Origin of the sequence: Streptomyces sp. NPDC051822, assembly GCF_044452745.1 — a bacterium.
Classification (GTDB): domain Bacteria; phylum Actinomycetota; class Actinomycetes; order Streptomycetales; family Streptomycetaceae; genus Streptomyces.
In genome coordinates this window covers 54,812-110,571 of record NZ_JBITBZ010000012.1, presented here as the reverse complement: position 1 = coordinate 110,571, position 55,760 = coordinate 54,812, and the positions used below count along the sequence as shown (strand labels likewise).

53 protein-coding genes (2 of these 53 running past the window's edge) are annotated in these 55,760 nt (G+C 73.4%); 26 read left to right on the top strand and 27 right to left on the bottom strand.

Features of this window, described 5'->3' with window-relative positions:
* Both ACIA8N_RS30160 and ACIA8N_RS30155 read left to right on the top strand, forming a co-directional pair.
* On the top strand, positions 1-1,837 hold the 3' portion of the coding sequence (locus tag ACIA8N_RS30160; RefSeq protein ID WP_365780813.1) for a DUF6493 family protein. The gene continues 1,010 nt to the left of window position 1, outside the view; only the last 1,837 of its 2,847 coding nucleotides appear in the window; the start codon falls outside the window, past its left edge; the stop codon is at positions 1,835-1,837.
* An 88-nt stretch (positions 1,838-1,925) separates the two neighbouring features.
* Positions 1,926-3,389: a GNAT family N-acetyltransferase gene (locus ACIA8N_RS30155; protein WP_365780814.1), complete on the top strand. Its 1,464-nt coding sequence runs from the start codon at positions 1,926-1,928 to the stop codon at positions 3,387-3,389.
* On the opposite strand, the gene ACIA8N_RS30150 is transcribed toward ACIA8N_RS30155, so the two are convergent.
* Positions 3,289-4,527, bottom strand: a complete 1,239-nt coding sequence (locus ACIA8N_RS30150; RefSeq protein WP_365780815.1) for an aminotransferase class I/II-fold pyridoxal phosphate-dependent enzyme — start codon at positions 4,525-4,527, stop codon at positions 3,289-3,291. The two genes, ACIA8N_RS30155 and ACIA8N_RS30150, sit on opposite strands and share 101 nt — an antisense overlap.
* A 59-nt stretch (positions 4,528-4,586) precedes the next feature.
* Here ACIA8N_RS30150 and ACIA8N_RS30145 point away from each other — a divergent pair, with 59 nt between their 5' ends.
* The 3 genes from ACIA8N_RS30145 to ACIA8N_RS30135 all read left to right on the top strand — a co-directional run bounded on the left by ACIA8N_RS30145 (position 4,587) and on the right by ACIA8N_RS30135 (position 7,373).
* Positions 4,587-5,084: an Lrp/AsnC family transcriptional regulator gene (locus ACIA8N_RS30145; RefSeq protein ID WP_030209403.1), complete on the top strand. Its 498-nt coding sequence runs from the start codon at positions 4,587-4,589 to the stop codon at positions 5,082-5,084.
* Between the two features lie 49 nt (positions 5,085-5,133).
* Complete coding sequence (locus ACIA8N_RS30140; RefSeq protein ID WP_365780817.1) at positions 5,134-6,837, top strand: DUF885 domain-containing protein; 1,704 nt, start codon at positions 5,134-5,136, stop codon at positions 6,835-6,837.
* 86 nt (positions 6,838-6,923) lie between these two features.
* Complete coding sequence (locus ACIA8N_RS30135; protein WP_365780818.1) at positions 6,924-7,373, top strand: Lrp/AsnC family transcriptional regulator; 450 nt, start codon at positions 6,924-6,926, stop codon at positions 7,371-7,373.
* 43 nt (positions 7,374-7,416) lie between these two features.
* Here ACIA8N_RS30135 and ACIA8N_RS30130 read toward each other — a convergent pair whose 3' ends face one another.
* The 4 genes from ACIA8N_RS30130 to ACIA8N_RS30115 all read right to left on the bottom strand — a co-directional run bounded on the left by ACIA8N_RS30130 (position 7,417) and on the right by ACIA8N_RS30115 (position 13,938).
* Positions 7,417-10,461, bottom strand: a complete 3,045-nt coding sequence (locus ACIA8N_RS30130) for an SMC family ATPase (protein WP_365780819.1) — start codon at positions 10,459-10,461, stop codon at positions 7,417-7,419.
* A complete protein-coding gene (locus ACIA8N_RS30125) occupies positions 10,458-11,627 on the bottom strand; it encodes an exonuclease SbcCD subunit D (protein WP_365780820.1) in 1,170 nt (389 codons plus the stop codon). Before ACIA8N_RS30125 ends, ACIA8N_RS30130 begins: the two co-directional genes overlap by 4 nt.
* Before the next feature lie 289 nt (positions 11,628-11,916).
* Positions 11,917-12,543: a YigZ family protein gene (locus ACIA8N_RS30120; RefSeq protein WP_365780821.1), complete on the bottom strand. Its 627-nt coding sequence runs from the start codon at positions 12,541-12,543 to the stop codon at positions 11,917-11,919.
* A 9-nt stretch (positions 12,544-12,552) separates the two neighbouring features.
* Entirely contained in the window at positions 12,553-13,938 is a 1,386-nt protein-coding gene (locus tag ACIA8N_RS30115) for a helix-turn-helix domain-containing protein (protein WP_365780822.1), read from the bottom strand.
* A 212-nt stretch (positions 13,939-14,150) separates the two neighbouring features.
* Between ACIA8N_RS30115 and ACIA8N_RS30110 the strand changes: the two genes are divergently transcribed.
* The 3 genes from ACIA8N_RS30110 to ACIA8N_RS30100 all read left to right on the top strand — a co-directional run bounded on the left by ACIA8N_RS30110 (position 14,151) and on the right by ACIA8N_RS30100 (position 17,681).
* Positions 14,151-15,629, top strand: a complete 1,479-nt coding sequence (locus ACIA8N_RS30110; RefSeq protein ID WP_365780823.1) for a long-chain fatty acid--CoA ligase — start codon at positions 14,151-14,153, stop codon at positions 15,627-15,629.
* A 30-nt stretch (positions 15,630-15,659) separates the two neighbouring features.
* The gene (locus ACIA8N_RS30105; RefSeq protein WP_365780824.1) at positions 15,660-17,141 is read left to right on the top strand and encodes a carboxylesterase family protein; all 1,482 of its coding nucleotides are present in this window, start codon (positions 15,660-15,662) and stop codon (positions 17,139-17,141) included.
* A 99-nt stretch (positions 17,142-17,240) separates the two neighbouring features.
* Positions 17,241-17,681: a CoA-binding protein gene (locus tag ACIA8N_RS30100; RefSeq protein WP_365780825.1), complete on the top strand. Its 441-nt coding sequence runs from the start codon at positions 17,241-17,243 to the stop codon at positions 17,679-17,681.
* A gap of 46 nt (positions 17,682-17,727) precedes the next feature.
* Here the strand turns inward: ACIA8N_RS30100 and ACIA8N_RS30095 are convergent, their stop codons facing one another.
* Positions 17,728-18,291 (bottom strand): YbaK/EbsC family protein, encoded by a 564-nt coding sequence (locus ACIA8N_RS30095; protein WP_365780826.1) that lies wholly within the window; start codon positions 18,289-18,291, stop codon positions 17,728-17,730.
* Between the two features lie 43 nt (positions 18,292-18,334).
* Positions 18,335-18,907, bottom strand: coding sequence for an XRE family transcriptional regulator (locus ACIA8N_RS30090; RefSeq protein WP_030209432.1), 573 nt, complete (start codon positions 18,905-18,907; stop codon positions 18,335-18,337).
* Between the two features lie 104 nt (positions 18,908-19,011).
* Between ACIA8N_RS30090 and ACIA8N_RS30085 the strand changes: the two genes are divergently transcribed.
* On the top strand, positions 19,012-19,875 hold the full coding sequence (locus tag ACIA8N_RS30085; protein WP_365780828.1) for a DMT family transporter: 864 nt from the start codon (positions 19,012-19,014) through the stop codon (positions 19,873-19,875).
* A 16-nt stretch (positions 19,876-19,891) separates the two neighbouring features.
* On the opposite strand, the gene ACIA8N_RS30080 is transcribed toward ACIA8N_RS30085, so the two are convergent.
* On the bottom strand, positions 19,892-20,659 hold the full coding sequence (locus ACIA8N_RS30080; protein WP_365780829.1) for an acyltransferase: 768 nt from the start codon (positions 20,657-20,659) through the stop codon (positions 19,892-19,894).
* Positions 20,660-20,790: 131 nt separating this feature from the next.
* Here ACIA8N_RS30080 and ACIA8N_RS30075 point away from each other — a divergent pair, with 131 nt between their 5' ends.
* Entirely contained in the window at positions 20,791-21,318 is a 528-nt protein-coding gene (locus tag ACIA8N_RS30075; RefSeq protein ID WP_365780830.1) for a gamma carbonic anhydrase family protein, read from the top strand.
* 108 nt (positions 21,319-21,426) lie between these two features.
* Here ACIA8N_RS30075 and ACIA8N_RS30070 read toward each other — a convergent pair whose 3' ends face one another.
* A complete protein-coding gene (locus ACIA8N_RS30070; protein WP_365780831.1) occupies positions 21,427-22,086 on the bottom strand; it encodes a DedA family protein in 660 nt (219 codons plus the stop codon).
* A gap of 207 nt (positions 22,087-22,293) precedes the next feature.
* Complete coding sequence (locus ACIA8N_RS30065; protein ID WP_365780921.1) at positions 22,294-22,731, bottom strand: DUF4442 domain-containing protein; 438 nt, start codon at positions 22,729-22,731, stop codon at positions 22,294-22,296.
* Positions 22,732-22,853: 122 nt separating this feature from the next.
* On the opposite strand from ACIA8N_RS30065, the gene ACIA8N_RS30060 reads away from it, so the two are divergent.
* Together ACIA8N_RS30060 and ACIA8N_RS30055 are read left to right on the top strand one after the other, a co-directional pair.
* Complete coding sequence (locus tag ACIA8N_RS30060; RefSeq protein WP_365780832.1) at positions 22,854-23,969, top strand: hypothetical protein; 1,116 nt, start codon at positions 22,854-22,856, stop codon at positions 23,967-23,969.
* Between the two features lie 122 nt (positions 23,970-24,091).
* Positions 24,092-25,441, top strand: coding sequence for an MFS transporter (locus ACIA8N_RS30055; protein ID WP_365780834.1), 1,350 nt, complete (start codon positions 24,092-24,094; stop codon positions 25,439-25,441).
* On the opposite strand, the gene ACIA8N_RS30050 is transcribed toward ACIA8N_RS30055, so the two are convergent.
* Complete coding sequence (locus ACIA8N_RS30050; RefSeq protein WP_365780835.1) at positions 25,403-26,248, bottom strand: fused MFS/spermidine synthase; 846 nt, start codon at positions 26,246-26,248, stop codon at positions 25,403-25,405. The genes ACIA8N_RS30055 and ACIA8N_RS30050 overlap by 39 nt on opposite strands.
* 37 nt (positions 26,249-26,285) lie before the next feature.
* Complete coding sequence (locus tag ACIA8N_RS30045; RefSeq protein WP_365780836.1) at positions 26,286-27,032, bottom strand: DNA alkylation repair protein; 747 nt, start codon at positions 27,030-27,032, stop codon at positions 26,286-26,288.
* A 94-nt stretch (positions 27,033-27,126) separates the two neighbouring features.
* On the opposite strand from ACIA8N_RS30045, the gene ACIA8N_RS30040 reads away from it, so the two are divergent.
* Entirely contained in the window at positions 27,127-27,891 is a 765-nt protein-coding gene (locus ACIA8N_RS30040) for a TVP38/TMEM64 family protein (protein ID WP_365780837.1), read from the top strand.
* A 104-nt stretch (positions 27,892-27,995) separates the two neighbouring features.
* Positions 27,996-28,868 carry an undecaprenyl-diphosphate phosphatase gene (locus tag ACIA8N_RS30035; RefSeq protein WP_365780838.1) on the top strand — a complete coding sequence of 291 codons (873 nt, stop codon included), beginning with the start codon at positions 27,996-27,998 and terminating at the stop codon, positions 28,866-28,868.
* Between the two features lie 62 nt (positions 28,869-28,930).
* Here the strand turns inward: ACIA8N_RS30035 and ACIA8N_RS30030 are convergent, their stop codons facing one another.
* Complete coding sequence (locus ACIA8N_RS30030) at positions 28,931-29,524, bottom strand: flavin reductase family protein (RefSeq protein WP_365780839.1); 594 nt, start codon at positions 29,522-29,524, stop codon at positions 28,931-28,933.
* Between the two features lie 131 nt (positions 29,525-29,655).
* Between ACIA8N_RS30030 and ACIA8N_RS30025 the strand changes: the two genes are divergently transcribed.
* Both ACIA8N_RS30025 and lnt read left to right on the top strand, forming a co-directional pair.
* Positions 29,656-30,102, top strand: coding sequence for a nuclear transport factor 2 family protein (locus ACIA8N_RS30025; protein WP_365780840.1), 447 nt, complete (start codon positions 29,656-29,658; stop codon positions 30,100-30,102).
* Positions 30,103-30,192: 90 nt separating this feature from the next.
* A complete protein-coding gene (lnt, locus tag ACIA8N_RS30020; RefSeq protein ID WP_365780841.1) occupies positions 30,193-31,815 on the top strand; it encodes an apolipoprotein N-acyltransferase in 1,623 nt (540 codons plus the stop codon).
* Here lnt and ACIA8N_RS30015 read toward each other — a convergent pair.
* Together ACIA8N_RS30015 and ACIA8N_RS30010 are read right to left on the bottom strand one after the other, a co-directional pair.
* On the bottom strand, positions 31,760-32,665 hold the full coding sequence (locus ACIA8N_RS30015) for a Gfo/Idh/MocA family oxidoreductase (RefSeq protein ID WP_365780842.1): 906 nt from the start codon (positions 32,663-32,665) through the stop codon (positions 31,760-31,762). The genes lnt and ACIA8N_RS30015 overlap by 56 nt on opposite strands.
* A gap of 59 nt (positions 32,666-32,724) precedes the next feature.
* Positions 32,725-33,927, bottom strand: a complete 1,203-nt coding sequence (locus tag ACIA8N_RS30010) for an FAD-dependent monooxygenase (protein WP_365780843.1) — start codon at positions 33,925-33,927, stop codon at positions 32,725-32,727.
* A 91-nt stretch (positions 33,928-34,018) separates the two neighbouring features.
* Between ACIA8N_RS30010 and ACIA8N_RS30005 the strand changes: the two genes are divergently transcribed.
* From ACIA8N_RS30005 to ACIA8N_RS29995, 3 genes are all read left to right on the top strand, one after another.
* Positions 34,019-34,681 (top strand): TetR/AcrR family transcriptional regulator, encoded by a 663-nt coding sequence (locus ACIA8N_RS30005; RefSeq protein WP_365780844.1) that lies wholly within the window; start codon positions 34,019-34,021, stop codon positions 34,679-34,681.
* A 42-nt stretch (positions 34,682-34,723) separates the two neighbouring features.
* Positions 34,724-35,251 (top strand): DinB family protein, encoded by a 528-nt coding sequence (locus tag ACIA8N_RS30000; protein WP_365780845.1) that lies wholly within the window; start codon positions 34,724-34,726, stop codon positions 35,249-35,251.
* Positions 35,252-35,366: 115 nt separating this feature from the next.
* Entirely contained in the window at positions 35,367-35,873 is a 507-nt protein-coding gene (locus ACIA8N_RS29995) for a hypothetical protein (RefSeq protein ID WP_365780846.1), read from the top strand.
* 93 nt (positions 35,874-35,966) lie between these two features.
* Here ACIA8N_RS29995 and ACIA8N_RS29990 read toward each other — a convergent pair whose 3' ends face one another.
* The 9 genes from ACIA8N_RS29990 to ACIA8N_RS29950 all read right to left on the bottom strand — a co-directional run bounded on the left by ACIA8N_RS29990 (position 35,967) and on the right by ACIA8N_RS29950 (position 44,619).
* Entirely contained in the window at positions 35,967-36,440 is a 474-nt protein-coding gene (locus ACIA8N_RS29990) for a hypothetical protein (RefSeq protein ID WP_030545870.1), read from the bottom strand.
* Between the two features lie 70 nt (positions 36,441-36,510).
* A complete protein-coding gene (gene ung / locus ACIA8N_RS29985) occupies positions 36,511-37,194 on the bottom strand; it encodes a uracil-DNA glycosylase (RefSeq protein ID WP_365780847.1) in 684 nt (227 codons plus the stop codon).
* Between the two features lie 90 nt (positions 37,195-37,284).
* A complete protein-coding gene (locus ACIA8N_RS29980; RefSeq protein WP_365780848.1) occupies positions 37,285-38,862 on the bottom strand; it encodes an ABC transporter substrate-binding protein in 1,578 nt (525 codons plus the stop codon).
* Between the two features lie 148 nt (positions 38,863-39,010).
* Positions 39,011-39,778, bottom strand: coding sequence for an SDR family oxidoreductase (locus tag ACIA8N_RS29975; protein ID WP_365780849.1), 768 nt, complete (start codon positions 39,776-39,778; stop codon positions 39,011-39,013).
* Positions 39,779-39,806: 28 nt separating this feature from the next.
* Positions 39,807-40,568, bottom strand: a complete 762-nt coding sequence (gene fabG, locus ACIA8N_RS29970) for a 3-oxoacyl-ACP reductase FabG (RefSeq protein ID WP_365780850.1) — start codon at positions 40,566-40,568, stop codon at positions 39,807-39,809.
* A gap of 181 nt (positions 40,569-40,749) precedes the next feature.
* Complete coding sequence (locus tag ACIA8N_RS29965) at positions 40,750-41,133, bottom strand: DUF3037 domain-containing protein (RefSeq protein ID WP_365780851.1); 384 nt, start codon at positions 41,131-41,133, stop codon at positions 40,750-40,752.
* A complete protein-coding gene (locus ACIA8N_RS29960; protein ID WP_365780852.1) occupies positions 41,130-41,975 on the bottom strand; it encodes a HipA family kinase in 846 nt (281 codons plus the stop codon). The genes ACIA8N_RS29965 and ACIA8N_RS29960 overlap by 4 nt, the downstream gene beginning before the upstream one ends.
* A 231-nt stretch (positions 41,976-42,206) precedes the next feature.
* Positions 42,207-42,329, bottom strand: coding sequence for a hypothetical protein (locus ACIA8N_RS29955; RefSeq protein ID WP_399416831.1), 123 nt, complete (start codon positions 42,327-42,329; stop codon positions 42,207-42,209).
* 301 nt (positions 42,330-42,630) lie between these two features.
* Positions 42,631-44,619, bottom strand: a complete 1,989-nt coding sequence (locus ACIA8N_RS29950; protein WP_365780854.1) for a BTAD domain-containing putative transcriptional regulator — start codon at positions 44,617-44,619, stop codon at positions 42,631-42,633.
* A gap of 158 nt (positions 44,620-44,777) precedes the next feature.
* Between ACIA8N_RS29950 and ACIA8N_RS29945 the strand changes: the two genes are divergently transcribed.
* Positions 44,778-45,659 (top strand): alpha/beta hydrolase, encoded by an 882-nt coding sequence (locus ACIA8N_RS29945; protein WP_365780855.1) that lies wholly within the window; start codon positions 44,778-44,780, stop codon positions 45,657-45,659.
* 81 nt (positions 45,660-45,740) lie between these two features.
* On the opposite strand, the gene ACIA8N_RS29940 is transcribed toward ACIA8N_RS29945, so the two are convergent.
* On the bottom strand, positions 45,741-46,319 hold the full coding sequence (locus ACIA8N_RS29940) for a hypothetical protein (RefSeq protein WP_365780856.1): 579 nt from the start codon (positions 46,317-46,319) through the stop codon (positions 45,741-45,743).
* Between the two features lie 382 nt (positions 46,320-46,701).
* On the opposite strand from ACIA8N_RS29940, the gene ACIA8N_RS29935 reads away from it, so the two are divergent.
* From ACIA8N_RS29935 to ACIA8N_RS29915, 5 genes are all read left to right on the top strand, one after another.
* Positions 46,702-47,937: an FAD-dependent oxidoreductase gene (locus ACIA8N_RS29935; RefSeq protein ID WP_365780922.1), complete on the top strand. Its 1,236-nt coding sequence runs from the start codon at positions 46,702-46,704 to the stop codon at positions 47,935-47,937.
* Positions 47,934-48,680, top strand: coding sequence for a DUF1365 domain-containing protein (locus ACIA8N_RS29930; protein ID WP_399416830.1), 747 nt, complete (start codon positions 47,934-47,936; stop codon positions 48,678-48,680). Before ACIA8N_RS29935 ends, ACIA8N_RS29930 begins: the two co-directional genes overlap by 4 nt.
* Positions 48,681-48,916: 236 nt before the next feature.
* Positions 48,917-50,176, top strand: a complete 1,260-nt coding sequence (locus tag ACIA8N_RS29925; protein ID WP_399416837.1) for a class I SAM-dependent methyltransferase — start codon at positions 48,917-48,919, stop codon at positions 50,174-50,176.
* On the top strand, positions 50,173-51,459 hold the full coding sequence (locus tag ACIA8N_RS29920; protein WP_365780858.1) for a cyclopropane-fatty-acyl-phospholipid synthase family protein: 1,287 nt from the start codon (positions 50,173-50,175) through the stop codon (positions 51,457-51,459). The genes ACIA8N_RS29925 and ACIA8N_RS29920 overlap by 4 nt, the downstream gene beginning before the upstream one ends.
* Positions 51,456-52,283, top strand: a complete 828-nt coding sequence (locus tag ACIA8N_RS29915; RefSeq protein ID WP_365780859.1) for a DUF1295 domain-containing protein — start codon at positions 51,456-51,458, stop codon at positions 52,281-52,283. The genes ACIA8N_RS29920 and ACIA8N_RS29915 overlap by 4 nt, the downstream gene beginning before the upstream one ends.
* Before the next feature lie 134 nt (positions 52,284-52,417).
* On the opposite strand, the gene ACIA8N_RS29910 is transcribed toward ACIA8N_RS29915, so the two are convergent.
* Positions 52,418-54,079, bottom strand: coding sequence for a cellulase family glycosylhydrolase (locus ACIA8N_RS29910; protein ID WP_365780860.1), 1,662 nt, complete (start codon positions 54,077-54,079; stop codon positions 52,418-52,420).
* Between the two features lie 383 nt (positions 54,080-54,462).
* Here ACIA8N_RS29910 and ACIA8N_RS29905 point away from each other — a divergent pair, with 383 nt between their 5' ends.
* Positions 54,463-55,437, top strand: a complete 975-nt coding sequence (locus ACIA8N_RS29905; protein WP_365780861.1) for a polysaccharide deacetylase family protein — start codon at positions 54,463-54,465, stop codon at positions 55,435-55,437.
* An 85-nt stretch (positions 55,438-55,522) separates the two neighbouring features.
* On the opposite strand, the gene ACIA8N_RS29900 is transcribed toward ACIA8N_RS29905, so the two are convergent.
* Positions 55,523-55,760: the 3' portion of a glycoside hydrolase family 3 N-terminal domain-containing protein gene (locus ACIA8N_RS29900; protein WP_365780924.1), read on the bottom strand. The gene runs 2,054 nt beyond the window's last position; 238 of the gene's 2,292 nt are visible here — the last part of the coding sequence; its start codon lies off the right edge, out of view; the stop codon is at positions 55,523-55,525.

The window sequence follows — 55,760 nt, the reverse complement described above, 5'->3', positions numbered from 1 at the left end:
GCTCGTCGCCGGATACGCCCAGGAGGTCCTGACGGAGCTCGCGTCGGCGGGGACGCTGCCGGTAGGAGCGCTCGCCGAGATGACGGCCGGAATTCTCTTCCGGACCGAGAAGAAGCTCGTACGGGCCCAGTTGGCGCTGGTCGGCAAGGTGCTGGCGCGGGATCCCGGCGCGGCGGGCGAGCTGCTGCCCGCGGTGACGGAGGCCTTCGGGAACGAGGACACGAGCGTCCAGGAGCGGGCTCTCAAGCTGGTGGGCCGTCATCTGGCGGCGGTGGAGCCGGGGGTGCGGGGTGAGCTGGCCGAGGCCGCCGGGCTGTTGAGCCCGATGCACCGGCAGGCCGCCGAGGCGCTGTTCGGCAGCGCGCTGGAGGAGCCGGCCGGGGCGCCGTACGAGGAGATCCTGCCGCCGGTGCCCGAGCGGCTGCTCGTCGCGCCTCCGGCGTCGACGGTCGAGGCGCTGGTGGCGGAGCTGGTGACGAAGGGGCTCTCGGAGGAGCCCGTGGCGTTCGAGCGGGCGCTCGACGGCCTTGTGCGGCTCGCGCACCGGGACCGGGCGGCTGTGGTGGAAGCGGTGCGGGAGGCGTTCCCCCGGACCGGATGGGGCGAGACCCACTACTTCACCCACCACACCCAGGGGATCGAGGTGGTCCTCGCGGGGCTGCTCGGTCTGCTCGACCAGGCGCGGATCGACCTCGGCCGGACGCAGGGGAACGGCTCGGACTCCTGTTTCCACCAGGCGCTTTCGGGGGTCTTCGACGCCCGGCTGTGGGAGGCGGCCGATCTGGTCGGCACGGGTGCGCTGCCGTTCCTCCTCGCCACCCCGACCTGGCACACCGGCGCGATCGACCCGCTGGTCCTGGTGGCACGGCTGCGGGAGTACCGGGACGCGGGCGCGGAGCCCGCTCCGGCCGATCTCGCCCAGGCCCTGCTCCGGGTGCTGCGCGACGACCCGTCGGCGGTGCGGGCCGCCGAGGAGGCGGCGGCGCTCGGCACGCCGGCCGGCCGCCGGCTCTCCGCGTGGCTGCGGCAGGAGGACGCCGTGGCGGCGTCCGTGCGGGTCCTCGAGCGGGGTGAGGACCGGTCCACGATGCCGTGGTGGCTGTTCGACCGGATCGTGGTCGACGTCACCGACCGTCCGACGGTGCGGGAGGAGTTCCCGCCCGCTTTCCACTGGCTGGGCGGCGCTCTGGAGGCGACGCCACGCCGCTGCTACCACTGGGTGGACAGCCGCGCGCAGTGGGCCGCCGTCCTGCCGAACGACCGCGAGGTCCTCGCGGCCTGCCTCCTGGCGACCCTGGCGTACTGCGTCGAGGGGGACTCGCGCGGGGCGACCGAGCCGCTGACGGCGCTGGCCGAGGCCCAGGGGCCGGTGGGCCGGGCGGTCCCGCTGACCCTGGCGTTCGGGCTCGGTTGCGCGGACTCCGACGACCGGCTGCGCGCGGTCGACGCCCTGCTCGTCCTGGCGTCGCGGGGCGAGCTTGACGCCCGGCAGGTCGGCGGCGAGCTGGCGTGGCTGGTCGGGGAGGGCTCGGTCAAGCCGAACCGGCTGGCGGACGCGGCCCGGACGGCAGCGCTCACCGGGGCGTACGGAACGGTGTGGGGGGTCCTGTCGGCGATGCTGCCGGACCTGCTCGCCGCCGCCAAGCCGGTGCGGGGGCTCGGCGAGGTGCTGGCGGTCGCGGCCGACTGCGTGGAGCGGTGCGGAGCGGGCGGCGACGTCGCCGGGCTCGCCGCGCTGGCCTCGAAGCGGGGTTCCACGCAGCTGGTCGTGCAGGCCGGACGACTGCTGAACGCACTGCGTCAGGGCACCGATCGGAGCCTGACACAAACGGTCTGAATCGCTCTTTAAGCCGCTAGATGGGCGCTTAACCCGTCAGTCACAAAGCGTTCGTGATCACGCAACACCACTGGGTCACAGTGAGGTCATGACCGATGTGACGTCTTCGAAGAGCACCCGCCGCCCGCACCACTGGCGGCACGACCTGATCGAGCTCGCCGCCCTGTTCACCGCCGTGGTGGTGGCCGACACGATCGCCAAGACCATCGCCAAGGGGCCCGAGGGCCCCTCGCTGCTGGTGTTCTCGGCGATCGCGCTGGTCGCCACCGCCGCCTTCCACACCTGGTGGGCACGGAGGCACAGTCATGCGAGCCATGCCCCGCCCTCCGGCCCTCCCGGCGGGCACTCCGCCCCGGCCTCCCCGGCCGGGGCAGCCGCCACGGGCGAGCGGCAGGAGCACGAGGAGGAGTCCGGGGTCCCCGTCGAGACCACCCTGTGGCGGATGCGGACCACCGTCGCGGACACACCGGGCAGCCTCGCCGCCCTGTGCACGGTCCTCGCCCGCCTGGGCGTGGACATCCTCACGCTCCAGACGCATCCGCTCGCCGACGGCACGGTCGACGAGTTCCTGCTGCGCGCCCCCGCCGGCCTCTCCGCCCAGGCGCTCGCCCGTGAGACCTCGGCGGCCGGCGGCCGTGACACCTGGACCGAGCGTGCCGACGCCCACGACCTGGTGGACACTCCCACCCGGGTCCTCGGCCTCGCCACCCGTACCGCGCTCGACGCGGCCGAACTGCCGCTCGCGCTGCGCCAGCTCCTCGGCCGCTGCACGCTCCACACCGTGCCCGCCGTCTCGCTCACGGGCCGTCCGACCGGCGAACAGGCTCCGGTCGAAGGCGTCCTCGAGGACACGGTCATGCGGCTGCGCGACCCCGACGGCGGCACGCTCATCGTGGAGCGGCCCTACCTCCCCTTCACCCCGACCGAGTTCGCCAGGGCCCGCGCCCTCGTGGAGCTCGACGCGCGTCTCGGCCCGCGCGTCCCGCGCAGCCAGGACGTGCTGACCCTGCCCGAGGGCAACGAGATCACCGTCCGCCGCGCCGACCAGCGCGATCTGGCCGCCGCGCGCGCCATGCACGACCGCTGCTCGGCCCGCACCCTGGGCCTGCGGTACCACGGCCCGGTCGGCGACGCGGACCGCTACCTCGACCACCTGCTCAGCCCCCGCTTCGGACGCACCCTCGCCGTGCAGACGACGTCCGGCCGTCTCGTCGCCCTCGGGCATCTGCTCTGGGACGGCGACGAGACGGAGGTCGCGCTGATGGTGGAGGACGACTGGCAGCGGCGCGGCATCGGCTCCGAACTCCTCGGCCGGCTGGTGGCGATGGCCGAGGAGGCCGGCTGCGCGAGCGTGTACGCCGTGACCCAGTCGTCCAACACCGGGATGGTGGCCGCGATGCGGGCGCTGAACCTGCCCCTGGACTACCAGATCGAGGAGGGCACCCTGGTGATCACCGCCCGCTTGGCCTCGGCGCCGCGACCGGCCGGCCGACCGCAGCAGGGACACCCGCAGGAGCAGCGGCACGAGGAGGTGCGGCGGGCGGAGCGCTGAGCGCCTGGGTGAGATCACGCCACAGGTCCTCGACGTCCTCGAGGCCGACCGACATCCGCAGGAGCCGGTCGCTGACGCCCGCCGAGCGCCGGTCTCCCTCGGCCACGATGCGGTGGCTGATGGAGGCCGGGTGCTGGATGAGGGTGTCGACGCTGCCGAGGCTGACGGCCGGAGTGATCAGCCGGACGCCGGCGATGACGTCGTGCGGTTCGCCGTAGACCTCGAAGGCGATCATGGCGCCGCCGATCCGCGGATAGTGGACCCGTGCGATCCGGGGGTCGGTGGCCAGTCGGCGTACCAGCTCCGCGGCGGTCGTGGAGGCCGCCCGCACCCGTACCGGCAGGGTGGACAGGCCCCGCAGCAGCAGGTAGCCGGCGAGCGGGTGCAGCACCCCGCCGGTGGCGAAGCGCACCTGGCGGAGGGTACGGGCGAACTCCTCGTCACAGGCGACGACGCCGCCCATGACGTCCCCGTGCCCGCCCAGGTACTTGGTGGCGCTGTGCAGCACGATGCGGGCGCCCTGGGCGACGGGCCGCTGGAGCACCGGGGTGGCGAAGGTGTTGTCGACCAGGAGCGGCACGGAGCCGCAGGAGTGCGCGAGGGCGCGGATGTCGGCCTCGGCGAGGGTCGGGTTGGCGGGCGACTCCACCATGACCAGGCCGGTGTCGGGACGGATCGCGTCCGCGACGCCCGCCGGGTCGGTCCAGGTCACCTCGGTGCCGAGCAGTCCCGCGTCGAGCAGGTGGTCGCTGCAGCCGTACAGCGGGCGGACCGCGACCACGTGCCGCAGGCCCTGGCTCGCCCGGGCGAGGAGGACGGCGGTGAGGGCCGCCATGCCGCTGGCGAAGGCGACGGCCGCCTCGGCGCCCTCCAGGCGGGCGAGGGCCTCCTCGAAGCGCGCGACGGTGGGGTTGTCGAGCCGGGCGTAGACGGGCGGCCCGTCGAGCCGGGCACCGGTGGTGGCGAACTCGTCGATCCGGGCGGCCTCGGCACGCGCGTCGTACGAGGGGTAGGTGGTGGACAGGTCGAGCGGCGGGGCGTGCAGCCCGAGCGAGGCGAGGTCTTCGCGGCCGGCGTGCACGGCTTCGGTGGCAAGGGCCCTCGGGGTGACCGAGGAGCCGTAGTCCATGGCGTCCATGGCGGCACTGTGAACGGATACCGGGAAGTAGGGGGAATCGGCCGTGCTACGTTCGGCTGATGGCCGATTCTGTCGTACTGGACGCGGTCGATCTGCACATTCTTCGCCTCCTGCAGAACGACGCCCGGACCACCTACCGTGAGCTCGCCGCCGAGGTCGGAGTGGCGCCCTCCACCTGCCTCGACCGGGTGGCGCGACTGCGCCGCACCGGTGTGATCCTCGGACACCAGCTACGACTAGATCCGGCCAAACTCGGCCGTGGTCTCGAAGCGCTCCTTCTCGTCCAGGTCCGTCCGCACCGGCGTGAACTGATCGGTCCGTTCGTCGACCGGATCCGCGCCCTGCCGGAGTCCCGCGCGCTGTTCCATCTGACGGGACCCGACGACTACCTGGTGCACGTGGCCGTGGCGGACCCCTCCGACCTGCAGCGACTCGTCCTCGACGAGTTCACCTCACGCCGTGAGGTGGCCCGCGTCGAGACCCGGCTGATCTTCCAGGAGTGGGAGTGCGGCCCTCTTCTGCCGCCCTCCGCGGGCCCTTCCTTGTCAGCCGACTGAGGCCGGACGAGGGTGACGCGGGCCCTCCGGAGACGCCAGGATGACCCGCATGCCAGAGATTTCCAGCAGCCCGCTGCCCCGCCAGGTCGCCGACGACCACGTCGACGCACTCATCGCCCTCGACCCGATCACCGGTACGTATCTGGGAGTCAAGGAGAGTGCCGGACTGCTGCCGGACTTCTCGCCCGCCGGCCAGCGGGCCGTGGCCGACCTGGCCCGCCGCACGCTCGCCCGGCTCGACCTGGCGGAGCGCGCCCCGGGCGCGGACAGCGAGGCGGAGCGGCGGTGCGCCCGGCTGCTGCGGGAGCGCCTGACGGCGGAACTCGCCGTGCACGAGGCCGAGGAGGGTCTGTGCGCGGTCAGCAACATGCGCTCGCCCGCGCACAGCGTCCGCATCGTCTTCACCGTGATGCCGACGGAGACCGAGGAGGACTGGGCGGCGGTCGCCGCGCGGCTGCGGGCGGTCCCCGCGGCCCTGGACGGCTACCGCGCGTCGCTCACCCTCGGCCTGGAGCGCAAGCTGTTCGCCGGGCCGCGCCCCACCGCCACGTTCGTCGACCAGCTCACCGAGTGGGCCGGCGCGGAGAGCGGAGGACCGGGCTGGTTCGAGGAGTTCGCCGGCGCGGGGCCGGCCACCCTTCCCGAGAAGCTGCGCACCGAGCTGGCGGAGGCGGGCCGGCGCGCCACCGGAGCCGTCACGGCGCTGCGGGACTGGATGCGGGACGTGTACGCGCCGGCCGTCGCCGACGCCCCGAACACGGTCGGCCGTGAGCGCTACCAGCGCTGGACCCGTTTCTTCAACGGCACCGATCTGGACCTCGACCAGGCGTACGCGTACGGCTGGACCGAGTACCACCGGCTGCTGGGCGAGATGCGGACCGAGGCCGAGCGGATCCTGCCGGGCGCCGACCCCTGGGAGGCGCTCGCCCACCTCGACGAGCACGGCACGCACATCGAGGGCGTCGAGGAGGTCAGGATCTGGCTCCAGGAGCTGATGGACGAGGCCATCGAGGCCCTCGACGGCACGCACTTCGAACTCGCCGGCCGGGTGCGCCGGGTGGAGTCCCGGATCGCCCCGCCGGGCGGCGCCGCGGCGCCGTACTACACCGGCCCGTCCGAGGACTTCGCGCGCCCCGGCCGGACCTGGCTGCCGGTGGACGGCACGACCCGTTTCCCCGTGTACGACCTGGTGTCGACCTGGTACCACGAGGGTGTTCCCGGGCATCACCTCCAGATGGCCCAGTGGGTGCACGTCGCCGACCGGCTCTCCCGCTACCAGGCGACCATCGGCAAGATCAGCGCCAACATGGAGGGCTGGGCGCTCTACGCGGAGCGCCTGATGGACGAACTCGGCTTCCTGCCCGACGCCGAGCGCCGCCTCGGCTACCTGGACGGCCAGATGATGCGCGCCTGCCGGGTGATCGTGGACATCGGCATGCACCTGGGCCTGGAGATCCCGGCGGAATCGCCGTTCCATCCGGGCGAGCGGTGGACGCCGGAGCTCGCCCAGGAGTTCTTCCAGCGGCACAGCAGCCGTCCGCCGTCCTTCGTGGAGAGCGAGATGACCCGCTATCTGTCGATGCCGGGGCAGGCGATCGGCTACAAGCTGGGCGAGCGCGCCTGGCTCCTCGGCCGCACCAAGGCGCGGGCGGCGCACGGCGACGCCTTCGACGCGAAGGCCTGGCACATGGCGGCCCTCTCTCAGGGCCCGTTGGGCCTCGACGACCTCGTGGAGGAGCTCGCCCGCCTCTGAGGCAGGGTGCCGGGACCAGGACCTCTCGGCGGGATTCCCCGGTCGATCACTTGATCGACCGGGGAATCCCCTGCTATTCCTCGTCCATGACCACCGACTACACCCCCGACGCCACCGACTGGCGCATCATCGAAGCCCTCCAGTCCGAGGGCCGCGCCAGCTTCGCCGAGCTCGCCCGTACGGTGTCGATGTCGCCGTCCGCGGTGACCGAGCGGGTGCGGCGCCTGGAGGAGGCCGGGGTGATCACCGGATACACGGCGATCGTCGACCAGGACCGGCTGGGCCTGGCCATCCTCGCCTTCGTACGGCTGCGCTACCCGCACGGCAACTACAAGCCGTTCCACGACCTGATCGACACGACGCCGGAGGTCCTGGAGGCGCACCACGTCACCGGTGACGACTGCTTCGTCCTCAAGGTCACCGCACGTTCCATGCGGCACCTGGAGGAGATCACCGGGAAGATCTCCACGCTCGGCGCGGTGACCACCAGCGTGGTCTACTCCTCGCCGCTGCCCCGGCGTTCGCTCAGCCGCTGAGAGTCAGCCGCTGAGAGTCGGCCTGACGCTCAGCCGCCGACGCTCAGCCGCTCAGCGCGTCGGCGCCGGTACGCAGCCGCACCGCCGAGCCGTGCCGCGCCTTGACGACCTCCAGCTGGGCCGGGATGCGCCGGCGCAGATCGCCGACGTGGCTGACGATGCCGACGCTGCGGTCGCGCTCGCGCAGGGAGTCCAGGACGTCGAGGACCTCGTCGAGCGTCTGCTCGTCGAGGCTGCCGAAGCCCTCGTCGATGAACAGGGTGTCGAGCCGAACGCCGCCCGCCTCGTCGGTGACGACGTCGGCGAGGCCGAGGGCGAGCGCGAGCGAGACGAAGAAGGTCTCGCCGCCGGAGAGCGTGGCGGTGTCGCGCTCGCTGCCGGTCCAGGCGTCGACGACGTGCAGACCGAGCCCGGCCCGCTTGCCGCCGGCGCGCGCGTCGGAGTGGACGAGGGTGTAGCGGCCTGAGGACATCCGCTGGAGGCGGGCGGTCGCCGCGGCGGCGACCTGTTCGAGGCGGGCCGCGAGGACGTACGACTCCAGGCGCATCCGGCGCTCGTTCTCGGCCGAGGTGCCGGCGGTGAGGGCGGCGAGGCGGGCCACCCGCTCGTACTCCTCACGGAGCGGACCCAGCCGGTGCACCTCGGTCACGGCCTGCCGGGACAGGGCGGCGAGGTCGGTCACGCGGTCCCGTGCGGCGGCCAGGACGGAGTCGGCCTCGCGGAGGGCGCGTTCGGCCGCCGTGTGGGCGGCCGCGGCGGCGGCGGGGTCGGCGGGCGGGAGCGCGGCGGCGGCCGCGGTTCCGGGCTCGGCGAGCCGGTCGGCCACGGCGGCGGACTCGGCCTGCCAGGCGTCCACGCGGTGCTGGTGTTCCCGGCGTTCGCTCTCGCGGAGGAGCGCGGCGGCGGCCTCGGCCGGGGTGGCGAAACCGGCGCGGTAGGCGGCGTCGGCGAGCCGGTCGTCGGCCTCCTTGAGGCGCTGGGCGGCGAGTTCGGCGGAGCGTACGGCGCCGTTGGCGTCGACCAGGAGGGCGATCCGGCGTTCCAGGCGGGTGGCGTGCTCGGCCACGCTGGCGAACGCGCCACGCCCTCGGGCGACCTCCTCGTCGAGCGCGGCCTGCTCCCGGTCGAGGGCCTCGCGCCGGGAGGTGCGCGCGGCGACCCGCCGCTCGGCCTCGCGCTGGGCTCCGACGCGCTCCTCGTACTCCCGCTCGGCCCGTGCGAGGGCCTCCCGCGCGCTGTGGGTCTGCCCGGCGAGGGCGTGGGCCTCGGCGTGGAGGCGGGTCAACTCCGCCACCTCGTGGGTGAGTGCGAGCACCGATGGCTCGTCCGTCGGGCCCTCCGCGGTCGAGCCCGCGCGGACCTCCGCGCGGGCCGTGGACCAGGACTCGCGGGTGACGGCCAGTTCGCGTTCGGCGGCCGTACGGGTCTCCTCCGCGCGGGTGTAGGCCGCGTAGGCCGCTTCCTCGGTGGCGCGGTCGACGTGGTCGGCGGTGGTGCGGGCGGGGGCCGGGTGGTCGGTCGAGCCGCAGACCTGGCAGGGGTCGCCCGCGCTGAGCGTGACCGCGAGTTCGGCGGCGATGCCCTCCAGACGACGGGACTTGACGTCGAGCCAGCTCTCGTGGGCGGTGTTCCGCCGCTCGCGGGCGTCCGCCAGGCGTGCCTCGGCCGCCTCGGTGTCCTGGGCGAGGGCGTCACGGCGGCGGGCCGCCGCGAGCCGGCGGCGGGCGGGCTCCAGGCGGCCCGCGAGGTGTTCGGCGCGGGCGGCGGCGTCCCTGGCGGCCTCGACGCGCTCGGTGAACGCGGCCCGGCGCGGTTCCCAGCCCGCGAGCCAGTCGGCCGCGTCCCGCAGGACGTCGTCGTCGGCGCGCGCCTCGCGCGCGAGGACGGCACGCTCCTCGGTGAGCACGGCGGCGCGGCGCTCGGCGCGACGGGCCGCCTCCAGGCCGCCGAGTTCCTCGCGGAACCGGTGTTCGCGGGCGGAGAGCTGTTCGGCCCCGGCGTCGGCGAGGTCGGGGGGCAGCATGGCCCGGGCGCGTTCCCGGGCGGCGTGCGCGGCTGCGTGCTCGCGCTCGGCGTCCTGGCGCAGTCCGAGCGCGGGCGCCACCCGGTCCGCCTTGAGACTGCGGTCGAGAGCGGCCTGCAGCCGGTCGCGCTCGGGGGCGCGGGCGGCGAGCCGTTCGCGGCGCAGGAGCGCGTCGGCGTGCCGGGCCTGGCGGGCGGCGAGGTCGTTCTCGGCGTCGAGGGCGGTGCGGGCGGCGCCCTGGCGGGCCTCGGCGGCGTCGAGCCGCACGCGCGCGATGTCGAGAACCTCCCGCGCCTCCGTACGGGCGACGGCGGCCCAGGTCAGGACCTCCTCGGCGAGTCCGGGATCGCCGGGCCTGCCCTCGACGGAGGTACGGGCGACGCCGAGGCCTCCGGCGGCCTGGCCCATCCGGTGGGCGAGGGCGAGGAGCCGCTCGTCCCCCTCCTCGACCTGCTGCTGCGCGGTGCGCCGGAGCTCGGCGAGGCGTTCCTCGACGGCGGCGAAGCGGCGGGTGTCGAAGAGGCGGCCGAGGAGCCTGCCCCGGGCCTCGGCGTCGGCCCGCAGGAAGCGGGCGAAGTCGCCCTGCGGGAGGAGGACGACCTGGCAGAACTGCTCGCGGCTCATGCCGACGAGCTGGGTGATCTCCTCGCCCGTCTCCTGGTGGGAGCGGCTGAGGCCGGCCCAGGTGCCGGTGGCGGAGTCGTACTCGCGCAGCCAGGTCTGGGCCTTCTCGGTGGTGAAGCCGCCGCCGCGCTTCTTGGGGCGCTGCTGGGCGGGGCGCCGGGTGATCTCCAGGCGCCGCTCCCCCACGGTCAGGTCGAGGACGACCTCGGTGGTGGTGCCGACGGGGGCGTGGTCGCTGCGCAGGGAGGCGCCGGGGGTCTGGCGGACGCCGGGGACGCTGCCGTACAGGGCGAAGCAGACGGCGTCGAGGACGGAGGTCTTGCCGGCGCCGGTCGGCCCGTGCAGGAGGAAGAGTCCGGCGGAGGACAGGGTGTCGAAGTCGACGGTCTGCGTGCCACCGAAGGGGCCGAAGGCGGTGATCTCCAGGCGGTGCAGCCTCACCGGCCCACCTCGCGCTCGGCCGTGTCGACGCGTACGTCGTCGAAGGCGCCGTACAGGACCGTCCGCTCGGGCCCGTCGAGGGTCGCTCCGCCGCGTACGTGGGCCACGAAGTCCTCCGCGATCTGCTGGTCGGTGCGGTCCCTGAGCCGCTGGGCGTAGGAGGCGCCGGGGTCGGTGCCGGTCCGCTCGGGGTCGAAGACCAGGTTCAGGGTGTGCGGGAAGCGTGCGGTGAGCCTGGCCATCGGCTCGGCGGGGCGCACCGGGTCGGTGAGCGTGGCCTCGATCCAGGACTGTTCGTGGGGGGTGAGCGCCGGGTCGTCGAGGAGGTCGTCGAGCCGTCCTCTGATCCGGGCGAGGGGCCGCGGGACGGGGCAGTCGAGCCGTTCGGCGGTGTCGACGGCTCCGTCGGGGCCCAGGTCGATCAGCCACATCGTCTTGCGGTGGTCGGCCTCGGAGAAGGAGTACGCGAGGGGCGAGCCGGAGTAGCGCACGCGCGGGGTGAGGGTCTGGCTGCCGTGCAGGTGGCCGAGGGCGACGTAGTCGACGCCGTCGAAGATGCCGGTGGGGACGGCGGCGACGCCGCCGACGGTGATGTCCCGCTCGCTGTCGCTGGGCGCGCCGCCTGCGACGAAGGCGTGGGCGAGGACGACGGACCGGGTGCCGGCGGGCCGGCGGGCGAGGTCGGCGCGCACCAGGTCCATGGCGGCGGTGAGCACGGCCTCGTGGCCGGCCTTCGCGGCGCCGAGCCGGTCCCGGACGAGGGCGGGTTCCAGGTAGGGCAGGCCGTAGAGGGCGACCTCGCCGTGGGCGTCGGTGAGGACGACGGGGGTGCCGATGCCCGCGGGGTCGGTACGGAGGTGGATGCCGGCCCGCTCGATGAGTCCGGCGCCGACGCCGAGGCGGCGGGCGGAGTCGTGGTTGCCGGAGATCATGACGGTGGGCACGCCGGCGTCGGCGAGGCGGTGCAGCGCGGTGTCGAAGAGTTCGACGGCGGGCAGCGGGGGGACGGCCCGGTCGTAGACGTCGCCGGCGACGAGGACGGCGTCCACGCGGTGCTCGTGGACGGTCGCCACCAGGTGGTCGAGGAAGGCGGCCTGGGCGTCGAGGAGGCCGACGCGGTGGAAGGACCGGCCGAGGTGCCAGTCCGAGGTGTGCAGGAGTCTCACGATGCCGTCCCACCCCGCATGTGCGCCGCTCCTCGCCGCCGGTTCCCGTCGTGTGCGGCCTCCACGCTATCCCGCCGGGGGCGTGGTCGGGGCCGTACGGGTTGCGCGCTCGGAGCGACGGGCGGGCCGAACGCGCCACGGGGGCCCGGGAGTACGGGCCGGGCGGCGGCGCCCGCGTCCGGGCCGGTCACGTGTCGGGCATCACGCACCTCACGCCTGGGCCGGGCCGCACGCGCCAGGGTTCGGGCGCCACGCGCCACGCTCACGTGTCACGGGTCGGGACCACTCGTCACGCGTCGCCGTACGCCTCGCCACCCAGTTCGAACGCGGCCGTGCCCGCCGTGGCGTCGGCCAGCCAGGCGCGGAAGGCCGGCACGTCCGAGTCCGGGAGGCCGATCTCGATCGTGACGGCGTCGGTGTACCGCACGTCACGGACGGCGCGGCCGGTCGCCCGCAGGTCGTTCTCCAGCTTGCCCGCCCGCTGGTGGTCGACGGTGACGGTGGCGAGCCGGAAGCGCTGCCGGGTCACCGTGCCGAGCGCGTCGAGCGCCTCGCCGACCACACCGCCGTACGCGCGGATGAGGCCGCCCGCGCCGAGCTTCACGCCGCCGTAGTAGCGGGTGACGACGGCGGCGACGTACCGCATCTCGCGGCGCAGCAGCATCTGCAGCATCGGGGCGCCCGCCGTGCCGCCGGGTTCGCCGTCGTCGCTCGCCCGCTGGACGGAGGCGTCGGCGCCGAGGACGTACGCGAAGCAGTTGTGTGTGGCGGTCGGGTGCTCCCGGCGGACGCGCGCGACGAACTCCTGCGCCTCCCGCTCGTCGGCGACGGGCGCGAGGGTACAGAGGAAGCGCGAGCGGTTGATCTCCGTCTCGTGCACACCCTCGCGGGCCGGCGTTCGGTACTGCTCCTGCATCCGGCCAGCCTACGTTCCCTCCGCCTCGCGCTCCCCGGCGGCCGGTTCCGCCGCGTTCGTGAGCCCGGCGTACGGGAGGGCGCGCAGGGCCAGGGCCCAGCCGAGGCGGGCCTCGCCCGACTCACTGGAGCGGCCGGTGAGCTCGGCGATGCGGCCGATGCGGTTGAGGACGGTGTTGCGGTGGCAGTAGAGCCGTTCGGCGGCCCGGGAGGCCGAGCAGCCGTGATCCAGCCAGACCCGGAGGGTGGTGAGGAGCGCGGCGCGTTCGCCGCCGGTCGCGAGCACAGGGCCGAGGTGGACGGTGACGATCCGCTCGGCGATGTCGGTGCGCCCGCTGAGCAGCACCTGCGCGAGCCGGTCGTCGAAGACGGCGACCTCGCCGCTGCCCGCGCGGAGGGTACGCAGGGTCTGTTCGGCGAGCCGCAGGGCGCGCCCCGCCTGGGAGAGGCGTTCGAACTCCGGGGAGATCCCGGCGGTGGCCCCGGTCCGCTCGCGCAGGGCGGCGAGCAGCGCCCGCGTGGCCTCGTCTCCCCGGCCGGGGGCCGCGGGCCGTCCGGCGGGCGCGTCGCGGCGGGGCAGCCGGACGATGCCGGCGTACCGGCCGGAGCGCGGCCGCCAGAACGACCACATGCCCTGGGCCTCCAGGACCGGCGAGGGGTGCGGCGGCGCGGCCGGGTCCTGGGCGGCGACCACGACGACGTACCGGTCGACCGCGGGGACGCCGAGCGCGGCGGCGGCGGCCGAGGCGACGGCGGGGTCGTCGGCGCGGCCGTCGAGCAGCGCCTCGAAGAGGGCGACGCGCCGGGTGTCCTGGCGGCTCTGGAGTTCCAGCTGGGCGATCCGGTACGCGTCGGCCATCGCGACCGAGTAGCGGTCGATGGTCTCCCACACGCCGCTCGCCATGTCGAGTTCGACGTCCCGGCTGTCGGACTCCCGCCCGGCCCGCACCCGGAGGTGCTCGGCCATGACCTGCCAGAGCACCCGGCCGCCGCGCCGGTAGGCCTGCAGCACGGTGTCGAGCGGCACGCCCTGCTCGGCGCGGCGGCGGCCGGTCTCGCGGGCGGCCCACTCGAAGTCGCCGCCGGTCGCCTCCAGGCCGCCGAAGTCCTCCAGGGCGCGCAGCAGGTTGTCGCGGCAGATCTCCCAGAGGTCCTCGCGGGTGACGGGGGCGCCGGAGGCGTACGTACCGGAGTGGGCGCGGATGTCGTCGACGGCGCGGTCGGTGAGCCGGTCGATGTCGGCGAGCATCGTCGTGGCGAGGGAGCGGCGGAGCGCGCCGGCGCCCGCGCCGCTCAGGGGGGTGTGGGTCCTGCCGCCCGCCGCGCTCCTTGAGGTGGCGCTCGCGCCGGAGCGCGCCCCCGCGGGCTGACCGGGCGCCGCCGGGTGGTGCGTCATGGCCGGCCCTCCGGGTGGTGCGTCATGGCTGGCACGGTAGCGCCGGATTTTGGCGAATGCCACGGGACGGAGGGACGGGCGGGGCCGCTGCCCACCTCGGCGGGCCACATGGTGGGCGTCTGCACATGGCATCCGGGCGGTGCCGCGACGGATTCTGTGCCGTGTCACCGATCGTCAACAGAGCTGTTGACTCCGCGTCCCTGGAGCGTGCCATGTCACTGAGCGTCGCCGGCGTCCTTGGCGAGTCCGCCCGCCACTTCCCCGACCGGATCGCGGTCGTGGAGGGCGGCACCCGGCTCACCTACGGGGAGCTGTGGGCGGAGGCGCTCCGCTGTGCCGCGGGGCTGCGCGAGGCGGGGGTGAAGCCGGGCGACCGGCTGGCCGTCCTGCTGCCGAACACGATCGAGTTCCTGCGCGTGTACTACGGGGCGCTTGCGGCCGGTGCGACCGTCGTCCCCGTCCACGCCCTGCTCGTCGCCGACGAGGTGCGGTACGTCCTGGAGCACAGCGGCGCGGTCGGGATCGTGAGCGGCGGTCCGCTGTGGGCGGTCGCCGACGAGGCTGCCGGGGCGGCCGGGGTGCGGGCGTTCCAGGGGGCGCCTGCGGCGCGGGAGCCGCTGGCCGCGGCCGAGCCGGCCGAGCCCTCGGACACCGCGGTGATCCTCTACACGAGCGGGACGACGGGCCGCCCGAAGGGCGCCCTGCTCACCCATCTCAACATCGTCATGAACGCCTCCGTGACCTCGCAGGACCTGCTCGGGCTCGGCGCGGGCGACGTGGTCCTCGGCTGTCTGCCGCTCTTCCACAGCTACGGCCAGACCTGCGCCATGAACGGGACGCTCCGCCAGGGGGCGACGCTGGTCCTGATGCCCCGGTTCAGCGGACCCGCGGCCCTCCGGGTGCTCGCCGACGAGGGCGTCACCGTCTTCATGGGGGTGCCGACGATGTACCACGCCCTGGTGGAGGCGGCAGCGGGCTCGGACGTGCGTCCGGCGGCCCTGCGCGCCGCCGTGTCGGGCGGGGCGGCGCTCCCGGTCGCGGTCCTGGAGCGCTTCGAGGAGGCGTTCGACACCCAGGTCCTGGAGGGGTACGGCCTGACGGAGACCTCGCCGGTCGCCACGTTCAACCAGCCGCACCTGGGCCGCAGGCCGGGGACGGTCGGGCATCCGGTCTGGGGCGTCGAGGTGGGCGTCGCCGACGCGGCCGTCGACCGCCGGGTCGTGCTGCTCGCGGACGGCGAGGTGGGCGAGGTCGTGGTGCGCGGGCACAACGTCTTCGCCGGGTACCTGGACGACCCGGAGGCGACGGCGGCCGCGGTCGTGGACGGCTGGTTCCGCACCGGTGACCTGGGCGTACGGGACGAGGACGGCTTCCTGCGGATCGTCGACCGGAAGAAGGACCTGGTCATCCGGGGCGGCTTCAACATCTACCCGCGCGAGGTGGAGGAGGTGCTGGTGCGTCACCCCTCGGTCTCGGAGGTCGCCGTGATCGGCGTCCCCGACGACGCGAAGGGCGAGGAGGTGTGCGCGGTGGTGGTACGCCGGGAGGGCGCCGCCCCGCTCTCCGCGGAGGAGCTCGTGGACTGGTCACGGGAGCGCCTCGGCCGCCACAAGTACCCGCGGCTCGTGCGCTTCGTCGAGGAACTGCCGCTGGGCCCGACGGGCAAGGTCCTGAAGCGGGCGCTGGTCTGAAGCGACGACGGGTCGGGAGGGACGGAAGCGATGGCTGAGCAGGTTCCCGAGGTCGGCACCCGGTCAGGGGTGCTACGGGGTGTCCTGGAGGACGGCGTGGCCGCCTTCCTCGGAGTGCCGTACGCGCAGGCGCCGGTGGGCCCGCTGCGGTTCAGGGCGCCGGAACCGGCCGGGCCGTGGGACGGGGTGCGGGAGGCCGGGGCCTTCGGCCCGACGGCGCCGAAGCGCCCGTACGCCCCGCCGCTCGACGCGCTCCTCCCGGACCCGGACATCGCGGGCGACGCCTGCCTGAACCTGAACGTGTGGGCACCGTGGGCGGGTTCGGCGCCGCTCGCGCCGGAACCGGCGGAGGGCGGGCGGCCGGTCATGGTCTGGATCCACGGCGGATCGCTGATCCACGGCTCCTCGGCGGTCCCGGTCTACGACGGCACCGCCTTCGCCCGGGACGGGGTGGTCCTCGTCTCGGTCAACTACCGGCTCGGAGTGGAGGGCTTCGGGGTCTTCCCCGACGCCCCCGCGAACCTCGGCCTCCGCGACCAGATCGCCGCGCTGACCTGGGTACGGGAGAACATCACGGCCTTCGGCGGGGACCCGGACCGGGTGACCGTGTTCGGTGAGTCGGCGGGCGCGATCTCGGTCGCCGCGCTGCTCGCCTCGCCGCTCGCGCAGGGCCTGTTCCGGCGGGCGGTGGTGCAGAGCGGCGCCCCGATCGCCCGGCCGCTCGCCGAGGCCCGCCGGACCACGGAGGCGGTCGCCGCGCGGCTGAAGGTGCCGGCCACGGCGGAGGCGTTCGCGCACGTGGAGCGGGAACGGCTGCTCGCGGCGCAGACGGAGGTGACCGGCAAGGGCTCGCCCCTGACCGGCGGGCACGCGTTCCAGATCGTCGTGGACGGTGAGGTGGTGCCGCGCGATCCGGCGGAGGCGCTCGCGGACGGGGCATCGGCAGGGGTGGATCTCCTGATGGGCACCACCACGGAGGAGTACCGGCTGTGGTTCGTGCCGGGCGGGGCCGTCGACCGGGTGGGCCCGCTGCTCCAGCGGATCCTGCTGTGGAAGACGAAGGTGCCGGCCCGGACGGCCCGGGTGTACCGGGCCGGCCGCCCGTCGGAGAAGCCGGGCGAGGTCCTGGGCGCGCTCGCCACGGACAAGCTGCTGCGGATCCCGCTGAACAGGCTCGCGGACGCCCGCCTGGGCTCCGGCGCGCCGGGCGGTACGTATCTGTACGAGTTCGCCTGGCGCTCCCCGGTCCTCGGCCTCGGCGCCTGTCACGCGCTGGAACTCGGCTTCGTCTTCGACACGCTCGACCTGCCGGAGACCCGTGCCCTGACGGGTCCGGACGCGCCCCGTGAACTGGCGGCGGCGATGCACGCGGCCTGGGTGGCCTTCGCGAGGACGGGCGAGCCGGGCTGGCGCCGGTGGGACCCGGCCCGCCCGGTGATGACCTTCGGCCCGGACGTCCCGTCCCTGGTGGAGGGCCCGCGGGAGGCCGAACGGCGGGCGTGGGACGGCTGAGCTTCCGGGCGGCCTCGCGCACGGGAATCACGCCATGGGGTGGCTGGTTGACGCGAAGGACAAGGAGCGGGACCGCGCCGAGGAGAGGCAGCAGCAGAGATGAGCGTCGACACCACGACCACCGAAGCGACCGGGTACTCCGCGTCCGAGACGGTACGAAGGATCCTGACGTCCACGGGCGACACCTGGGCGGTGGTCGGGCTCTCCTCGAACCAGGCGCGGGCCGCGTACGCGGTGGCGGCCGTCCTCCAGCGCCACGGCAAGCGGATCGTCCCGGTCCACCCGAAGGCGGAGACGGTCCACGGCGAGCCGGGTTACGCCTCCCTGGCCGACATCCCCTTCCCGGTCGACGTCGTCGACGTGTTCGTCAACAGCGAGCAGGCGGGCGGGATCGCCGACGAGGCCGTCGCGATCGGCGCCAAGGCGGTCTGGTTCCAGCTGGACGTGATCGACGACGCGGCCTTCGCCCGTACCCGTGAGGCCGGCCTGGACATGGTCATGGACCGCTGCCCCGCCATCGAGTTCCCGCGGCTGGGCTGACGCCGGCGCGGTGAGTACGTACGCCTCACGCCGTACCGCACCGCGCTCAGCCGACGGGGACGCCCAGCCCTTCGAGGACGACCGCGCCCGGGAGCTGGGCGAAGGCCTTGCCCGGCAGGATCAGCTTGCCCCGGCGACGGCCGCTGCCGACCAGGACCCACTCGGTGTCCACCACGGCGGCGTCCACGAGGAGCGGCCAGGCGGCGGGCAGGCCGACAGGGGTGATGCCGCCGTACTCCATGCCGGTCCCGCCGGTCGCGGTGTCCATCGGCGCGAACGAGGCCTTGCGGGCGCCGAGGTGCTTGCGTACGACCCCGTTGACGTCGACCCGGGTCGCCGACTTCACGACGCACGCGGCCAGGGTCGTCGTCTCGCCCCGCCTGCCCGCGACGACCACGCAGTTGGCGGACTCGTCGAGCAGCGCGGGCCCGTAGTGCTCCACGAAGACGGCGGTGTCCGCGATGGCCGGGTCGGTGTCCACGTACAGCAGCCGGTCGGCCGGGACGGGCCCGGTCCAGGCGCGGACGGCGGAGGCGACGGGGCCGGTCAGCAGGTCGAGGCAGTCGGGGGCGGGCCTGGCGTCGTCGAAGTCTCCGATGGGTGCGCGCATGGCGGCACGGTAACAACCGCCGTACGGCCCGCGGCGGCTCGTCTCAGCGTACGGGCGGGATGGAGACCGCCATGGTCATCTCGACCGGCTCGGCTCCGTCGTTGCGGTACGCGTGCGCCTTGTGGGCCTCGAAGACGGCGGAGCTGCCGGCGGGCAGCGGGTGCTCCTCCCCGTCCACGACGAGGGTGAGCTCGCCCGAGGTGACGTGCAGAAGCTCGACCGTGCCCTCCGGGTGCGGGTCGGAGGCGCTGCCGTCGCCCGGCATGAGGGTCCACGCCCAGAGCTCCAGGGGACCTCGGGCCTCGGTGCCGACGAGGAGCGTGGTGTGGCTGCCGGTGGAGGTGGACCACATGCGGACGGCCTGCTCGGGCGGGACGAGACGGACCTGGGGGCCCTGCTCGTAGTCGAGGAGGGTCGTGATGGAGACGCCGAGGGCGTCGGCCAGCTTCACGGTCGTGCCGACGCTGGGGTTCGTCCGGGCCTGCTCGATCTGGATGATCATGCCGCGGCTGACTCCGGCCCGGGCTGCGAGCGCGTCCAGGGTGAGGCCCCGTTCCTTGCGCCAGCGCTTCAGGTTCCGGGCGAGCGACTGCGTGAGCTGATCGAGGTCCGACACATTCCGTCCAATATTTTGCATGACAGAGTTCAGGATAGTGAACTACGGTGAGGCGTACCCGAATGTTCACTGCACTGTACTGCCGTCCCTGACTGCGAGGCCCCATGACCGTGCTCTTCGCCCTGGCCACCAGCGTGCTGTGGGGCTTCGCCGACTTCGGCGGCGGGCTCCTCACGCGCCGGATACCGGCCCTGACGGTCGTCGTGGTCTCCCAGATCCTCGCGGTCCTCGTCCTCGGCGCCGTCGTCCTCGCGACCAGCGCGTGGACCGAGGCGGGACCGGAACTCTGGTACGCGGTCGGTGCGGGCGTGGTCGGCCCGGCCGCCATGCTCGCCTTCTACAAGGCGCTCGCGCTCGGCCCCATGGGCGTCGTCTCCCCGCTCGGCTCGCTCGGCGTCGTCGTCCCGGTGTCGGTCGGCCTCCTCGTCGGCGACCGGCCGGGGCTGCTCCAGTTCGCCGGGATCGCGGTGGCGATCGTCGGCGTGCTCCTCGCCGGCGGACCGGAGCTGCGCGGGGCGCCCGTGCAGCGGCAGGCGGTGCTCCTGACCGTCGTCGCGGCCTTCGGCTTCGGCTCGGTGATGGCGCTCATCGCCGAGGCCTCCACCACGATCACCGGCCTGTTCCTCGCCCTCTTCGTCCAGCGGGTCACCAACGTCCTGGTGGGCGGCGGAGCCCTGTACGCCTCGGTGCGGCGCGGCGGCCGCGCCCTCCCCGAGGGCGGCCCCCAGGTCGTCCGTGCGGCGCTCCCGGCCCTCGCCTTCGTCGGCCTCGCCGACGTGGCGGCCAACGGCACGTACGCGATCGCGGCCCAGCAGGGCCCGGTCACCGTCGCCGCCGTACTGGCCAGCCTCTACCCGGTGGTGACGGCCCTCGCGGCCCGCGGCTTCCTCAAGGAACGCCTCCGCGCGATCCAGGCCGCGGGCGCGGGCCTCGCCCTGGTGGGCACGGTCCTGCTCGCCACTGGTTAGGACCGCGTCCCGGCGCTCAGGAAGGCACGGCCTCGGCGCTGCCGGCGCGGCCGGCCTCCCAGGCCGCGAGGGCCGCGAGCTGCGCGGCGGTGACGTGCTCCGGGATGGGGACGGGGGCCGGGGTCCGCAGCGGCGGCTGCCAGCCCTTCTCCGGGTCCCAGCCGCGGACGACCTTCGCGGGGGCGCCCGCCACGACCGAGTGGTCCGGCACCTCGCCGCGTACCACCGCGCCCGCCGCGACCACCACGTTCCGGCCGAGCCTCGCGCCGGGAAGGATCACGGCGCCGGTGCCCAGCCAGCAGCCGGGGCCGATGGTGACCGGCTCCGAGCGGGGCCACTGGCGGCCCACCGGCTCGTCCGGGTCGTCGTAGCTGTGATTGGTCGAGGTGATGTAGACGTACGGGCCGCAGTACGTGTCCGAGCCGATGGTCACCCTGGCGTCGGCGATCACGTGGCTGCCCCGGCCGAGGACGACCCCGTCACCGAGCGTCAGAACGGTGTCCGGCCCCAGGTCGAGGCCCGGCAGCATCCCCGCCGTCAGCGTGACCTGCTCGGCGACGATGCAGCACTCGCCGATCTCGATCCACCGCTCGCCGAAGACCGTGCCCTGCGGGAAGGCGAGCCGGGTGCCCGCGCCGAGACGGCGGAAGCGCAGCCTGCCGGGGTGCTCGGCGGTGACGGACCCGGTCTCCTGCACCCAGCGCCAGCCGCCCTGCACGGCACGGGCGAGGACCCGGCGCCGCCAGGCGGCGAGGGATGAGAACGTGTTTCTGTTCCTGGGCACCCGGACACCGTAGTCGGCGCCGTCGTGCCTGATCGGTGCGGTGCGCTGTGATGTCCGTCATGGACGCGGCATAGGGTGCGGCCGGGGGGATCCCCGGGCGCGACACGACGGCTGACGATCAGGAGCGAACCATGACAGAGGCGTTGATCAAGGGTGTGGGCGGCAAGGAGCCGCGGATCGATCCGACCGCCTTCACCGCCCCGACCTCCGTGGTCCTCGGCGAGGTGACGCTCGGCGCCCGTGCAAGCGTCTGGTACCACACGGTGCTGCGCGCGGACTGCGGTCCCATCGCGGTCGGCGAGGACTCCAACATCCAGGACAACAGCACGGTCCACGTCGACCCCGGCTTCCCCGTCTCGATCGGGGCCCGCGTGACCGTCGGTCACAACGCGACCGTGCACGGCTGCGTCATCGAGGACGACGTCCTCGTCGGCATGGGGGCGACCGTCCTCAACGGGGCGCGGATCGGCGCCGGGTCGCTCGTCGCCGCGCAGGCGCTGGTCCCGCAGGGGATGGAGATCCCGCCGGGCTCGCTCGTCGCGGGCGTCCCGGCGAAGGTACGCCGCCCGCTGACCGAGGAGGAGCGGGCGGGCATCAAGCTCAACGCCGAGATGTACCTGCTGCTCGCCAAGGGCCACGCCGAGGCCTTCACGGACTGACCGGCCTTCGAGGACCGACAGGCCTTCACGGACCGACGGCCGGACGCGTACGCGGAGAAGGGCGGCACCCCCAGGAGGGTGCCGCCCTTCTTCCCGTACGCAGGGGGCTCAGTCCGCGACCGCGACCGGCTCCCGCTCCGGCTCGGGCACGTCGGCCCGCTCCGCCGCGGCCTTCTTGGCACGGTTCCTGATGATCAGCATGGAGGCGAGACCGATCAGGACGGCGAGGACCAGGCCGAGCCACGAGAAGCGCTTCAGCCACGCCTCGGCGACGATCCCGACCGAGTAGATGACGGCCGTCGTGCCGCCGGCCCACAGGATGCCGCCGAAGACGTTGGCGATGAGGAACTTCCAGTACGGCATGTGCAGCACGCCCGCGAGCGGCCCGGCGAAGATGCGGAGCAGGGCGATGAAACGGCCGAAGAAGACCGCCCACATGCCCCACTTCTCGAAGGACCTCTCGGCGAGGCCGATGTTCGCCTCGCTGAAGTGCTTGGGGAACTTCCTGCCCAGCCAGGCGAGCAGCGGCCGGCCGCCCTTGCGGCCGATCGCGTAGCCGATCGAGTCGCCGATGATCGCGCCGGCGGTGGCGCAGCCGCCGAGCACCCACGGGTTGATGTCACCGTGCTGCGAGGCGAGCAGCGCCGAACTCACGAGCACGATCTCGCCGGGGAGCGGGATGCCCAGGCTCTCCAGCCCGATCACCACTCCCACGAGAACGTAGACGGCGACCGCCGGGATCGTCTCCAGCCACTCCTGGACGTGCAACGCGGCTTCCTCCCGTTTCGACTGCGATGCCGCGCGGGCTCCTGGTCGGGGGCCGTGACGCGCGGGCGCGCACCGCGGCGGGCACGCCGGGGCAGCCTACCCGCTCGGAGGGAACGCGCCCCGCCGCCGGCCGCCCGGGAGCACGGCCGCCCCCGCACCTTCGGGAGGTCCTCCAGGAGGTGCGGGGGCGGCCGTGGCGTCCGAGGCTCAGCTGTTCGGGCGCAGGGTCCAGACGACGGTCATCTCGCCGGTCACGGCGCCGTCCTCGCGGGTGATGTCGATCCGCACGGGGAACTCCGGCCGCTCCCCGGCGTCGAGTTCGGCGACGATCTCGGCGGCCGGGCGGCCGAGCGTGGCGGTGGCCGTGACGACGCCCATGGCGAGCTTCTTGTAGCCGATCTCGGCCTTGACGGCGAGGGGTACGGCGCGGCTCAGCTGGTCGCCGAAGGCGGCGAGCACGATGGCGCCGCTGGCGGACTCGGCGAGCGTGAACATCGCTCCGGCGTGGGGGCCGCCGAGGTGGTTGTGGTAGGCGGTCTGGTCCGGCAGGCGCACGACGGCGCGCTCGGCGGTGGTCTCCAGGAACTCCAGGTTCAGGGTTCCGGCCATGGGCACCGTGGCGGCGAGCATCTCGCCGACGGTCATCTGGTCTGCGCTCATGGACCGCGATGTTACCCATCAGTAGCCGAGGTTGGCCATCCCCCGGGCGTCCGCGGTCCGGGGGCGGGCGTGGTCGAGCCGCCTCCGCACCTCTATGGTTACTGGCCATGTGGCCAGGACAGCAGCCGCCCGGGGGCGAGCAGAACCCGCAGGACCAGAGTCAGAATCCCTACCAGCAGTCGGGGTACCAGCAGCCGAACCCGTATCAGCAGCCGCCGGCCCAGCCCGGGTACCCGCAGCCGCCGACGCAGCCCGGCTACCCGCAGCAGCCGCCCACGCAGCCGGGCTATCCCCAGCAGGGGTACGCCCAGCAGCCCGGTTACGGCCAGCCGAACCCGTACCAGCAGCCGACCATGCCGCAGCAGTACGCGGTGCCGGGCCCGGGGCAGCCCGGCGGCCCCGACGGCGGGAAGAAGAAGCAGACGACCCTCGTGGCGATCGTCGCCGCGGTCGCCGTGGTCGTCGCGGCGGGCGTCACCGGCTATCTGGTGCTCGGCGGGGACGACGACGAGAAGCCGCTCGCCGACGGCAAGAAGCCGACGGGATCCGCCTCGGCGCCGGCGACGCCGACGACGGACCCGAGCAGCTCCCCGTCGCTCGCCAACCCGCGCGACGGCGCGGCCCAGCAGCCGACGATCCCCGGCTGGAAGGTCGTCCACAACCCGAAGTACGGCACCCTCTTCGACGTACCGCCGGAGTGGGAGGTGCTGAAGCCCGGCACGATCACCTTCTTCGAGGACGAGAAGAAGAACGACGGCAGCGCCCTCGTGACGATGTCGGGGCCGACGCGCCTCAAGAGCGAGTGGTGCACCTACGACACCGACAAGAACGGCACCCCGGAGACCTGGGGCCTGGCCACCGCCGGCACCAAGGGCGGCCAGGGCGCCAAGGACACCGCGTCCGCCGCGCGCGGCGAGGCGGGTACCTGGGTGTGGGGCGGCTACGCGCAGCACATGCCGCAGAGCACCATCAAGATCTCCAAGCCCGTGCCTTACACGACGAAGTCCGGCCTCACCGGGAGCATGGCGACCGCCACGGCGCCCGGCGTGAAGAAGCGCAACAAGTGCGAGTCGGACGGCAAGTCGATCGCCTTCACCTTCAAGAACAACGCCGGCGACTTCTCGACCTTCGTGCTCTACGGGGCCGACGGCGTGGCCGACGAGCTGCCGGACGCCACCATCCGTCAGATCCTCTCCACGGTCCGCCTCGTACCGAAGTCCTGACGGCCCGGAGGGGGCGGGCCGGCCCCGGCCCGCCCCCTCCGCCACCGCCTCGTCCGGCCGCATGATCAGATCGTCCGGATATCGGTTTGGCATCCGGGCGGGCCGACAGGGATAGTCCCGGGGTGACCAGATCCGCCGCCGCCCCCCGCATCCCGCTCGGTTCCCGCCGCCCCGAATGGGCCGGACGCAACTACGTCCTCCTCACCGCCGCCACGGTCGTGACCAACCTCGGCACGCACGGCGCGCTGATCGCCACGACCTGGGCCGTCTTCGAGGCCGGGGGCGACGCGGGCGACGTCGGGCTCGTGGCCATGGCGCGCTTCCTGCCGCTCGTGCTCTTCCTGCTGATCGGCGGCGCCCTGGCCGACCGGGTGCCCCGGCACCGGGTGATGGTCGCCGCCAACACGCTCAACTGCGTCTCGCAGGCCGCGTTCGCCGCCCTAGTCCTCGCCGGAGAGCCCCGCATCTGGCAGATGATGGTGCTCACCGCGCTCTGCGGCACCGGGCAGGCCTTCTTCAACCCGGCGGCCGAGGGCATGCTGATGGCCAGCGTCAGCGGCGAGCAGGCGAGCCGCGCCTTCGCCTTCTACCGGATGGCCATGCACGGTGCGACCATCGGCGGCGCCGCCCTCGGCGGCGCCCTCGTGGCCTTCGTCGGGCCGGGCTGGGTGCTCCTGATCGACGCGGTCGCCTTCGCCGTCGCGGGAGGGATGCGCGCCTTCCTCGACGTCGGCGGCATCCCCGAACGCGGTCCCGGCGGCGGTCTGTTCGCCGATCTTCGGGAGGGTTGGCACGAGTTCGTCGGCCGGCCCTGGCTGTGGTCGATCGTCGCCCAGTTCTCCGTGGTGGTCGGCCTGATCGGGGCGGTCGAGTCGGTGTACGGACCGCTGGTCGCCCGGGCCGAGCTGGGAGGCGCGCGCCCCTGGGGCATCGCGCTCGCCGCGTACGGCGTGGGAACGCTCGCGGGCGCCGTCCTGATGACCCGGTGGAAGCCGCGCCGGATGCTGTTCGTCGGCACCCTGTTCGTGTTCCCGATCGCACTGCCGTCGGCCGCGCTCGCCGTACCCCTCGACGCGGTGGGGCTCACGGCCGCGATGTTCGTGAGCGGGGTGGCCATCGAGGTCTTCGGCGTCTCGTGGATGACGGCCCTGCACCAGGAGATCCCGGAGGAGAAGCTGTCCCGGGTCTCTGCCTACGACTGGTTCGGCTCGACGGCCCTGCTGCCGCTGACGACGGCGCTCGCGGGCCCCGCGGAGAGCGCGTTCGGCCGGAGCGAGGCGCTGTGGGGCGCGGCGGCGCTCATGGTGCTCGTCACCGCCCTCGTCCTGCTGGTCCCGGACGTACGGAATCTGACCCGGCGCACGCACACGAAGGAGATCGCGGGCGGCGCGGACCTGGCGCCCGTACCGGCGGCGACCGCACCCGGCCCGGCCTCAGCCGATGCCGAAGGCGCCGTCCGGCGGAACGGGTGAGGGGACGGCCCCGGCGTCGATGACCGGTTCCGCGTTCCCGGTGAACCGGTCGAGCGCCTCCCCGTGCTCCACGCGCGCGGGGAAGGCGTCCGCCGCGGCCCGTCGCGCGAGGTGGGCGGTGTCGATCTCGCGGCCGGAGGCGACCAGGACGGCGTTCCCGAAGCGACGGCCGCGCAGTACGGCCGGTTCGGCGACCAGCGCCAGTTCGGGGAAGACCGTCGCGAAGGTGGCGAGCTGGGAGCGGAGGAAGGCGAAGGGAGCCCCGTCGGCCAGGTTGGCGGCGTAGATCCCGTCGGGCCGCAGGACGCGCCGGACCTCGCGCGCGTACTCCACGGAGGTGAGGTGGGCGGGCACGCGCGAGCCGCCGAAGACGTCGCCGACGACGAGATCGGCCGAGGCGTCGGGTGCCGCCTCCAGCCATCGCCGGGCGTCCGCGGCGTGCACGGTGATCCCCGAGCCGTCGGGCAGCGGCAGGTGCTCCGCGACCAGGGCGAGCAGCCCGCGGTCCGCCTCGACCACGTCCTGGCGCGAGCCGGGCCGGGTGACGGCGACGTACCGGGGCAGGGAGAGCGCTCCGCCGCCCAGGTGCAGGACGTCCAGCGGTTCGCCGTCGTCGTCCGCGCCGTCGACGACGTGGGCGAGCCGGCGCGCGTACTCGAACTCCAGGTACGCCGGGTCGTCGAGGTCGACGTACGACTGGGGCGCGCCGTCGACCGTCAGGAGCCAGGCCCGCTCCCGGTCCACGTCGGGCATGAGGCGCGCGGTGCCCTGGTCGACCTCGCGGAGGACGGGAATGTGCTCGTTCACGTGCTCATTGTGCCGGGGGCGGGGGTACGGAGCGGACTCAGAGGTGTTTGAGGGCCTCGCGGACCGAGAGCGGCGAGAGGCGGCCCGTGTTCGCGGCGACGAAGGCGCGTACCTCTCCGGGGGCGGTCCTGGCGTACTCGCGCAGGGCCCAGCCGATGGCCTTGCGGAGGAAGAAGTCGGTGTCGGGAGCGCGGCGCAGGCAGTGGGCGAAGAGCCGGTCGGCGTCCGTGGCCTCCTTGAATCGGAGCTGGTGGAGGAGCGCGGTGCGGGTCACCCACAGGTCCTCGTCCTCGATCCACCGGTCCATCTCGTCGCCGAGGGAGGGGTCGGCCGCGACGAGGCCGCCGACGACATGGACGGCGAGGTGGTCGACGGTGTCCCACCACGAGACGGTGGTGACGAGCCGGCGGGCGACGGGCAGGAAGCCGGAGGAGCAGCGCCGCACATGGCGGCGGAGGTAGTCGACGGCGAAGTAGTGGTACTCGCGCTCGGGCAGGTCGAAGCAGCGCAGGGCGATGGCGGCGCAGTCGGCCTCGGTGGGCGGCGGGGTGCCGTCCAGGACGGTACGGGAGAGGGCGCGGCGCTCCGGGGTGCGTACGCCGAGGAAGGGGGCGACGCCCTTCATGTACGCGACCATCTCCTGGGCGCGGAAGGGGTTCCCCGCGGCCGGGTAGACCGTGGTGAGCCGCTCCAGGACGGTGTCGGCGAGGGCGCTGTCGGGGACGGTGCGGTCGGGGACGGACCCGTGAAGGGGGCAGCCGCCCGGCCGTACGACGTCGTTCAAGGACCCTCCCGATGCGGGGCGCTCCTGGATCCGGCCCCGGCGGACATGACGCACATTACGGCGATCATACGGACGCGTCCGTTACTCTCCCCGAATGCTCGCTCCCGCGCCCCGGCCGCCGGGCTCCCTCGCCTTGCGCTGCTCCCGGGCCCTGCTCGCGCCGCGCGCGCGGCTCTCGCTCCTCGCGCTCCTGCTGCTCACGGCGGCGGCCCTCGTCCTCCTCTACGAGCCGCAGCGGCTGCTCTCGTCCGGCTGGCCGCCGCAGACGGGCGGCGCCGGGGCGGTCCTGCTCTTCGGTCTCGCGTACGGGGTGTGCACGGCGGCGTTCGTACCGCGGCCGGTGCTCAATCTTGCTGCGGGCGCGCTGTTCGGTTCCGCCGCCGGCCTGACGGCGGCGGTGGCGGGGACGGTCCTGGGCGCCGGGATCGCCTTCACCCTCGGCCGGTATCTGGGGCAGGACGCGCTGCGGCCGCTGCTGCGGGGGCGCTGGCTGACGGCGGCGGACGGGCAGCTGAGCCGGCACGGGTTCCGTTCGATGCTGGCGATCCGGCTGTTCCCCGGGGTGCCGTTCGCCGCGGCCAACTACTGCGCCGCGGTCTCCCGGATGGGGTACGCGCCGTTCCTCCTGGCGACGGCGCTCGGCTCGGTGCCCAACACGGCGGCGTACGTCGTGGCGGGCGCCCAGGCCGGTTCGCCGGGCTCGCCGGCCTTCCTCTTCTCGGCCGGGTTCATCGTCCTGTCGGGCCTGGCCGCGGCGGTGGTGGCCTGGCGCAAACGACACGGCCTGCGGGCCCAGGCTCCCACCGTGGAGAAGGCACCGGACACCACGCCGGAGCCGGAGCCGGTGGGCACCCCCTAGGGCGGGTCCCGTGGGAGGCCTGAGGACGGGCCCGTCATCTTGGGACGGTACGCTGCGCACGATCTTCTGACCGCACACGTACATAACGGGACGGCCCTAGCCCCATGAGTTGGTTTGAATCGTTCATCCTCGGACTCGTCCAGGGGCTGACGGAGTTCCTTCCCATCTCCTCCAGCGCGCATCTCCGTCTCACGGCGGCGTTCGCCGGCTGGGAAGACCCGGGTGCGGCCTTCACCGCGATCACCCAGATCGGCACGGAGACCGCGGTCCTGATCTACTTCCGCAAGGACATCGCCCGGATCGTCTCGGCGTGGTTCCGGTCCCTCACCGACAAGTCGATGCGGTCCGACCACGACGCCCAGATGGGCTGGCTGGTGATCGTCGGCTCGATCCCGATCGGTGTCCTCGGCATCACGCTCAAGGACCAGATCGAGGGCCCGTTCCGCGACCTGCGGCTGATCGCCACGACGCTGATCGTGATGGGTGTCGTCCTCGGCATCGCGGACCGGCTGGCCGCGCGCGACGAGATCGGCGGCCGTCACCGGTCGGTCCGCGTCCGCAAGACGCTCAAGGACCTCGGCGTGAAGGACGGCCTGATCTTCGGCGTCTGCCAGGCGATGGCCCTGATCCCCGGTGTCTCCCGCTCGGGCGCGACGATCTCCGGCGGTCTGCTCATGGGCTACACCCGCGAGGCGGCCGCGCGGTACTCCTTCCTCCTCGCCATCCCGGCGGTGCTCGCCTCGGGCGCGTACGAGCTGAAGGACGCGGGCGAGGGGCACGTCTCCTGGGGCCCGACGGTCTTCGCCACGATCATCGCCTTCATCGTCGGCTACGCGGTGATCGCCTGGTTCATGAAGTTCATCACCACGAAGTCGTTCATGCCGTTCGTGATCTACCGCATCCTGCTGGGCATCCTGCTGTTCATCCTGGTCGGCACGGACGTACTGAGCCCTCACGCGGGCGAGTCCGGGCACTGACGCACGCACAGGACGTAGGGCGAAGGGCGGGCCGGAACCTCCGGTCCGCCCTTCGCCATGCGTCAGCCCTGGTAGGGCACGCGGGCGATCTCCTTGATGCCGCCCAGGGTGCCCCACTCGTTCTTGCCGAGCCGGGTCAGCGGTCGCATCAGCGCCATCTCGGGGTGGCCCTCGACCAGGACGGACTCGTCGACGGCGGCGTGCACGACGCGGCCGAAGACGACCGTCGAGTCGCCGATCCGCAGCGTGCTGTGCAGCTCGCACTCGAGCGCCACCGGCGACTGCGCCACCCGCGGCGGCTTCACCCGCAGGCTCGGCTCGCGCTCGACGCCGCAGGCGTCGAACTCGCTCACCCCGCGCGGGAAGTCGGTCGCCGTCGCGTTGATCTGCTCGAAGAGTCCCTCGGGGGCGAGGTTGACCACGAACTCGCCCGTCTCCTCGACGTTCCGCAGCGAGTCCTTGCGTCCGACGGACGTGAACTGCACGACCGGGGGCGAGACCGAGGCGATGGTGAAGAAGGAGTGCGGGGCGAGGTTGTCCGTCCCGTCCGCCGACGACGTGGAGACCCAGGCGATCGGCCGGGGTACGACGGTGGCGGTGAGCAGCCGGTAGAAGGAGGTGCGGTCGCTCAGTTCGGGATCGATGTTCAGGCGCATGACCGCCAGTATGACCGCGTCGCCGGAACTCTCCCCGCGCACGTCTCTCGGCCGACTCCCCGGGTGCGCCCCCGAACTCCGCCTGCGCACACCCCTTGGCCCATGACCTGGCCTGCCCCGACACTGATCCGATGACGCAGCGCGTGGACCTCGCGACCGTGATGGACCGACTCGCCGTCGACGACCTGGTCACCGGGTACGCGGCGGCCGTGGACGACGCCGACTGGGCCGCCTACCTGGCTCTGTTCGCCCCGGAGGGCCGGGCCGACTACCGGGGCTCGGGCGGCGTCGAGGGCCCGGCCGCCGAGGTGGCCGACTGGCTCGCCGAGACGATGACTCTCTTCCCCGTACGCCAGCACCTCATCGTGAACCGGCGGGTCCTCTTCCGGGAGCGGGAGGGGTACCCGGAACCGGGCGACACGGCGGACGTACGCGCCGACTACGTCAACCCGATGCGGTTCGCCTCCGGCGAGGACTTCGTCTGCGGGGGCCGGTACGCGTTCGGGGCCGTGCGGACCGCCGAGGGCTGGCGCCTGCGTTCGGTCGTCGTCGACGAACGGTGGCGGCGGCACCCATGAGACGGCGTACGGGCCCGGGCCCGTACGGCCCGCCGGGCCGCGCCGTGGGCCGGCACGCCCGACACTGAAGGCGAGGGCGGGAGGCATGCCATGCGGAGGGCGTTCGCGAGACGGGAGCGGACCCGGGCCGAGGCCGGGGGCCCCGGCCGGGACCGGGGTGCGCTGCGGCGCGGCGCCGTCCGTTCGCTGCTCGCCGTCTGCTGCGGGGCCGTGCCCGCGCTGTCCTTCCCCGCACCGGGCCTGTGGTGGTGGGCGTATCTGGCGCTCGTCCCCTGGCTGATCCTGCTGCGTACGGCTCCCGGGCCGCGCCGCGCCGCTCTGGACGGCTGGCTGGGCGGCATCGGTTTCGTGCTCGCCGTGCACCACTGGCTGCTGCCCAGCCTGCATGTGTTCCTGCTGCCGGTGGCCGCGCTGCTCGGCCTGCTGTGGCTGCCCTGGGGGTGGCTCGTACGGTCACTGCTCGGTGGTGCGCCGCCGTCGCCGTCCCGGGCCGCCGCGGCCCTCCTCGCCATCCCCTCCGGCTGGCTCCTCATCGAGTCGGTCCGTTCCTGGGAGGGGCTCGGCGGCCCGTGGGGGCTGCTCGGGGCGAGCCAGTGGGAGGTTCCGGCGGCGCTGCGGCTCGCCTCGGTCGGCGGGGTCTGGCTGGTGAGTCTGCTCGTGGTCGCGGCGAACACGGCCGTGGTCCTGCTGGTGGCGGTACCGGGACTCCGGACCGTCGGCGTGGCCGGGATCGCGGCCTGCGCGCTCGTGGCGGGCACAGCGGCCTGGGGCGTCGGGGCGCCGGACGAGCGGGGGACCGTGCGCGTGGCGCTCGTCCAGCCGGGGGTGTTCGGCGGGCCCGACGGGCCCCAGCGGCGCTTCGACACGGCCGAGCGGCTGACCCGCTCGCTCGCCGGGCAGCGCCTCGACCTGGTGGTCTGGGGCGAGAGCGGCGTGGGCGTCGACCCGGCGGGCCGACCCGAAGTCGCGTCCCGGCTCACCGCTCTGGCCCGGGCGGTCGACGCGCCGCTCCTGGTGAACGTGGACGCGCGCCGGAGCGACCGCCCCGGCATCTACAAGAGCGCCGTCCTCGTCGGTCCCGCCGGACTCACGGGTGACCGCTACGACAAGATGCGGCTCGTGCCGTTCGGCGAGTACGTCCCCGCGCGCGACCTGCTCGGCTGGGTGACGTCCGTCGGCAAGGCGGCCCAGGAGGACCGGCGGCGGGGTACGGCGCCGGTCGTGATGACGTTGCCCGACACCGGCCGGGACGGCGGCCGGGAGCTGCGGGTCGGACCGCTGATCTGCTTCGAGTCCGCCTTCCCCGACATGAGCCGGCGCCTCGTCAGGGACGGTGCCGGGCTCGTCGTGGTGCAGTCGGCGACGAGCACCTTCCAGGAGAGCTGGGCGCCGGCCCAGCACGCGTCCCTCGCCGCGCTGCGGGCGGCGGAGACGGGCCGGCCCGTCGTGCACGCGACGCTCACCGGGGTCAGTGCGGCTTACGGCCCCGACGGGCGCCGAATCGGGCCCGTCCTCGGCACGGACGCGAGCGCCGTCGCCGTCCGCGAGCTGCCGCTCTCCGCGACGACGACGGCCTATGTCCGCTGGGGCGACTGGCCGCTGTACGCGGCGCTCGCGGTGGTGGGCCTGGTGTGCGCCGCCGAGGGCGCGGGAGCCCTCAGGAGGCCTGGGCAAGCGCCTCGCGGACCACGCGCTCGCACAGTTCGTGGGTGAGCAGGGCGTCGCGGGCGCTGAGCAGCCGCCCGTCGCGTACGGCGTCGAGGAAGACGAGCACGGCCTGTTCGATCCCACGCTGGCGGGCCACCGGCACCCAGTCACCGCGGCGGCGCAGGGTGGGCTGGCCCTTGTGGTCGACGACGTCGGAGAGGTTGAGGACCTGGCGCTTGGTGTCCTGCCCCGACACCTCGAGGATCTCCTCGGTGGAACCGTTCATCCGGTTCATCATGCCGATGGCGGTGAAGCCGTCGCCGGAGAGCTGGAGCACGACGTGGTGCATGAGTCCGTCGCGGATCCTGGCCCGTACGTCGACGTGGTCGACCTCGCCGGGGAGCAGGAACCGCAGGGTGTCCACGACGTGGATGAAGTCGTCGAGGACGAGCGTGCGGGGGTCCTCGGGCAGGCCCACGCGGTTCTTCTGCAGGACGATCAGGTCACGCGGGTGCTCGACGCACTGGGCGTAGGAGGGCGCGAGGCGCCGGTTGAAGCCGACGGCGAGGCTGACGGCACGCTTCTCGGCGAGTTCCACGAGCCGCTCGGAGTCGGCGTACTCGTACGCGAGGGGCTTGTCGACGTACGTGGGGACGCCCGCTTCGAGGAGACGGCCGACGATCTCGGCGTGGACGGAGGTCGGCGCGTGGACGAAGGCCGCGTCGAGCCCGGCGGCGAGCAGCGAGTCGAGGTCGGCGTGGCGCTGCGCGGCCGGCAGGTGGAGGGTGTCGGCGACCCGGTCGAGGGTGGCGGCGGTGCGGGTCTGGAGGTGCAGTTCGACCCCGGGGAGGGTGGCGAGGACGGGGAGGTACGCCTTCTGCGCGATGTCGCCGAGTCCGATGCAGCCAACCTTCACGGGGTCTCCCTTGTCGTGTCCGCGCGCCCTGGTCGTCCGGGCCGTTCGCGCTGGTCAGCTTAGACCGGCCGGTCTTGGGCGGGCGGGGCCGGGGCCACCGGGGGGTGCCAGTCGGCGATGCCGTCGAAGCCGCGCAGGACGAGGCCGGGCCCGAAGCGGGAGACGGCGCCGACGAGCGTGGACCGCAGGGCGACGGCGGGGCGGGCGGAGAGCATCGTGAGCGCTCCGGTGCGGGCGGCCTTGCGGACGATGGCGGTGGTGCGCGGCAGGCGGTCCGCGGTGTACGCGGCGAGGTCGCGGCCCGGGAGGAAGCCGGGCGCGGAGCGGGCGTGGTGGGCGAGGACGACGGCGTCCTCGATCGCCTGGTTCCCGCCCTGGCCGAGGCTCGGCATCATCGCGTGCGCGGCGTCGCCGAGGAGGGCGACCCGGCCCTGGTGGAACGCGGGCAGCGGGTCGTACAGGTGGTGGACGTCGTGGCGCAGGACCTGGGCGGGGTCGACGGCGGCGAGGATCTCGGGGACGGGGTGGTGCCAGTCGCCGAAGAGGCGCAGGAGTTCGGCCTTCTCGTCGTCGGGCGCCCGGCCGCCGGCGGGGGCAGTGGCCATGGCGTACGCGTAGACCCGGCCGTCCTTGAGGGGCTGGGTGCCCCAGAGGCGTCCGGCTCCCCATGTCTCGTGGGGGGCGAAGGGCGTCTCGGGTGCGGGGATCACGACCCGCCAGGTGGTGCAGCCCGCGTACCGGAGGCCGGGGTGCCCGGGGAAGAGCGCGTGCCTCGTCGCGGAGCGTATGCCGTCGGCGGCCACGACGAGTTCGGCCTCGCTCTCGCCGTGCGGGGTGGTGAGACGGGCGGGGCGGCGGTCGTCGCCGGGGTCGGCGAGGGAGGCGGCCGTGCCGGGACGGACGACTCCGTCCGGGAGGGCGGAGGTGAAAATCTCCACCAGGGTGGCCCGGTGGAGGAGGACGAGCGGCCCGCCGAAGCGGGCGGCGGCCGCACCGGCGTTCGTGCGGGCGAGCCAGCGGCCGTCGGGCGCGCGCATGCCGCCGTCGCCCTGCCAGGCGGCGAGTTCACGGACGCGGTCGCCGAGGCCGAGGACGTCGAGGGCGCGCTGCGCGTTGGGGGCGAGGCCGATGCCCGCTCCGACGGGGGCGAGGTCGGCGGCCCGCTCCAGGACGGTGACCCGCCAGCCGTTGCGGTGGAGGGCGACGGCTGCGGTCAGTCCGCCGATTCCGCCTCCGACGACGATGGCCCGGTGCTGTTCCATGGCTGCTCCTCGGATCGGGCACTACAGGTGTAGTGCCTCCCTTGGCGTCACCGTACTACAGGTGTAGTCGGCCGGGTAGTAGGTTGTCCCCATGACCGCATCGAAGCCCGCCACCGCCTCCGCTCCCGTCCCGGATCCGGAAGCCCCCGCCTCCCGGGCCTCCCGCGCCGAGCGGATCGGGGACGCGGCGCTCGACCTCCTCGTGGAGCGCGGCATGCGGGGTCTGACGCACCGCGCCGTGGACGAACGGGCGGGGCTGCCGCAGGGTTCGACGTCCAACCACGCGCGCACGCGCCAGGCGCTCCTGGAGACGGCCGTGCGGCGCCAGGTCGAACTGGAGGCCCGCGTCCTGACCCCGGCCGAGCTGCCGGGCGCCGGCGGCGGTCCGGGCGCCGGCACCGACGCGCTCGTCGACATGCTCGCCCTCGCCGTGCACCGCTATCTCACCCACCACCGCGCGCTGCTCGTCTCCCGCTACGAACTGGCCCTGGAGGCCACCCGCCGCCCCGAACTCCGCTCGTTCTTCGACGCCGCGGGCTCCGTGTTCCGCGGCCCGCTGATCGCGGCGATGGCGGCGGCCGGCTCACCGGAGCCCGAGCGTCACGCGCTCTCCCTCGTCGCCTGGTGCGAGGGGCTGCTGTTCTCCTGCGCCGTCGGCTCCTTCCACGCCTCCGTGCCCGGCCAGGCGGAACTGCGCACCGGCGTCCAGGAGTTGCTGCGGGGCATGCTCGACTGCCCTCCCCTCGGGGAGTGAAAGCGCTGGCGCACCCGGTGATCGTGGGAGACGATGCCGCGCATGACCACCGAACGTACCGAAGCCGCCCCCCGCGTCGACCCGTCCACCACCTCGGGCGAACGCGAGGCGCTGGAGCAGTGGCTCGACTTCCATCGCGCGACCCTCGCGAGGAAGTGCGAGGGGCTCGACGACGCCCAGCTGCGCACCCTCTCCGCCCCTCCGTCAGACCTCAACCTGCTGGGTCTCGTCCGGCACATGGCCGAGGTCGAGCGCGGCTGGTTCCGCCGCGTCCTCGCCGATGAGAAGGTCGGCTGGATCTACAGCACGGACGAGGACCGCGACGGGGACATCCACGTCACGGACGAGGACACCTACGACGAGGCCTACGCCACCTGGCAGGCGGAGATCGCCCATGCCCGCACCCTGGCCGCCACGCGCGGCCTCGACGACCTCGGCGCGGGCGAGCACCGCAGCGGACGGACCTTCAACCTCCGCTGGATCTACCTCCACATGATCGAGGAGTACGCCCGCCACAACGGCCACGCGGACCTCCTCCGGGAGCGCGTCGACGGCGCGACCGGTGACTGAGCGGGTCCCGGGCGCTCAGCCGGGTCAAGGCGGGCCCCGCCGCACCTCACCCGTGCGGGGCATTCCCCGCCGGTAGGGGCGCGAAGATCGTCGCCGGACCAGCAGAGTTGCGCGGGTGCATGGAACCCGAACCACAGCGAAGATCCTGGTCGGGGCGGCCGTGGCCGCCCTCGCGGGCTGCGTCTCGGTGGACACCCCCCCGACGGCGCCCGCCCCCGCGTCCGCGCCCGCGCCCGCGCCCGTCGCGGAGACCGTACGCCCCGGGCAGGGCGTGGCCCCGCAGATCGTCGAGGGGCCGGCCCGCGAGGCCCTCGAAGCGGCGCTCCCCGCTCCCCCGCCGACCGCCGCGCCCCGCGCGACCCCGTCGTCCGAGGTGCGCCGCGGGGCGGTGGCGCCGCGCACGGAGACACGGCGCCCCGAGGCCGTACCGCAGCAGCGTGAACGACCGCGCCCGGCGCCCCGGCGGGAGTTCCCGGAGATGCCGGAGCTGCCGAAACCGACCGGTGTGCCGATGAGGGCGCCGGTGTCCCGGGCGGACGTGTGCGAGCTGGGCGAGCGGTACGGGGGCTGGGCCCCCGGCAGCGACCCGTCCAGGATCTGTCGCGGCGCCTCCGGCCGCTGAACGGTCCGGTCGGCCGGGGCGGCCCGGGTCGCGCCGGGTCGCGCCGGGTCCGTCACGCCGAATCGGTCACTCGCGTCGGTCACTCCGCGTCGGTCACTCCGCGCGGAGCCGTACCTCCAGGCGCTCGATCGCGGCCCGCACCCCGTTCCCGTAGCCGTCGTCGTCGAGGTGGTCCGACGCCGCGCGGGCCCGGTCCAGATGGACCCGCGCGGCGTCGGGCTGCTGGAGCTTGACGTAGTCCGCGGCCAGGTTGAGGTGGAGCGAGGGGTACAGCGCCCGGAGGGCGACCGCCGATCCGTGCTCGGCGAGGCGCTCGTCCGCGAGGCCCTCCGCCGCGTTCAGCGCGCGGAGATCCCAGGCCAGCTCGGTGTCGGGGTCGTCCTGGGCGTCCGCCATGTAGTGCGCCAGGGTGCAGCGGTGCAGGGGGTCCCCGTCGGGTCCGATCTGCTGCCACAGCACCCCGAAGCGATTGCGGGCCTCCTCGCGGTCGCCGCCGTGGAGCAGCATCATCGCCTGCCCGATCCTGGTCATGACCCCGTCGTCCGACACCTGCTGCTGCTCGGTCACCGCGACCTCCACCCGCTCACCCACTGGGAGAGCCGACGCTAGCCGCAGCCGGCCCGGATCGGGCCGAGGCTCAGCCGAGGTCGGGGATGCGCCAGTCGATCGGCTCGTGTCCCTGCGCCGCGACGGCCGCGTCGATCTGCGTGAAGGGACGCGATCCGAAGAACTTCTTCGCCGAGAGCGGCGAGGGGTGGGCGCCCTTCACCACGACGTGCCGCTCCTCGTCGATGAGCGGAAGCTTCTTCTGCGCGTAGTTGCCCCAGAGGACGAAGACGGCGGGGTCGGGCCGCGAGGCGACCGCGGTGATCACCGCGTCCGTGAACTTCTCCCAGCCCTTGCCCTTGTGCGAGTTCGCCTCGCCGGAGCGGACCGTCAGGACCGCGTTGAGCAGGAGGACGCCCTGCTGGGCCCACGGCATCAGATAGCCGTTGTCCGGGATCGGGTGGCCGAGCTCGGCCTGCATCTCCTTGTAGATGTTCCGCAGGGAGGGCGGGGTCTTCACCCCGGGCCGGACGGAGAAGCAGAGGCCGTGGCCCTGCCCCTCGCCGTGGTACGGGTCCTGACCGAGGATCAGCACCTTCACCTTGTCGTACGGGGTGGCGTCGAGGGCGGCGAAGACCTCGTCCTTCGGCGGGAAGACCGGTCCCTTGGCGCGCTCCTCCTCGACGAACTCGGTGAGCTGGGCGAAGTACGGCTTGCGCAGCTCCTCGCCGAGGACACCCCGCCAGGACTCGGGCAGCATGCTGGTGTCGGTCACGGTCAACAACCTCCGGTGGACGTTCCTGTCTACGTCCCCGAACCTACCGGGGGCCACTGACAGTGGCCCCCGCAGATCTCCGGCGTTCTGCTACCAGCTGGCCCGGCGGTGCAGCTCCCAGAGCTGCATGACGGTCTGCGGGTCGAGGGCGACCTCACCGCCGCCGATGTCCTCACGGGCCGCGATGTACAGCTTGCCCTGCCACAGCGGCAGCAGCCGGACGTCCTGGACCATGATCTCCTGGGCCTCCTCGAACTCCGCCGTGACGGTCCCGCGGTCGCTCTCGCGGCGGGACTTCGGGAGGAGCTCGCCGGTGATCCTCGGGCTCACGTAGGGCGTGCCGAGGACGTTCTCCTCGCCGACGAAGGGCGCGACGAAGTTGTCCGGGTCCGGGAAGTCGGGGAACCAGCCGCGCCCGAAGACCGGGTACTCGCCCTTCTGGTAGCCCGCCTGGAACTCCTTCCAGGGCTTGCCCTGGACGGAGACCTCGAAGAGGCCGGACTTCTCCAGCTGCCGCTTGAGCTCGTTGAACTCGGCGGCCGTGGAGGATCCGTACCGGTCCGTCGTGTACCAGAAGGTCAGCTCGACGGGCTCGGTGATGCCGGCGTCGCGGAGGATCTTCTTGGCCTTGGCGGCGCTCGGCGTGCCGAAGCGGTCGAAGAACTTGGTGGTGTGGGCCCCGATGCCCTTGGGAACCATCGAGTACAGGGGCTCGGCGGTGCCCTGGTAGACCCTGTTGACCAGTTCGTCGCGGTCGACGAGCTGGGCGATGGCCTTGCGGACGGGGAGCTTGGCGACCGACGCGTCCTGGGTGTTGAAGACCAGGTAGCGGATGTCGGCGCCGGTCGACTCGACGAGCTGGAGGCCCTTGTTCTCGGGCTTGTCCTCCTGGAAGGCGACGACCTCCTCGGCGGTGAGGCCGCGGTAGGTGGCGTCGATCTCGTGCTTCTTGAGCGCCTCGACCATCGCGTCCGAGCGGTCGAAGTACCGGATGGTCACGCCGCCGTTCTTGCGGTCGGCGAAGCCCTTGTAGGTGGGGTTCTTGGTCAGCTCCGCCGTCTGGCGCTCGGTGTACGAGTCGAGGACGTACGGTCCCGAGCCGACGAGCTTGCCGTCCTTGCGGAGCTGGTCGGCCGGGTACTCGGCCGGGTCCACGAGGGACATCGCCGGGGTGGCCAGGACGAACGGGAAGGTGGCGTCCGACTTGTTGAGCCGGAAGACGACCGTCCGGTCGCCGACGGTCTCGATCTTGTCGAGCGAGCCGAGCATCCCGTTGGGGCCGCCCTTGTGGTTGATCGTGCGGATGCGCTCGATCGAGTACTGCACGGCCTTCGCGTCGAGCTTGTGCCCGTTGGAGAACGTGAGGCCCTCCACGAGCTTGCACTCGAAGACCCGGCTCGACGTGTCCGTGAACTTGCAGTCGGCCGCGTCGGAATTCGGCGTCGTACTGCCCGTCGGGAAACTCACCAGGGTCTGGAATACATTCCGGAAGAGCTCCCAGGAGTTGTCCCAGGCCGCGGCCGGATCAAGCGTGGTGGGAGAACTCGTCGTACCGACGACAATTCTCTGATCCCCGGCGGATTCACTGTCGGAGAAGACACTGCATCCGGATACCAGGGATATGGACACAAGGGCTGCAGCCGCCTGCAGACTGGTCCGGTTGAACACGTGCACGCTCCTCGTTCAGCCAGGGGTCGGCCGACGATACCGCAGCACCCCGTCAGGTCAATCTTCGAGCCTGACGGGGCACTTGAGGCATTCGACATACAATCGGGCGCAATCCGGACACCGATTACGGAAAGTGTCCGGATATCGGTCACCCCACTCCGGCGTTCAGAAAAATCCCGCCGTCGACGACGAGCGTCTGACCAGTGATCCACTCGGACTGTGACGAGGTCAGGAAGGCTGCCGCGCCTCCGATGTCCTCCGGCTCGCCGAGCCGGCCGAGCGGGTAGGCGGCGGCCGCCTCCGCCTCCCGGCCCTCGTACAGCGCCTGCGCGAATTTCGTCTTCACGACGGCAGGGGCGATGGCGTTGACCCGCACGAGCGGCGCGAATTCGTGCGCCAGCTGGAGGGTCAGGTTGATCATCGCCGCCTTGCTCATTCCGTACGCGCCGATGAACGGCGACGCGGAGACTCCGGCGACCGACGCGATATTCACGATCGCGCCGCCGTGATCCTTCTGCCAGGCGTGCCAGCTCCGCTGGGCGAAGCCGAGGGCGGAAACCACGTTGGTCTCGAAGACCTTGCGGGCCACCCCGAGGTCAAGATCGGCGATGGGCCCGAACACCGGATTCGTACCGGCGTTGTTGATCAAAAAGTCCAGCCGGCCGAAGCCGTCCATCGCCGCCTCGACGGCGGCGGCCTGGTGGACCTCGTCGTGGGCCTTGCCCGCGACGCCGATGGCCCGGTCGGCCCCGAGCCGCTCGACGGCCTCCTTGAGGGCCTCCTCACCGCGCCCGGTGATGACGACCCGGTCGCCGCGGGCGACGAGCGCCTCGGCGACGCCGTACCCGATGCCCCGGCTCGCGCCGGTGACGAGGGCGACCTTGCCGGACAGCTCCGGCCGTTCCTGTGCGGTCATGTGTGCCTCGCTCCTCTCGCTGCGGACGTCAGTTGAGCGGGCCGCCGGCCACGTACATGACCTGGCCGGAGACGAAGCCGGCGTCGTCACCCGTGAAGAACGCGATCGCGTTGGCGACGTCCTCCGGGCGGCCGACCCGCTGCACCGGGATCATGGACGCCGCGGCGGCCTGGAAGTCCTCGAAGCCCATGCCGACGCGCTCGGCGGTCTGCGCGGTCATCTCGGTGACGATGAAGCCGGGGGCGACGGCGTTGGCGGTGATGCCGAACTTGCCGAGCTCCTTGGCGAGGGTCTTGGTGAAGCCCTGCAGACCGGCCTTCACGGCGGCGTAGTTGGCCTGGCCGCGGTTGCCGAGCGCCGAGGAGGAGGAGAGCGAGACGATCCGGCCGAAGCCCGCGTCCACCATGTGCTTCTGACAGGCCTTCGCCATCAGGAAGGCACCCTTGAGGTGCACGTTCACGACGAGGTCCCAGTCCGACTCGGACATCTTGAAGAGCAGGTTGTCGCGGAGCACGCCCGCGTTGTTGACGAGGATCGTCGGCGCGCCGAGCTCGGCGGCGACGCGCGCCACGGCGGCCTCCACCTGGGCGCTGTCCGAGACGTCGCAGCCGACCGCGAGGGCGGTGCCGCCCGCGGCGGTGATCTTCTCGACGGTGTCCTTGCAGGCAGCCTCGTCGAGGTCGAGTACGGCGACGGCGCGGCCCTCGGCCGCCAGGCGGAGCGCGGTGGCGGCCCCGATGCCCCGTGCGGCACCCGTGACGACGGCTACGCGCTGCTCGGTGGTGGACATGCTTGGTTCTCCTCGCCCTTGGATCGTCCATGGTCGCGGCCGAACCGGTCGCGCGCTCCTGCGTCCCGCACATGAGCGACCGCTTAGTATCGTCCGCAGACGTGACGCTAGAAGCCCTGGCACCCGGTGTCAACGGCCCACCGGGTGCGCCGGGTCACTCCCTGTCCACGGGCGGACGCGCTCAGCGCACGAGCAGGTCGAGCAGCCGCCCCACCTCGGCCTCGGGGTCCGCCGTGAGACCCGTGTGCACGGGCCCCGGCTGGACGACCGTGGAGCGCGGCGCGATCAGCCAGCGGAAGCGCCGCCCGGCGTCGTCCCGCGCGGCCTGACCCGCGGCGTCACCCCCCAGGCAGACCCCCTCCACCGCGCGCAGCGCCGCCCGGACCCCGGCGACGTCCGCCGCCGGGTCGAGCACGGCCAGCTTCGCCTCGTCCAGATGGGTACGGGCGGCCACGAAGGACCGGGCACGGCAGTAGACGACCACCCCGGCGTTGAAGCACTCGCCGCGCTCGACCCGCGGCACCACGCGCAGCAGCGCGTACTCGAAGACATCGCGGTCGGTCACGGGGTGCTGTCCTTCTCGGTGGAGTGCGGCCTGGGCGCGAGACGTTCGGCCAGCCAGCCGGGCGGCTGCTGCGGCCGGTTCTCGCTGCGCGGGCCGAGCGTGATCCGCTCGTGGATGGTCGCGGCGCGCGGCAGGAGCGCCGCCACGTACGCGGCGCGCACCTCGTCCGTACTGTCGAAGCCGGGCTCGTCGACGAGCCACTCGTCGGGGACGTCGGCGGCGACCTCGTCGAGCAGTTCACGGGTGACGAGCGGCGCCAGCTCGGCGGCCGCGGCGGCGACGTCCGGCGCGAAGGGGGCGAGCGCGTGGTCGGAGGCGTCGTACGGCTTGGCCGCGGAGGCCTGCGCGCCGGGCCAGTTGTGGTGCCAGATCATGGTGGCGCCGTGGTCGATGAGCCACAGGTCGCCGTGCCAGACCAGCATGTTCGGGTTGCGCCACGACCGGTCGACGTTGTTGATCACCGCGTCGAACCAGACGACCTTCCCGGCCTCCGCCGGGTCCACCTCGTACGCCAGCGGGTCGAAGCCGAGGGAGCCCGGCAGGAAGTCCATGCCCAGGTTGAGCCCGCCGCTCGCCTTCAGCAGCTCCTGCACCTCCTGGTCGGGTTCCGAGAGCCCGATGACCGGGTCGAGCTGGATGGAGACGAGTTCCGGCACCCGCAGCCCGAGCCTGCGGGCGAGCTGTCCGCAGATGACCTCGGCGACCAGGGTCTTGCGGCCCTGGCCGGCGCCGGTGAACTTCATGACGTACGTACCGAGATCGTCGGCCTCGACGATCCCGGGGAGCGAGCCGCCCTCACGCAGGGGCGTGACATAGCGGGTCGCTACGACCTCTTCCAACACTTTCCCAGGCCACCCATCTCTTCAGCCTTACGAGCCATGGACCATTCTCCGGTGCGTGGAGGCGGGAATCGCCGGTCGACGGCGACGGCGGGAATCCGGGGCGTTCCGCCGGCAAGCGGGTCGCCCCGCTCCCCGAGCGGTCCGTGGATGGTGCCGCGCCCCTGCAACCTGCCTCCGGTACGAAGTGAGCATAGTAACCGAGGGTGACGGACTCCCCCGTGGCCAGTTCCGTCAGCGGGGCGGGCCGAGGACGATCTGGCCGTACCTGTCGGCGGCCTCCGCCATCTTGACGGGGTCCAGCTCGAAGCCCTCGGGCCGGGGCGTCGTGATGTCGCGTCCCGCATGACGGAACATGCCCTCGATCCCTCCCGGCGTCGTGATCATGAGCAGGTCGGCAGTGTCGGAGGTGATGCGGTAGCCGTGCGGGATGTTGCGCGGGAGACAGGCCGGTACGGCGTACGACGTCGCGCAGGGTCTGTGCCTGGCCGAGCCCGGCCGTCATCCCCATATCGACAGTTCAGTTTGCTGACCGGTTCCGGTGGGTCGTTCCGGACGGAGTTCGCGTACGAAGACCTCCTCAGGGGCTCGGACCGGCGCGCCCGCGGCCGTAGTCGCCCGTGCCGACACCTTGCGCCAGCCCGCTGTCCTGGAGGGTCTACGTGTGGGCGCCGAGCCCGTCGGACAGCTCCCTCAGATACCACGAGACCGGCCCGAAGGTGATCAGTCCGCTCTGCGCGCCGGCCAGCTCGGAGGCCGCCGGCCTGAGTTCCCGGAGCGCCCGGCGCATCGTGCCGTGGTCGCCGACCGCCGTGGCCGCCCTGCCCACCACGCACCACAGGGCCTCGAACATGAGGTCGCGAGGCGGCGGGGCGATGTCCCTCAGCGCCGCGCGCGCGGCCTCGGTGTCCCCCGCGCCGACCAGGAGCCACGGGCGCACCCAGTCCTCGTAGGGTCCCCAGTCGGCTTCGGCCTCCTCGGGCGCGACGCCGTGGGAGAGGCGCAGCCCGAGCCTGGCCAGGGGCAGCAGCCCGTGCCGCAGTCCCGGCATTCCCGCGCCCTCCAGCGCGATGTCCGCCTTCCGGTAAGCCTCGTCGGCCTCGGCGAACGGCTCGGTCAGGGCGGTGCGCAGGGCGCGGTACCACGTGGTGAACACGCCCACGAGCGGCAGACCGTACCGCTCCGAGAGCCGGTCGGCGGCCACCGCGTGCTGCTCGGCCCCGGCGAGGTCGGACACCGCGCAGCGTGACTGGAGGCGGACGAGGTGCCCGAGGACCTCGTACGTCACCAGGTCGTTGCGCTGCGCCAGGGAGACGATCTCCGCGCCGATGGCGTCCCGCCGGGGTGACAGCCCCGCGCGCTGGAAGGTCTGCATGAACACGCCGTTCAGGGCGAAGGCCAGCAGCGGTCCGTCCTCGAGGCCGCGCGCGAGCTGTTCGCCCTGCCGGGCCGCCTGGTAGGCCCGGGCCCTCTCCGCCGAGGTCGTCTGTCCGGCGGGGAGCGCGCCGCGGGACTCCACGGCGATGGTGGCGAGGAGCCGGGCCCTGGCCGTGTCGTGGGCGTCGGCGGGCAGCAGCCGCAGGGTGCGTTCGGCGGCGTCGACCAGCCACCGCGCCTGCTCGGGGTCGTCGGAGCGGGTCCAGACCGCCGGCACGTCATAGGTGCCGATGACGCGGGCGGTGAGTTCCGGGTCACCGAGCCGCTCGGCGGCCGCGACGGCGGCGACCCGGTGACGGCGGGCCGCCTCCAGGCCTCCACCGCCGGTGACCGCCAGGTCGCGCATCAGCCCGGCCGTGGACTCCAGCCGGGCCCGCGCGTACGAGGGGACCACGCGCTCGTAGGCCGCGGTCGCCTCCGCCCAGACCTGGGCGGCCGTACCGCCGGGACCGGAATCGAGGTGGTCGGCCTGGCGCAGGACGTCGGTCTCCAGTCGGCGCAGTCTCGGTCCCGGGTCGATGCCCATCTGCTCGCCGAGCAGGCGTCGCGCCCGCCGTACGACGGACAGCGCGTCGCTCTGGCGCCCGGACCGGTAGAGGGCCAGCACCAGCAGGTACCAGGCGTCCTCGCGCCAGGGGTGCTCGGTGACGTACGCGTCCAGGTCGGGGACCGCCTGCGCGGCGGCGCCCAGGGCCAGTTGTGCCTCGGCCCTGCGCTCGACGGCCTGGCAGTTCAGCTCCCCCAGCCGGGAACGCTCGGTACGGATCCAGGGGCCGTCGTCGAGGCCGGCGTACGCGGGGCCCCGCCACCAGCCGAGCGCCTGGGTGAGCCGGCTGACGGCCTCGGCGGGCGGCAGCTCGGCGGCGGAGGCGACGGCACGCTCGAAGCGCCAGGCGTCGACGTCCTCTTCCGCCGCCTTCAGGGCGTAGCCAGGGCCTTCGGTGACGAGGAGCAGGGGTCGGCCGCGGGGCGGACGGTCGGGTTCGAGGGCGCGGCGCAGTGCGGCGACGAAGGTGCGTACGGCGCTCACCGCGTCCGCCGGCGGTTCCTCCCAGAGGTCCTCCACCAGCCGTGCGACGGGCACGACACGGCGGCGCGCGACGATGAGCCGGGCCAGCACCGCCCGGTGCCTGGGCCCCTTGAGCGCGACCGGGTCTCCCTGCGGGTCCCAGGCCGACACCGGTCCCAGGACGCTCAGCCTCAACCCCATCGCCGCCGTTCGTTCTGCCGGGAAACCACCAGCTCAAACGTACAGCGCTCATCGGTTGCTCATTCGCCGCCCGCAGGCTTCGAACCGGGGGCGCGAGCGGCCCGCGGCCGCGAGCACGCCCCACCGATCGGAAACGACCCACAGAAACGAGCGGCACCATGGCACCCACCATCGCGGACTTCGAGTACCGGCGCGTCACCGTCGCCGAGGGCGTGTCCCTCAACGTGGCGGTCGGCGGATCGGGCAGTCCGGTCGTCCTGTTGCACGGTTTCCCGCAGACCCACCTCCTGTGGCGGCACGTCGCCGCCGACCTCGCCGCCGACCACACCGTCATCGTTCCCGACCTCCGCGGCTACGGTGACAGCGACAAGCCGCTGGAGGAGGGCCCTGACACCTATTCCAAGCGGACCATGGCCCAGGACGTCGTCACGCTCGCGAAGAACCTCGGGCACGAGCGCTTCGCCCTGGCGGGCCACGACCGTGGCGCGCTGGTCGCCTTCCGCGCCGGCCTCGACCACCCGGACGTCATCAGCCATCTGGCCTGCCTCGACGTCCTGCCCACCCTGGACATGTGGGAGGCGCTGCACGGCGTCACCGCGGCTGTCGGCTTCCACCTGTACCTCATGGCCCAGCCGCCCGGCCTGCCCGAGAAGATGATCCGGGCGAGCTCGGACGAGTTCTTCGGCCACTTCCTCGACGTCTGGGCCGAAGACCCGGACGCGGTGCCCGCCGACGTGCGGGAGGCCTATCTCACGGCGTGCCGCGACGCCGTTCCCTCGATCGTCGCCGACTACCGGGCGTCCGCCGGCATCGACGTGGACCACGACCGTGCCGACCGCGCCGCGGGCAACCAGCTCGTCATGCCCGTCTCGGTGCTCCAGCAGGACTGGGGCGCGGCCCTCGGTTACGAGGCCGCGGCCCTGTGGGGCGCCTGGGCACGGGACCTGGAGCATTCCACCGTCTCCACCGGCCACTTCATGGCCGAGGAGGCTCCCGCGGACGTCGCCGGGGCGCTGCGGAAGCTGCTGGCCCGCTCCTGACGGCGGGCGTACGGCGGGCGGACATGGCGTCCGCCGTACGGCCGGCGTGCGCCTCGCCCACCGCGTGCGCCCCGGTGCCGCTCAGAGCGGGTTCGCGGCGAGGGCGTCGGGACGGCGCAGGGCCCGCAGGGCGTCCCGTACGGCCGAGTCGAACTCGGGCTGGGACAGTACGACCAGCTCGGGCACCTGTCGCACGGCCGGGTCGGAGGCCTCCTCGGTCGGTCCCTCGGTACCGGCCAGGATGGCGTCCGTCCTCGCCGCCAGCCACGGGATGACGGGCTGCACCCGCCAGTCGTGGCCGAAGAGGCGGTAGGGGTGGTCGCCGACGACCGGGGCGGTCGGCGTCGGAGGCATGTCGCAGTGGGTGAGGTGCCTGTTCCAGTAGCCGTCGTCGCGCATGACGATGAAGTGCCAGGCGAGGCGGTCGGCGCGGAAGATCTCGCCCATGGCCCGCCACTGGGCGAGCGTGGTGGCCGGCGAGGGCCGCTGGTAGCTCTTCGGATGGACGGTGAAGCGGGCCACGGCCAGGAACTCGTTCGCGCGCAACGGTTCATGCGCGCGCACGTGCTCCCAGGCGGCGGCCACCACCGGGTCCAGGTCGCAGCCGCGCTGATCGGTCAGCCGGAGCCAGGTCTTGCAGGTAGTGCACCGGAGCGGCACCCGGCTGCTCGCCCAACGCCCTCTGGAACAGGGCCTGCTCGGCTTCCCGGCCGACGAACAGCCGTTCACGTGCGGCGGTCAGCCGACTGGCGAACGAGCCTCGTCGCTCCAGGCTCATGGCCACCTCACCGGAGTTGTCAGGCGATCTGCGTACGGTCCGTGCAGCATACGCAGCCACCATGCCGTACTCGCACGGATGATCGAGCCATCGGCCGCGATCGCGTGGCCGTCCACGACGAGGGCAAGGGATCACGACTCCGTAACAGCTCCGGTCACCACCCATCCGTTCGGCCTCCCGTCGCGAAGTACGGAGTGAAAAGTCGCTGCCGGCGGCGTGTCGAGTGGCGGGAGCGCCGTGGTGGAGCAACGGAAAGTGGCAGTGGTGGGTGCCGGGGTGGCGGGTCTCACCGCCGCCCACGTCCTGGCGTCCTCGTACGAGGTCACCCTCTACGAGGCCGACGGACGGCTGGGCGGCCACGCCCACACCCGCGAACTCCCGGGCGCCGACGGGGGGACGGTGGCGGTGGACTCGGGGTTCATCGTGCACAACGAGCGCACCTATCCCACCCTGCTGCGTCTGTTCCGTGAGCTCGGGATCACCACGCAGGACGCCGAGATGAGCATGTCGGTGCGGTGTGACGGCTGCGGACTGGAGTACGCGGGCGCACGGGGCGCTGCCGGGCTGTTCACCGGACGCGCCGCTCTGCGCCCTCGCTATCTGCGACTGCTCGCCGAGGTGCCGGTCTTCCACCGTGGGGCGCGACGTCTGCTGGCCGAGCGGCCGTCGTCGCCCGTGACGCTGGGGGAGTTCCTGCGCGGGGGCGGGTTCTCGCCGTACTTCGTCAGCCACTTCGCCCTCCCCCTGGTGTCCGCGGTGTGGTCCTGCCCGGCACGGACCGCCCTGTCGTACCCGGCCGCCTACCTGTTCACCTTCCTGCGTCACCACGGTCTGCTCTCGATCACGGGCTCCCCTCAGTGGAGGACCGTGACGGGAGGCTCGGGCGCCTACGTGTCCGCCGTTGCCGAACGGCTGCGGAGTGTCCGTACCTCCAGCCCCGTCGACACCGTCCTGCGCACCGGACGGGGGGTCCTGGTCACCACGCGCGACGGGGAAACCGACGCCTACGACGCCGTGGTGATCGCCACGCATCCCGATCAGGCGCTGCGCCTGCTCGCCGATCCCACGGCCGACGAGAAGCGGCTCCTGGGCGCCTTCACCTACTCCCGCAACCCCACCCTGCTGCACACCGACACCGGCATCCTGCCCCGCTCGCCCAGGGCACGGGCCAGCTGGAACTACCACCTGACCGGCTGCGACCCCACGGCGGAACCCGCCAGGGTCAGCTACGACATGCGGCGCCTGCAGCGACTGCCCCCGGAGTCCGGTTACGTCGTGTCCCTCGGCGGCGAGGACCGCGTCGCCCCGGGCCGGGTCGTGGAGCGGATGGTCTACGAACACCCGGTGTACACCCCCGCGTCGGTCGCCGCCCAGAAGGAACTTCCCCGTCTGAACACGGACGTGACGGCGTTCGCCGGAGCCTGGCACGGATGGGGCTTCCACGAGGACGGCTGCCGGTCCGGCGTGGCCGCCGCCCGGTCGCTGGGGGTGCGCTGGTGACCACCGCCGGGGCACCGGCCGCGGCACTGTACGAGTGCGTCGTCGCCCATGCCCGCACAGCGCCCCTGCGTCACACGTTCAGGCACCGCACCTACCTGTGGTGTGTCGATCTCGACCGGCTGCCGGTCCTGCCCTTCCTGCTGCGCCCGCTCGCGCGGTTCGATCCGCGTGACCACTTCACGGGACGCGCGGTGTCCGTCCGGGCCGGCCTGGAGACCTTCCTGGCGGCGCACGGCGTCGACCTCGGCGACGGGCGGGTGGTGATGCTCGCGCACGCGCGCGTGCTCGGGTACGTCTTCAACCCGCTCAGCCTGTACTGGTGCCACGACTCCTCCGGAGCCCTGGTCTGCGTGGTGGCGGAGGTGCACAACACCTACGGGCAGCGGCACTGCTACCTGTTGCGCCCCGACAGCACCGGACTCGCCCAGGTGGACAAGGAGTTCTACGTCTCGCCGTTCTTCCCGGTCGCCGGCCACTACCGGATGAGGCTGCCCCTGCCCGGCGAGCGCCTCGGCCTGACGGTGCACCTGGAACTCGACGGCGGCCGGCCCTTCACGGCCACGGTCCGGGGCCGCCGCCGCCCCGCGACCGCCGGTGCGCTCCTCGCGGTCGCCGCGCGCCGGCCGTGGTCGACCGCCGCCGTATGGGCCGGTATCCGCCACCACGGCGTCCGCCTGTTCCTGCGCGGCCTGCCCGTACGTCCCCGGCCTCACCACACCCCCCAGAAAGGCATGGTCCCGTGACCCGCCCCACCACCGCACCCGGCCATGTGCCGCCCCCGACGGACCGCTGCTCCGTGGCCGATCAGCAGACGTGCGCGGTGTCTCCGCCGGACGTGACGCCCGGTCCGACACGCGGTCTGACACCCCGTCCGACCCCCGATGGGACGCCCGGTCCGACACGCGGTCTGACACCCCGTCCGACGCCCGATGGGACGCCCGGTCTGACCGCCGGTCCGACCGCCGGTGCGACGCCCCGTCTGCCGGTCGGGCGGCCCGTCGGGCTGCCGTTCGGTCGCCACGAGGTGGACGCCGTGCGCTGGCCGGACGTCGCCGGGCTGCCGTCGGCCCGGCCGGGCCACACCGCCGTCGCCCGCCTGCTCGTGCGCCGCGCCCTGCGCACGCTGTCCCTGGTCGCCCCGGAAGGAGGCGGAAGTGCCGGCGCCGGCGCCCCGACGATGACCCTCCACGATCCCGACGCCTTCTACCGCAGGATCGCCTGCGACGGTCTCATCGGTTTCGGCGAGTCCTACATGGCCGGAGAGTGGGACAGCGACGACCTGCCGGGGGTACTGACCGTTCTCGCCGCGCACGCCGACGACCTGGTACCGGCCCCGCTGCGCAGGCTCCGCCCCCTGTGGGCGCACGCCCGCCCCGGCGGCGACCGCAACACCGTGCACGGCGCCCGACGGAACATCCGACGGCACTACGACCTATCCAACGACCTGTTCGCCGCGTTCCTGGACCCCACCCTCACATACTCCTCCGCGGTCTTCACCGTCTTCCCGGCCCGCTTCGCGTCGCTCGCGTCCGCCCAGCACCGCAAGATCGACCGGCTCCTGGACCTCGCCCAGGTCCACGACGGCACCCGGCTCCTGGAGATCGGCACCGGCTGGGGCGAGCTGGCCCTGCGTGCCGCCCGACGCGGCGCCCGCGTCACCACCCTGACCCTCTCCACCGAGCAGGCCGAACTCGCGCGGGCACGGATACGATCCGCCGGGCTCGACGGCCGTGTCGACGTCCAGGTGCGCGACTACCGCCACGTCGAAGGACGCTACGACGCCGTCGTCAGCGTGGAGATGATCGAGGCGGTCGGCGCCGAGTACTGGCCCTCCTACTTCACCGCGCTGCGCGAGGCGCTCGCGCCCGGGGGCAGGATCGCCCTGCAGGCCATCACCATGGGCCACCGGCAGATGCTCGACACCGCCGCCACGCACACCTGGATCAGCAAGTACGTGTTCCCCGGCGGGCTGATCCCCTCCCGTGAGGCCATCGCCGAACACGCCGGCGCGGCCGGGCTGCGCACGGTCGCCGACAACGGGTACGGCCGGCACTACGCGGAGACCCTGCGCCTGTGGCGGGAACGGTTCACCGCACACCGCGAGACCGTCACCGGTCTCGGCTTCGACACCGTCTTCCAGCGCATGTGGGAGTTCTACCTCGCCTACTCCGAGGCCGGCTTCCGCTCCCGCTACCTCGACGTCCGCCAGATCCTCCTCTCCGAAGGGACCGTCCGATGAGACCCGCCGCCGACCGTCTCGCCGACCTCCTGAACCTCTTCGTCACCGGCCCGCTCCCCGTACGGCTGCGGGCCTGGGACGGCAGCGAGGCGGGTCCCGCCGACGCGCCCCTGGTCGTGCTCCGCTCGCCGGGGGCGCTGCGCCGCCTGCTGTGGCAGCCGAACGAACTCGGCCTGGCGGAGGCGTACATCACCGGTGACCTCGATGTCGACGGCGATCTCGGCACCGCCCTCTCCCGGGCGGGCCGGACCGTCCGCGACCAGGGCCGGCCCCGGCCGGGGCCGGCCGCGCTGGCGGCCGCCGTCGGCCTCGCCGCAGGGCTGGGCGCGGCCGGGCCGCCTCCCCGCCGGCCGGACGGGCGGGCCCGGCTGACCGGACGTCTCCACAGCGCCTCCCGGGACCGGGCCGCGATCAGCCATCACTACGACGTGTCCAACGACTTCTACGCGCTGCTGCTCGACGAGTCGATGGCCTACTCGTGCGCCTACTGGACGCGCCCCGCCGGCCCCGGTTACGGCCTGGCCGACGCGCAGCGGGACAAGCTGGAGCTGATCTGCCGCAAGCTCGGACTCCGTTCCGGCGACCGGCTCCTCGACGTCGGCTGCGGCTGGGGAGCCCTGGCCGTCCACGCCGCCCGGGAGTACGGGGCGCGGGTCACGGCCGTCACCCTGTCGCGGGAGCAGCGCGACTTCGTCGCCGCCAGGGCCGCGCGCGAGGGGGTGGCCGACCTGGTGCAGGTCCAGCTGCGGCACTGGCGTCACATCGAGGGTGGCGGATACGACGCGGTCACCGCCGTCGAGATGGGCGAACACGTCGGCGACGGCGAGTACCCCGACTTCGCCGCCCTGCTGCACGGCGCCCTGCGTCCCGAAGGACGGCTGCTCGTCCAGCAGATGTCACGCGGCGCCGACGCGCCGGGCGGTGGCGCCTTCATCGAGACGTACATCGCTCCCGACATGCACATGCGGCCCGTCGGACAGACCACGGACCTGCTGGAGGCGGCCGGCCTGGAAGTCCGCTACACGGAATCCCTGCGCGAGCACTACGCGGTCACGATCGACGCCTGGCGCGGCCGCCTCGAAGACCACTGGCCCAAGGTAGAGAACCTCGTCGGAGAGACCACGGGCCGTGTCTGGCGCCTGTACCTGGCGGGTGCGTCCTCGGCCTTCGCGGAGCGCCGCATGGGCGTCGACCAGATCCTCTGCGTCCGGCCCGCCCGCGAGGGCGGTGCCGCCGTGCCCACGACACCCGCCGCCTGGTACGCGGCGGCGGAGGCGTCGTGAACGCCCCCGGCTGGGGCCCGCCGGTCTCCGACCTCGTCATCACCGCGGCCGTGGCGGTGGGGGTGCTGCTCGCCACGTTCGCGATCGCCGTGCGACGGGACCTGCACCGGATCGTCGACATCGCCTGGGGCATCGCCTTCAGCGCGGTCGCGGCCGTCACCTGGCTCCTCTCCGCGGGGGAGGGCGACGACGCCCGGCGCCTGCTGGTGGCCGCGGCGACCATCGTCTGGGGGCTGCGGCTGTCGGCCCACATCGCCCGTCGCTCCCGGGGACACGGCGAGGACCCGCGCTACACCGAGCTGCTGGACAAGGCCCCGGGACATCGCACCTGGTACGCCCTGCGCACCGTCTACCTCCTCCAGGCCGCCCTGGTCTGGCTGATCTCCCTGCCCGTCCAGGTCGCCTCCTACAGCACCGAGCCCCTGGGACGGCTCGACGCCCTGGGGCTGGCCGTGTGGATGGCGGGGCTCTGCTTCGAGGCCGTGGGCGACCACCAGCTGGCCCGCTTCAAGGGCGATCCGGCCAACCGGGGCCGGATCATGGACCGAGGGCTGTGGGCCTGGACCCGCCATCCGAACTACTTCGGCGACAGCCTCGTCTGGTGGGGCCTGTTCCTGCTCGCATCCACCGGCTGGCAAGCGGCTCTCGTCAGCGTCGTCTCCCCGGTCGTCATGACGCTCCTGCTCACCGTGGGCAGCGGCAAGCGCCTGCTCGAACGACACATGGCGGGCCGTCCCGGATACGACGACTACGCCGCACGCACCAGCGGCTTCCTCCCCCTGCCGCCCCGCCGACGTCCCGCAGGGGCCAAGCCGAGGCGGTGAGACGTCGGCGGCCTGACGGGACCCGGCAGGCATGACCCCCGCCCCACCCGTTCTCCTCCGGCACCGGAACCGGCACCGGCGTCCCGCGTCGGGCCTCGACGCCGTACCGGAGGAGAGGGCGGGCACGTGCGGGGTCAGGCGGTGGTGCAGGCCTCGCCGTCGAGGGTGAAGGACGTCGGGGCCGGGTTCGTCGCCCCCTTGGTGGCGATGAAGCCTAGCGTGACGGAGCCCGACGGGGCGATCGTGTGGGTGTAGGGCACGGCGGAGACGCTGACCGTGCCGCCGGTCTGGACGGCGGTGCCGCCCCACATGTCGCTCACGGTCTGGCCCGCGCCGTAGGAGAAGCCCAGCGTCCAGCCGTTGACGGGGGCGGTTCCGGTGTTGCGGACGGTGATCTCGCCCTGGAAACCGCCCGGCCATTCGCCGACGACGCGGTAGCCGACGGCGCAGCGGGCGCCGGGGGTGCCGCCGCCCGCTGTGGTGACGTCCACCGTCGCGGAACGGGCCGAGCGGTTGCCCGCCGCGTCACGGGCGTAGACGGCGAAGGTGTACGCCGTGTCGGCGGCGAGCCCCGTCACGGTGACCTGGGTGGTCGTGGAGGACGCGACCTTGGTGTCGGTGGCGCCACTGACGCGGACGACGTCGTATCCCGCGACACCGACGTCGTCGGTGGCGGCGGCCCAGGTCAGGGTCGCGGAGTCGGCGGTCGGCGCGGAGGCCGTCGGCGTGCCCGGGGCGGTGGGCGGCGTCGTGTCGCCCGGGGCGCCGCCGAAGACCGTGGCCTCGCGGGAGGTCTGGGCGATGCCGTTCGCGCCGTGGAAGATGCGCTCGCCCCAGGCACTGAGGCGGCTCGGGTCGAAGTCGACGGCGAGGTCGAGGATCGGGTCGGTGTTGCCGCTCCAGGACCAGGCGAGGTAGCCGAGGTCGAGCTGCTCGGCGGCGGCCATCATGGTGTCCTCGTCGGGGTCGCCCCACTGGTCGGCCGGGCCGCCGAACTCGCCGATGAGGATGGGCAGTCGGGCGGCGACGAAGGTGTTGAGGTAGTCGGTGACCTCCTGCGCGGTGTCGAAGACGCTGTACATGTGGATGGAGAAGATCAGGTTGCCGGTGGGGTCGGCGTCGTAGACGGACCGGGCGTTGGCCTTCATGACCCCCTGCCAGTCCTGGCCCCAGTTGGGCGCGTCCACCATGATCGTGTGCTGGAACCCGGCGGCCCTCAGCTTCTCGACCGCGGCGGTCGTGGGCTGGGTCCAGCCGGCCGGGTCGGTGTTGCCCCAGGGCTCGTTGCCGATGTTGACGATGACGTAGTCCTCTTGCCCGGCGAGTACGTCCTTGAGGCCGATCCAGTAGTCGGCGGCGTGGTCCAGGGTGCCCGCGGCGGCGTCCTCGCCGTAGCCGGTGGTGTCGTGGACCTCCAGGACGCAGATCAGCCGGTTGGTCCTGCAGTCGGCGACGACGTCGGCGACGTCGGCGGGGCTGTTCTCGGACCAGCGGTGGCCGTCGGAGAGGACGACCCGGACGCTGTTGGCACCCAGGGCCTTGACGTCGGCGAGGGACTGCGTCTCGCCGGGGTACCAGGTGTGGGCGTGGTTCACGCCGCGCATCACGAAGTCGTTGCCGTTCGCTTCGAGCAGGCGCCCGTCGCTGACGTGCAGGCCCGTCGCCAGGGGCTCGGCCGTCCGCGCGTGCGCGGTGGCCGCGCCGAGGGTACCCGTGAGGGCGAACCCGAGGAGGGTCGCAAGGCCTGTCAGCAGACCGAGGCCCGAGCGGGGGCGTGCCGTGCTTCTCGTTCTCACTTCGACTCCAGAAGGTGTGCATGCCGGAAACCGGACGGAGGTCCGTCCGTTGAGCGTGGGAGCGCTCCCATACAGCCATCGGCGTCGAGGACACGTCAACCCCCGCGACATGGATTGACACATCTTCGAAAGTTTCGATACAGACCTCGTGATGAGTTGCCCGGAGGGCCTCACCGGCTCACGCATGCGGCTTTCCGGCGGGCGAGACGTGGCACTTGACCAGGGCGGATACCGCATCCTCGGAGAATCCGTCAGCGCAAACCTTTCGCTCATACCGACGAAAGCATTGACATGGACTCGCCAAAACGCCCACTGTTCGCCCGTGGCGGACCGCGAGGAGGCGCCACACCGTCCGAGTCCCGTCGAAGAGGAGGACCACCCCGATGCGTCGAAAGATCCGCCCCGTCCTGCGGCCGCTGCTCGTGGCCCAGGCCGCCGTCGCCCTGGCTGCCGCGGCCACCCTCACCACCGGCGCCGCTCCGGCGCAGGCCGCCGCGTGTTCCAACGGATACGTCGGACTGACCTTCGACGACGGCCCGTCCGGCACCACGCGGGCCCTGCTCGACTCCCTGCGGCAGAACGGCCTGCGGGCCACCATGTTCAACCAGGGGCAGTACGCCGCCGCCGATACCGCCCTGGTCAAGGCCCAGGTCGACGCGGGCATGTGGGTCGCGAACCACAGCTACACCCACCCGCACATGACCCAGCTGAGCCAGCCGCAGATGGAGTCGGAGATCTCGCGCACCCAGCAGGCCATCGCCACCGCGGGCGGCGGGACGCCGAAACTGTTCCGGCCGCCCTACGGCGAGACGAACGCGACCCTGAAGGCGGTCGAGGCCGCCCACGGTCTGCGGGAGGTCCTCTGGGACGTCGACTCGCAGGACTGGAACAACGCCGGCACCGACGCGATCGTCCAGGCCGCGAACCGGCTCACCGACGGCCAGATCATCCTGATGCACGACTGGCCGGCCAACACCCTCGCCGCGATCCCGCGGATCGCGCGGACACTGGCGGGCAAGGGCCTGTGCTCCGGGATGATCTCCCCGACGACGGGCCGCGCCGTGGCCCCCGACGGCAGCGGCGGCGGTACGGAGAGCTGCGCGGCGACCCTGACGGCGGGCCAGTCGTGGAGCGACCGGTACAACCTCGGCGTGGCGGTCAGCGGCTCGACGGCCTGGACCGTCACGGTGAACGTCCCCTCCCCCGCGAAGGTTCTGGCCACCTGGAACGTCAGCGCCTCCTACCCGGACAGTCAGACCCTCGTCGCCCGGCCGAACGGGAACGGCAGCACCTGGGGCATGACGATCCAGCACAACGGCAACCGGACCTGGCCGACCGTCACGTGCAGGCCGTCCTGATCACCACCGCCCCCGTCCGGCACAGGCCCCGCTGCCCGTGAGGGCTGCGGGGCCTGTGCCGGTCGGCCCGCGGGGCACCGGCCCGTCAGCCGGCGGCCGGCGGGAGCACCTCGAAGTCGGCGTGCAGGCGCCGACGGTGGTCCACCTGCCGTGCGGCGCCGGCGAGCACGACCCGGGCGGTGAGCCGGGGCTCGGTGCTCGACGCGCCGAACCTCAGCTCCAGCTCTCCGGGTTCCACGACGCGTGTCCCGTCGCGGCCGGTGAAGGACGCGAGGTCCGCGGGGACGGTCGCGTCGATCCTGGCCTCCTGTCCGGCGGCGAGG

What these genes read in the sequence shown, in the direction of transcription:
- ACIA8N_RS30030 (WP_365780839.1), bottom strand. Translation starts at nt 29,524, where the DNA reads ATGCGCCTGAACATCGATCCCGAACTGAGCGACCGCACCTCCTTCTAC.
- ACIA8N_RS29955 (WP_399416831.1), bottom strand. Translation starts at nt 42,329, where the DNA reads ATGTTCCGTCATGCGGGACGCGACATCACGACGCCCCGGCCCGAGGGC.
- ACIA8N_RS30035 (WP_365780838.1), top strand. Translation starts at nt 27,996, where the DNA reads ATGAGTTGGTTTGAATCGTTCATCCTCGGACTCGTCCAGGGGCTGACG.
- fabG (WP_365780850.1), bottom strand. Translation starts at nt 40,568, where the DNA reads ATGTCCACCACCGAGCAGCGCGTAGCCGTCGTCACGGGTGCCGCACGG.
- ACIA8N_RS29945 (WP_365780855.1), top strand. Translation starts at nt 44,778, where the DNA reads ATGGCACCCACCATCGCGGACTTCGAGTACCGGCGCGTCACCGTCGCC.
- ACIA8N_RS29920 (WP_365780858.1), top strand. Translation starts at nt 50,173, where the DNA reads ATGAGACCCGCCGCCGACCGTCTCGCCGACCTCCTGAACCTCTTCGTC.
- ACIA8N_RS30110 (WP_365780823.1), top strand. Translation starts at nt 14,151, where the DNA reads ATGTCACTGAGCGTCGCCGGCGTCCTTGGCGAGTCCGCCCGCCACTTC.
- ACIA8N_RS30005 (WP_365780844.1), top strand. Translation starts at nt 34,019, where the DNA reads ATGACCGCATCGAAGCCCGCCACCGCCTCCGCTCCCGTCCCGGATCCG.
- ACIA8N_RS30065 (WP_365780921.1), bottom strand. Translation starts at nt 22,731, where the DNA reads ATGACCGTCGGCGAGATGCTCGCCGCCACGGTGCCCATGGCCGGAACC.
- ACIA8N_RS30095 (WP_365780826.1), bottom strand. Translation starts at nt 18,291, where the DNA reads ATGCGCGCACCCATCGGAGACTTCGACGACGCCAGGCCCGCCCCCGAC.
- ACIA8N_RS30000 (WP_365780845.1), top strand. Translation starts at nt 34,724, where the DNA reads ATGACCACCGAACGTACCGAAGCCGCCCCCCGCGTCGACCCGTCCACC.
- ACIA8N_RS30140 (WP_365780817.1), top strand. Translation starts at nt 5,134, where the DNA reads ATGCCAGAGATTTCCAGCAGCCCGCTGCCCCGCCAGGTCGCCGACGAC.
- ACIA8N_RS30120 (WP_365780821.1), bottom strand. Translation starts at nt 12,543, where the DNA reads ATGCAGGAGCAGTACCGAACGCCGGCCCGCGAGGGTGTGCACGAGACG.
- ACIA8N_RS30100 (WP_365780825.1), top strand. Translation starts at nt 17,241, where the DNA reads ATGAGCGTCGACACCACGACCACCGAAGCGACCGGGTACTCCGCGTCC.
- ACIA8N_RS30155 (WP_365780814.1), top strand. Translation starts at nt 1,926, where the DNA reads ATGACCGATGTGACGTCTTCGAAGAGCACCCGCCGCCCGCACCACTGG.
- ACIA8N_RS30145 (WP_030209403.1), top strand. Translation starts at nt 4,587, where the DNA reads ATGGCCGATTCTGTCGTACTGGACGCGGTCGATCTGCACATTCTTCGC.
- ACIA8N_RS29905 (WP_365780861.1), top strand. Translation starts at nt 54,463, where the DNA reads ATGCGTCGAAAGATCCGCCCCGTCCTGCGGCCGCTGCTCGTGGCCCAG.
- ACIA8N_RS30105 (WP_365780824.1), top strand. Translation starts at nt 15,660, where the DNA reads ATGGCTGAGCAGGTTCCCGAGGTCGGCACCCGGTCAGGGGTGCTACGG.
- ACIA8N_RS29975 (WP_365780849.1), bottom strand. Translation starts at nt 39,778, where the DNA reads ATGACCGCACAGGAACGGCCGGAGCTGTCCGGCAAGGTCGCCCTCGTC.
- ACIA8N_RS30075 (WP_365780830.1), top strand. Translation starts at nt 20,791, where the DNA reads ATGACAGAGGCGTTGATCAAGGGTGTGGGCGGCAAGGAGCCGCGGATC.
- ACIA8N_RS30040 (WP_365780837.1), top strand. Translation starts at nt 27,127, where the DNA reads ATGCTCGCTCCCGCGCCCCGGCCGCCGGGCTCCCTCGCCTTGCGCTGC.
- ACIA8N_RS30150 (WP_365780815.1), bottom strand. Translation starts at nt 4,527, where the DNA reads ATGGACGCCATGGACTACGGCTCCTCGGTCACCCCGAGGGCCCTTGCC.
- ACIA8N_RS30135 (WP_365780818.1), top strand. Translation starts at nt 6,924, where the DNA reads ATGACCACCGACTACACCCCCGACGCCACCGACTGGCGCATCATCGAA.
- ACIA8N_RS30025 (WP_365780840.1), top strand. Translation starts at nt 29,656, where the DNA reads ATGACGCAGCGCGTGGACCTCGCGACCGTGATGGACCGACTCGCCGTC.
- ACIA8N_RS29950 (WP_365780854.1), bottom strand. Translation starts at nt 44,619, where the DNA reads ATGGGGTTGAGGCTGAGCGTCCTGGGACCGGTGTCGGCCTGGGACCCG.
- ACIA8N_RS30115 (WP_365780822.1), bottom strand. Translation starts at nt 13,938, where the DNA reads ATGACGCACCACCCGGCGGCGCCCGGTCAGCCCGCGGGGGCGCGCTCC.
- ACIA8N_RS30060 (WP_365780832.1), top strand. Translation starts at nt 22,854, where the DNA reads ATGTGGCCAGGACAGCAGCCGCCCGGGGGCGAGCAGAACCCGCAGGAC.
- lnt (WP_365780841.1), top strand. Translation starts at nt 30,193, where the DNA reads ATGCGGAGGGCGTTCGCGAGACGGGAGCGGACCCGGGCCGAGGCCGGG.
- ACIA8N_RS30010 (WP_365780843.1), bottom strand. Translation starts at nt 33,927, where the DNA reads ATGGAACAGCACCGGGCCATCGTCGTCGGAGGCGGAATCGGCGGACTG.
- ACIA8N_RS30085 (WP_365780828.1), top strand. Translation starts at nt 19,012, where the DNA reads ATGACCGTGCTCTTCGCCCTGGCCACCAGCGTGCTGTGGGGCTTCGCC.